49 protein-coding genes and 9 pseudogenes (2 of these 58 cut by a window edge) are annotated in these 56,842 nt (G+C 67.9%); 35 read left to right on the top strand and 23 right to left on the bottom strand.

What is annotated here, in order from left to right; genetic code table 11:
- The 10 genes and pseudogenes from OG966_RS01755 to OG966_RS01710 all read left to right on the top strand — a co-directional run.
- Positions 1-2,063, top strand: the 3' portion of a protein-coding gene (locus tag OG966_RS01755; protein ID WP_326647518.1) for a SpoIIE family protein phosphatase. 34 nt of this gene lie to the left of the window's left edge; the window shows 2,063 of its 2,097 coding nt (coding positions 35-2,097); its start codon lies beyond the left edge, outside the window; it ends in the stop codon at positions 2,061-2,063.
- Positions 2,064-2,242: 179 nt separating this feature from the next.
- Complete coding sequence (locus OG966_RS01750; protein ID WP_326647517.1) at positions 2,243-2,446, top strand: hypothetical protein; 204 nt, start codon at positions 2,243-2,245, stop codon at positions 2,444-2,446.
- Positions 2,443-2,619, top strand: coding sequence for a hypothetical protein (locus tag OG966_RS01745; RefSeq protein WP_326647516.1), 177 nt, complete (start codon positions 2,443-2,445; stop codon positions 2,617-2,619). The genes OG966_RS01750 and OG966_RS01745 overlap by 4 nt, the downstream gene beginning before the upstream one ends.
- A 199-nt stretch (positions 2,620-2,818) precedes the next feature.
- Positions 2,819-3,415 carry an ATP-binding protein gene (locus OG966_RS01740; protein WP_326647515.1) on the top strand — a complete coding sequence of 199 codons (597 nt, stop codon included), beginning with the start codon at positions 2,819-2,821 and terminating at the stop codon, positions 3,413-3,415.
- On the top strand, positions 3,412-3,861 hold the full coding sequence (locus tag OG966_RS01735; protein WP_326647514.1) for a Fur family transcriptional regulator: 450 nt from the start codon (positions 3,412-3,414) through the stop codon (positions 3,859-3,861). The genes OG966_RS01740 and OG966_RS01735 overlap by 4 nt, the downstream gene beginning before the upstream one ends.
- Positions 3,862-4,117: 256 nt before the next feature.
- Entirely contained in the window at positions 4,118-4,705 is a 588-nt protein-coding gene (locus tag OG966_RS01730) for a TetR/AcrR family transcriptional regulator (protein ID WP_326647513.1), read from the top strand.
- Positions 4,702-5,082 carry a hypothetical protein gene (locus OG966_RS01725; protein WP_326647512.1) on the top strand — a complete coding sequence of 127 codons (381 nt, stop codon included), beginning with the start codon at positions 4,702-4,704 and terminating at the stop codon, positions 5,080-5,082. The genes OG966_RS01730 and OG966_RS01725 overlap by 4 nt, the downstream gene beginning before the upstream one ends.
- 132 nt (positions 5,083-5,214) lie before the next feature.
- Positions 5,215-5,493, top strand: coding sequence for a hypothetical protein (locus tag OG966_RS01720; RefSeq protein WP_326647510.1), 279 nt, complete (start codon positions 5,215-5,217; stop codon positions 5,491-5,493).
- Positions 5,450-5,821: pseudogene (locus OG966_RS01715) on the top strand (M24 family metallopeptidase); the annotation flags it as partial. The gene OG966_RS01720 and the pseudogene OG966_RS01715, both read left to right, overlap by 44 nt.
- A 4-nt stretch (positions 5,822-5,825) precedes the next feature.
- Positions 5,826-6,239: pseudogene (locus OG966_RS01710) on the top strand (HAD family hydrolase); the annotation flags it as partial.
- Positions 6,240-6,603: 364 nt separating this feature from the next.
- Here the strand turns inward: OG966_RS01710 and OG966_RS40665 are convergent.
- The 3 genes from OG966_RS40665 to OG966_RS01700 form a co-directional block, all read right to left on the bottom strand.
- The gene (locus tag OG966_RS40665) at positions 6,604-6,903 is read right to left on the bottom strand and encodes a DUF6300 family protein (RefSeq protein WP_442806653.1); all 300 of its coding nucleotides are present in this window, start codon (positions 6,901-6,903) and stop codon (positions 6,604-6,606) included.
- Positions 6,896-10,486, bottom strand: coding sequence for a DNA polymerase III subunit alpha (gene dnaE, locus OG966_RS01705; RefSeq protein WP_326647509.1), 3,591 nt, complete (start codon positions 10,484-10,486; stop codon positions 6,896-6,898). The genes OG966_RS40665 and dnaE overlap by 8 nt, the downstream gene beginning before the upstream one ends.
- Positions 10,487-10,679: 193 nt before the next feature.
- A complete protein-coding gene (locus tag OG966_RS01700) occupies positions 10,680-11,210 on the bottom strand; it encodes a hypothetical protein (protein ID WP_326647508.1) in 531 nt (176 codons plus the stop codon).
- 575 nt (positions 11,211-11,785) lie between these two features.
- On the opposite strand from OG966_RS01700, the gene OG966_RS01695 reads away from it, so the two are divergent.
- From OG966_RS01695 to OG966_RS01660, 8 genes and pseudogenes are all read left to right on the top strand, one after another.
- Positions 11,786-12,022, top strand: a complete 237-nt coding sequence (locus tag OG966_RS01695; protein ID WP_326647507.1) for a hypothetical protein — start codon at positions 11,786-11,788, stop codon at positions 12,020-12,022.
- Between the two features lie 77 nt (positions 12,023-12,099).
- Positions 12,100-12,300: pseudogene (locus tag OG966_RS01690) on the top strand (integrase core domain-containing protein); the annotation flags it as partial.
- A gap of 206 nt (positions 12,301-12,506) precedes the next feature.
- Positions 12,507-13,391, top strand: a complete 885-nt coding sequence (locus OG966_RS01685) for a universal stress protein (RefSeq protein ID WP_326647506.1) — start codon at positions 12,507-12,509, stop codon at positions 13,389-13,391.
- Between the two features lie 158 nt (positions 13,392-13,549).
- Entirely contained in the window at positions 13,550-15,613 is a 2,064-nt protein-coding gene (tkt, locus tag OG966_RS01680; protein WP_326647504.1) for a transketolase, read from the top strand.
- A gap of 76 nt (positions 15,614-15,689) precedes the next feature.
- Entirely contained in the window at positions 15,690-16,721 is a 1,032-nt protein-coding gene (gene gnd, locus OG966_RS01675) for a phosphogluconate dehydrogenase (NAD(+)-dependent, decarboxylating) (RefSeq protein ID WP_442806652.1), read from the top strand.
- 3 nt (positions 16,722-16,724) lie between these two features.
- Positions 16,725-18,182, top strand: a complete 1,458-nt coding sequence (gene zwf / locus OG966_RS01670; protein ID WP_326647502.1) for a glucose-6-phosphate dehydrogenase — start codon at positions 16,725-16,727, stop codon at positions 18,180-18,182.
- Positions 18,183-18,338: 156 nt separating this feature from the next.
- Positions 18,339-19,082 carry an HAD family hydrolase gene (locus tag OG966_RS01665; RefSeq protein WP_326647501.1) on the top strand — a complete coding sequence of 248 codons (744 nt, stop codon included), beginning with the start codon at positions 18,339-18,341 and terminating at the stop codon, positions 19,080-19,082.
- Positions 19,079-21,475, top strand: coding sequence for a glycoside hydrolase family 65 protein (locus OG966_RS01660; protein ID WP_326647500.1), 2,397 nt, complete (start codon positions 19,079-19,081; stop codon positions 21,473-21,475). Before OG966_RS01665 ends, OG966_RS01660 begins: the two co-directional genes overlap by 4 nt.
- Positions 21,476-21,641: 166 nt before the next feature.
- Here the strand turns inward: OG966_RS01660 and OG966_RS01655 are convergent, their stop codons facing one another.
- Positions 21,642-22,121, bottom strand: coding sequence for an HIT family protein (locus tag OG966_RS01655; protein ID WP_326647499.1), 480 nt, complete (start codon positions 22,119-22,121; stop codon positions 21,642-21,644).
- Between the two features lie 688 nt (positions 22,122-22,809).
- On the opposite strand from OG966_RS01655, the gene OG966_RS01645 reads away from it, so the two are divergent.
- The gene (locus tag OG966_RS01645; protein WP_326647498.1) at positions 22,810-23,061 is read left to right on the top strand and encodes a hypothetical protein; all 252 of its coding nucleotides are present in this window, start codon (positions 22,810-22,812) and stop codon (positions 23,059-23,061) included.
- A gap of 419 nt (positions 23,062-23,480) precedes the next feature.
- On the opposite strand, the gene OG966_RS01640 is transcribed toward OG966_RS01645, so the two are convergent.
- Entirely contained in the window at positions 23,481-24,539 is a 1,059-nt protein-coding gene (locus OG966_RS01640) for a vWA domain-containing protein (protein WP_326647497.1), read from the bottom strand.
- Positions 24,540-25,163: 624 nt separating this feature from the next.
- Between OG966_RS01640 and OG966_RS40660 the strand changes: the two are divergent.
- A pseudogene (locus tag OG966_RS40660) lies at positions 25,164-25,301 on the top strand (LysE family translocator); the annotation flags it as partial.
- A 121-nt stretch (positions 25,302-25,422) separates the two neighbouring features.
- A complete protein-coding gene (locus OG966_RS01630) occupies positions 25,423-26,139 on the top strand; it encodes an MOSC domain-containing protein (RefSeq protein ID WP_326647495.1) in 717 nt (238 codons plus the stop codon).
- 14 nt (positions 26,140-26,153) lie between these two features.
- Here the strand turns inward: OG966_RS01630 and OG966_RS01625 are convergent, their stop codons facing one another.
- Positions 26,154-26,705 carry a TnsA-like heteromeric transposase endonuclease subunit gene (locus tag OG966_RS01625; RefSeq protein WP_326647494.1) on the bottom strand — a complete coding sequence of 184 codons (552 nt, stop codon included), beginning with the start codon at positions 26,703-26,705 and terminating at the stop codon, positions 26,154-26,156.
- 6 nt (positions 26,706-26,711) lie between these two features.
- On the opposite strand from OG966_RS01625, the gene OG966_RS01620 reads away from it, so the two are divergent.
- The 3 genes and pseudogenes from OG966_RS01620 (at position 26,712) to OG966_RS01610 (ending at position 29,212) form a co-directional block, all read left to right on the top strand.
- Positions 26,712-27,383: a formylglycine-generating enzyme family protein gene (locus tag OG966_RS01620; protein ID WP_326647493.1), complete on the top strand. Its 672-nt coding sequence runs from the start codon at positions 26,712-26,714 to the stop codon at positions 27,381-27,383.
- Positions 27,384-27,538: 155 nt separating this feature from the next.
- Positions 27,539-27,921 (top strand): annotated as a pseudogene (locus OG966_RS01615) (HNH endonuclease); the annotation flags it as partial.
- 331 nt (positions 27,922-28,252) lie between these two features.
- On the top strand, positions 28,253-29,212 hold the full coding sequence (locus OG966_RS01610) for a DUF4344 domain-containing metallopeptidase (RefSeq protein ID WP_326647492.1): 960 nt from the start codon (positions 28,253-28,255) through the stop codon (positions 29,210-29,212).
- Between the two features lie 236 nt (positions 29,213-29,448).
- On the opposite strand, the gene OG966_RS01605 is transcribed toward OG966_RS01610, so the two are convergent.
- A complete protein-coding gene (locus tag OG966_RS01605; protein WP_326647491.1) occupies positions 29,449-29,664 on the bottom strand; it encodes a hypothetical protein in 216 nt (71 codons plus the stop codon).
- A gap of 166 nt (positions 29,665-29,830) precedes the next feature.
- The gene (locus tag OG966_RS01600; RefSeq protein ID WP_326647490.1) at positions 29,831-30,949 is read right to left on the bottom strand and encodes a N(5)-(carboxyethyl)ornithine synthase; all 1,119 of its coding nucleotides are present in this window, start codon (positions 30,947-30,949) and stop codon (positions 29,831-29,833) included.
- 517 nt (positions 30,950-31,466) lie between these two features.
- On the opposite strand from OG966_RS01600, the pseudogene OG966_RS01595 reads away from it, so the two are divergent.
- Positions 31,467-31,655, top strand: a pseudogene (locus OG966_RS01595) (IS5/IS1182 family transposase); the annotation flags it as partial.
- On the opposite strand, the gene OG966_RS01590 reads toward OG966_RS01595, so the two are convergent.
- The gene (locus tag OG966_RS01590) at positions 31,601-32,254 is read right to left on the bottom strand and encodes a GNAT family N-acetyltransferase (protein WP_326647489.1); all 654 of its coding nucleotides are present in this window, start codon (positions 32,252-32,254) and stop codon (positions 31,601-31,603) included. The pseudogene OG966_RS01595 and the gene OG966_RS01590 overlap by 55 nt on opposite strands.
- Before the next feature lie 145 nt (positions 32,255-32,399).
- Between OG966_RS01590 and OG966_RS01585 the strand changes: the two genes are divergently transcribed.
- The gene (locus tag OG966_RS01585; RefSeq protein WP_326655042.1) at positions 32,400-33,011 is read left to right on the top strand and encodes a nucleotidyltransferase domain-containing protein; all 612 of its coding nucleotides are present in this window, start codon (positions 32,400-32,402) and stop codon (positions 33,009-33,011) included.
- Positions 33,012-33,043: 32 nt separating this feature from the next.
- Here the strand turns inward: OG966_RS01585 and OG966_RS40655 are convergent.
- Both OG966_RS40655 and OG966_RS01575 read right to left on the bottom strand, forming a co-directional pair.
- Positions 33,044-33,278, bottom strand: a pseudogene (locus OG966_RS40655) (ATP-binding protein); the annotation flags it as partial.
- A gap of 146 nt (positions 33,279-33,424) precedes the next feature.
- Complete coding sequence (locus tag OG966_RS01575; protein ID WP_326655041.1) at positions 33,425-33,688, bottom strand: transposase; 264 nt, start codon at positions 33,686-33,688, stop codon at positions 33,425-33,427.
- Between the two features lie 284 nt (positions 33,689-33,972).
- Here OG966_RS01575 and OG966_RS01570 point away from each other — a divergent pair, with 284 nt between their 5' ends.
- On the top strand, positions 33,973-34,629 hold the full coding sequence (locus OG966_RS01570; protein ID WP_326647487.1) for a DUF4142 domain-containing protein: 657 nt from the start codon (positions 33,973-33,975) through the stop codon (positions 34,627-34,629).
- Positions 34,630-34,650: 21 nt separating this feature from the next.
- Here the strand turns inward: OG966_RS01570 and OG966_RS01565 are convergent.
- Positions 34,651-35,177: pseudogene (locus tag OG966_RS01565) on the bottom strand (IS5/IS1182 family transposase); the annotation flags it as partial.
- Between the two features lie 437 nt (positions 35,178-35,614).
- Between OG966_RS01565 and OG966_RS01560 the strand changes: the two are divergent.
- Positions 35,615-36,019, top strand: coding sequence for a hypothetical protein (locus OG966_RS01560; protein WP_326647486.1), 405 nt, complete (start codon positions 35,615-35,617; stop codon positions 36,017-36,019).
- A gap of 364 nt (positions 36,020-36,383) precedes the next feature.
- Here OG966_RS01560 and OG966_RS01555 read toward each other — a convergent pair whose 3' ends face one another.
- The 4 genes from OG966_RS01555 to OG966_RS01540 all read right to left on the bottom strand — a co-directional run bounded on the left by OG966_RS01555 (position 36,384) and on the right by OG966_RS01540 (position 40,941).
- Positions 36,384-36,863, bottom strand: coding sequence for an FxLYD domain-containing protein (locus OG966_RS01555; RefSeq protein WP_406733420.1), 480 nt, complete (start codon positions 36,861-36,863; stop codon positions 36,384-36,386).
- 462 nt (positions 36,864-37,325) lie between these two features.
- Positions 37,326-38,600, bottom strand: a complete 1,275-nt coding sequence (locus tag OG966_RS01550; protein ID WP_326647484.1) for a serine/threonine-protein kinase — start codon at positions 38,598-38,600, stop codon at positions 37,326-37,328.
- 22 nt (positions 38,601-38,622) lie between these two features.
- Positions 38,623-40,536, bottom strand: a complete 1,914-nt coding sequence (locus tag OG966_RS01545) for a caspase, EACC1-associated type (RefSeq protein ID WP_326647483.1) — start codon at positions 40,534-40,536, stop codon at positions 38,623-38,625.
- Between the two features lie 3 nt (positions 40,537-40,539).
- Positions 40,540-40,941, bottom strand: a complete 402-nt coding sequence (locus OG966_RS01540; protein WP_326647482.1) for an effector-associated constant component EACC1 — start codon at positions 40,939-40,941, stop codon at positions 40,540-40,542.
- Between the two features lie 623 nt (positions 40,942-41,564).
- Here OG966_RS01540 and OG966_RS01535 point away from each other — a divergent pair.
- Positions 41,565-42,428, top strand: coding sequence for an LLM class flavin-dependent oxidoreductase (locus OG966_RS01535; protein WP_326647481.1), 864 nt, complete (start codon positions 41,565-41,567; stop codon positions 42,426-42,428).
- Between the two features lie 534 nt (positions 42,429-42,962).
- Here OG966_RS01535 and OG966_RS01530 read toward each other — a convergent pair.
- Positions 42,963-43,403: a MarR family winged helix-turn-helix transcriptional regulator gene (locus OG966_RS01530; RefSeq protein WP_326647480.1), complete on the bottom strand. Its 441-nt coding sequence runs from the start codon at positions 43,401-43,403 to the stop codon at positions 42,963-42,965.
- 136 nt (positions 43,404-43,539) lie between these two features.
- On the opposite strand from OG966_RS01530, the gene OG966_RS01525 reads away from it, so the two are divergent.
- The 3 genes from OG966_RS01525 (at position 43,540) to OG966_RS01510 (ending at position 47,070) form a co-directional block, all read left to right on the top strand.
- Positions 43,540-45,612, top strand: coding sequence for an MFS transporter (locus tag OG966_RS01525; protein WP_442806651.1), 2,073 nt, complete (start codon positions 43,540-43,542; stop codon positions 45,610-45,612).
- Between the two features lie 129 nt (positions 45,613-45,741).
- Entirely contained in the window at positions 45,742-46,869 is a 1,128-nt protein-coding gene (locus OG966_RS01515; RefSeq protein WP_326647479.1) for an NADH:flavin oxidoreductase, read from the top strand.
- 24 nt (positions 46,870-46,893) lie between these two features.
- On the top strand, positions 46,894-47,070 hold the full coding sequence (locus OG966_RS01510) for a hypothetical protein (RefSeq protein ID WP_326647478.1): 177 nt from the start codon (positions 46,894-46,896) through the stop codon (positions 47,068-47,070).
- 5 nt (positions 47,071-47,075) lie between these two features.
- Here the strand turns inward: OG966_RS01510 and OG966_RS01505 are convergent, their stop codons facing one another.
- The 3 genes from OG966_RS01505 to OG966_RS01495 all read right to left on the bottom strand — a co-directional run bounded on the left by OG966_RS01505 (position 47,076) and on the right by OG966_RS01495 (position 49,769).
- Positions 47,076-47,807, bottom strand: a complete 732-nt coding sequence (locus tag OG966_RS01505) for a TIGR03943 family putative permease subunit (protein ID WP_326647477.1) — start codon at positions 47,805-47,807, stop codon at positions 47,076-47,078.
- Positions 47,804-48,814 carry a permease gene (locus OG966_RS01500; protein ID WP_326647476.1) on the bottom strand — a complete coding sequence of 337 codons (1,011 nt, stop codon included), beginning with the start codon at positions 48,812-48,814 and terminating at the stop codon, positions 47,804-47,806. The genes OG966_RS01505 and OG966_RS01500 overlap by 4 nt, the downstream gene beginning before the upstream one ends.
- 403 nt (positions 48,815-49,217) lie before the next feature.
- Positions 49,218-49,769, bottom strand: coding sequence for an alpha/beta hydrolase (locus OG966_RS01495; protein ID WP_326655039.1), 552 nt, complete (start codon positions 49,767-49,769; stop codon positions 49,218-49,220).
- Between the two features lie 594 nt (positions 49,770-50,363).
- Between OG966_RS01495 and OG966_RS01490 the strand changes: the two genes are divergently transcribed.
- On the top strand, positions 50,364-50,981 hold the full coding sequence (locus OG966_RS01490) for a TetR/AcrR family transcriptional regulator (protein WP_326647475.1): 618 nt from the start codon (positions 50,364-50,366) through the stop codon (positions 50,979-50,981).
- Between the two features lie 9 nt (positions 50,982-50,990).
- Here the strand turns inward: OG966_RS01490 and OG966_RS01485 are convergent, their stop codons facing one another.
- Both OG966_RS01485 and OG966_RS01480 read right to left on the bottom strand, forming a co-directional pair.
- A complete protein-coding gene (locus OG966_RS01485) occupies positions 50,991-52,445 on the bottom strand; it encodes an NF041680 family putative transposase (RefSeq protein WP_326655038.1) in 1,455 nt (484 codons plus the stop codon).
- Positions 52,446-52,562: 117 nt separating this feature from the next.
- Positions 52,563-52,973 (bottom strand): RidA family protein, encoded by a 411-nt coding sequence (locus tag OG966_RS01480; protein ID WP_326647474.1) that lies wholly within the window; start codon positions 52,971-52,973, stop codon positions 52,563-52,565.
- 671 nt (positions 52,974-53,644) lie between these two features.
- Between OG966_RS01480 and ltrA the strand changes: the two genes are divergently transcribed.
- Positions 53,645-55,009: a group II intron reverse transcriptase/maturase gene (gene ltrA / locus OG966_RS01475; RefSeq protein WP_326647473.1), complete on the top strand. Its 1,365-nt coding sequence runs from the start codon at positions 53,645-53,647 to the stop codon at positions 55,007-55,009.
- Positions 55,010-55,101: 92 nt separating this feature from the next.
- Here the strand turns inward: ltrA and OG966_RS01470 are convergent.
- Positions 55,102-55,347 (bottom strand): annotated as a pseudogene (locus OG966_RS01470) (MerR family transcriptional regulator); the annotation flags it as partial.
- 778 nt (positions 55,348-56,125) lie between these two features.
- On the opposite strand from OG966_RS01470, the gene OG966_RS01465 reads away from it, so the two are divergent.
- Positions 56,126-56,842 carry the 5' end (the start) of a CocE/NonD family hydrolase gene (locus OG966_RS01465; RefSeq protein ID WP_326647472.1) on the top strand. The gene runs 1,002 nt beyond the window's last position, so 717 of the gene's 1,719 nt are visible here — the first part of the coding sequence; the start codon lies at positions 56,126-56,128; its stop codon lies beyond the right edge, outside the window.

Here is a 56,842-nt window from a genome sequence, read left to right as displayed (position 1 = left end):
GTCAGCCGGAGGGACGGCCGTCGCAGCCGAGCGGACTGATGGACCTCCTCGGTGTCGCCGCTGTGCTGCTGGATGCCGATGGTCGCATCGTCTTGTGGAGTCCGCAGGCTGAGGACCTGTACGGCTACACCGCCGAAGAGGCGCTCGGGCAGTACGCGGCGTCACTGCTCGTCCACGAACAGCACTGGGAACTGATGATCAAGCTGTTCGCCCACGTCATGGGGACTGGTGAGAGCTGGGCCGGAGCGTTCCCCATCCGGCACAAGGACGGCAGTACTCGCCTGGTGGAGTTCCGCAACATGCGGCTGCTGGATGACCGCGGCGACTTCTATGCACTCGGGCTCGCCACCGACGAGCCGACGTTGCGTGAGCTGGAGCGGGATGTCGCGCTGTCCACCCGGCTGGTCTCCCAGTCCCCCATTGGGCTGGCCATCCTCGACACCGATCTGCGGTACGTGGCCGTCAATCCCGCCCTGGAGCGGATGCACGGTATCCCCGTGAAGGATCACCTCGGCCGGCACTACCGCGAGATCATGACTTCCGCGAAGTTCGAGGTGCCCGAGTCGGCGATGCGGCAGGTGCTGACAACCGGGATCCCCATGGTCGACCAGTCCACTGTCGTCGGTCATACCCCCGCCGACCCGGACAAGCACGCCTGGTCGATCTCGCTGTACCGGCTTGAGGACCCCCAGGGGCGTGTGCTCGGGGTGGCCGACCTGGTGGTGGATGTCACCGACCGGTATCAGGCAGCCAATGAGGCTGCTGAGGCCCGGCGGCGCCTGGCCCTGATCGTCGACGGCTCCGCGCGCATCGGCACCACCCTGGAGGTGGGACAGACCGCCCGGGAGCTGGCCGAGGTCACCGTGCCCGAGCTCGCCGACGTGGTCACGGTCGACGTGCTCGACTCCGCCCTGGACGAGGACCGCCCTGCCCCCCGCGACGGCCCCGCGGTCTTTCGCGCCCTCGCGGTGAAGGCGGCCTACTCCACCGTAGCCGTCCAGGCCGTCGACCCACCCGGCCGGACCGCCGCCTACGGCGCCGACCGCCTGGCCACCCAATGCGTACGCACCGGCCGCCCGATCCTGGTCTCCCATGTGGGTGACGACGACCTGGCGCGCATCGCCCGCGACGACCACGCTGCCGCTCTGCTGGCCCGCGCCGGCGTGCACTCCTACATGCTGGTCCCGCTCACCGCCCGCGGCCACATCCTCGGCTTTCTGGGGCTCACCCGTGCCCGCGACCCGCTGCCGTTCGACGAGGACGACCTCGCCCTCGCCGCTGAGCTGGGCTCCCGCGCCGCCGTGTGCATCGACAACGCACTCTCGCACCAGAGCGTGCGCAACGCCGCCGAGATCCTTCAGCGCAGCCTGCTTCCGGACCTCCCGCCCCACCTTCCCGGTCTGCAGATCGCCTCACGCTACCGGCCTGCACAGGCCACCTACGAGGTCGGCGGCGACTGGTACGACGTTCTCCCGCTCGACGGCGACAAAACCGCACTCGTCGTGGGCGACGTCATGGGCAGCGGCATCGACGCCGCAGCCACCATGGGCCGCCTGCGCACCGCCACCAGCGCCTTCGCCGACCTCGACCTCGACCCCGCCCAAGTCCTCCAGCACCTCGACAAGATCACCTCAGGACTGGAGAACTACATCGCCACCTGCCTCTACGCCGCCTACGACCCACACCGCGCCGAATGCCACATTGCCAATGCCGGCCACTTGCCTCCCGCCCTCGTGCGCACTGGCCAGCAGCCCGAACTGCTGGACCTGCCCACGGGCACTCCGCTAGGCGTCGGCGGCGTCCCCTTCGAAACCACCAACTTCAGCCTCGCCCCCGGCGACCAGCTGGTCCTGTACACCGACGGCCTGGTCGAAGCCCGCGACCGTCCCATCGACGAACGTCTCGATACCCTCCTCCACCTGCTCGACAGGCCCGACCGCTCTCTGGAGGAAACCTGCGACCGGCTCCTTCACGAACTCCGGCGTCCCGACGACCCCGATGACGTCGCCCTGCTCATCGCCCGCACACAGCCCTTCACGCCCGACTCCGAACATCTTGGATGACTGGAGGGATGGGTGGGATCAGACGCAGCGGCCGGAGCTGGCGTTCGATCCGCCTCGTCTTAGTGCTCTCGGCTACCCGTCCGGGCAGAAGCGACCCGATCGGAAAGCGGCCCGGTCCGCCTGGTCGCTTCACTGATCATTGGCGCGAGGGGCGCTGGAGACCACTGGATGGTTCGTGCATGACGCGCCGTTCGCTTCCTTTGCCGCTGGCGCCGCTCGAGTACCGGCGCGATGGTCGGCCGATCTACCCGGTACTCGGTGCCTCGCCGGAAGACGAATCCAATAAGCCTGGTGATGACGGCGGCGCCCCCAACGGCAGCGTCACGCAGGAGCACCTGTCCCGACTGCTGGCCCGTGAGAAGACCCAGGGCGGGCCGCCGTGAAGAAGCTCCTCGGTGACCTCGGCTTCGACAGCTCCGAGGCGCTCACCGAGTTCATCACCACAAAGCGCGAGGCCGACCAGGCCTCGCTGTCGGAAGTCGAGCGCCGGGAGCAGGCCGCCGAGGACAAGCTTCGGGCAGCAGAGGCGCGCGAAGCCCAGGCCCGCCGCCCGTGAACGTACTGCCGTCCGCCGTGCCGCGCTCGCCGGGTCCACCGGCGGGATAGCCGGGCTTCCGGAGCCCAGAGCCGGATGCGACCCTCTCCAGTAGCTTGTAAGAATCATGAAGGTTGATGCACTCCATAGTCTTGACTGACTCCAGAAAAGCCGTACCGTCGAAAGAGAGATTGCAACCGTCCCCCGAAAGCGCGCCCTCATGGACCGCACAGCCCCCCGAGCCTCTCGTACGCGCGGAACGATCGCCGATACGGCTTCCGCCGGCCCTCAGCGCTCCGCTCTGTCCGCACCCTCCGGGGCCGTCGACGCGCCCCTGGCCGCGAACTGCGTGGAATCATTCGTGGCCGGGCCCTGGCCGCTGCCGTGGTCACCGACCGCGTGCGGTGTGGCGAGGGCCGCGATACGTAACGTTTTGCCCCGATGGGGTGTGAGCGAGCTCGTCCCGACCGCCGAGCTGCTGGCGAGCGAGCTGGTGTGTAACGCGCTGCGTCACGCGGTCGGCCCGCTGCGCCTCACCCTCGAGCGGGTGTCCGGTCTGCGCTGCCAGGTCAGCGACGGCTCTTCGGAACCTCCCTGCCCGACCGACTCCGGCCCCGAGGATGAGGACGGCCGCGGACTGGCACTCGTGGACATGCTGGCCGCACGGTGGGGCTATGAGTACGGGGCCGTGGGGAAGAGCGTGTGGTTCGAGCTGTCCGTCGACGTGGACACAGCCGACCTGGACGGCCGGCACACACCATGGATCGGCGAGACCGACCTGCACGGCCTGGACGCCCTGAAGAGCGAGGCAGTATGACGACCGCCGAGGAGCCCATGGCGCTGGCCGTGACACGGCTGCGCACGGCAGGCATGCGGGTCACTGCCCAGCGCATGGCCATGCTGGTGGCTGTCTGCGAGTCGCCCGGCCACCTCGACGCCGACACGCTACGCGAGCGCGCCCAGCGAGTCACGGGCCGCCTGTCCCTCCAGGCCACCTACAACGTACTGCGCGCCCTCACGGACGCCGGTTTGGTCCGGTGCACGCAGATTCCCGGCCATCCGTCTCGCTACGAGATCGAGCACCACGACAACCACCACCACTTCGTGTGCCGTCGCTGCGGCGCCATCCGTGACGTCGAGTGCACGGTGGGTGCGGCTCCCTGCATGGAGCCACAGTTGCCGAAGGAGTACGAGACCCAGGAGGCCGCCGTGACCTTCTGGGGCTTGTGCCCCGACTGCCGGGACAGCGCCGTGGCGTCCTGATGGCGTCGGACGCTTCCGCTCGCATCGAATGAGCCCCTGCCATGTGGAGGCGGGCGCCACCGCTGTCCAGCTTCACGATGCTGATCGCGTCGGTGACTGTGTGATGGTCCTAAGCGGTCTTGAGTAAGTGCGTTGTGGTTGGCGCCGCTGCCGCGGCTCGTCTCATGGCGCGTGTGCATGCTCTGCAGCCGTGATGTCCATCGGCACGCCGACCGGGGTTGCTTACCATACGGGTCGACCCGTATGGTAAATCGGTATGAGCTCCTTTGCGTCCTCCAGGGGACGTCCCAGGGATCCCCGCTCGCACGAGGCGATCGTCAGCGCGGCCACAGAGCTGGTGATCGAGGTCGGCTACGCCGCGACATCGATCGGGGCGGTGGCTGCCCGTGCCGGTGTCGGCAAGGACACGGTCTACCGGCGGTGGCGGGGCAAGCCGGAGTTGGTCTTCGAGGCCGTGTTCACGACCGCCGACCGTGCTCCGGTCCCAGACACCGGAACGCTGGCCGGGGACCTGACCGCACTGCTGCGCGGCCTGGTCGACGAGTTCCACGCACCTGCCGCCGCAGCGGCGCTCCCGGGGCTGCTCGCTGACTTCGCCGCCGATCCGGTGCTGAAGGCGCGCATCCGCAGCGACTTCCTGGCCCCGTCGAAGGAGCGGCTGCTGATCGTCTTCGAGCGCGCCGTGGTGCGCGGGGAGATCGCGGCCGACACGCCCGTGGATCTGGTCCTGGACACGCTGGCAGGAGCCGTGTTCTTCCACGTCGGCCTGGTCGGGGAACACCCCGACCCTCAGCTGGCCGGCCGGCTGGCTGCTGTCATAGCCAAAGGAATCGAGATCCGATGAACGGCTGGCTTCTCGCAGCGGGCATCACCGCATTCGGTGTGGCCGCAGCGCACATCGTCGGCGGGCACCGGGATGTGGTCCGCCCGCTGCTGTCCTGCGGACTCGCAGACGAACCCAAACGCGTCCTTCATGCCGTGTGGCACATGGTGAGCGTCGACCTGGTGCTCTCCGCAGCCGCCTTGGTCTACCTCGCGCTGGCGGACGTTACGTCAGCGACCGGCCTGGTGGCGTGGTTCGTGGCTGCGCACTTCGTCGCGTACGCAGTCGCTTTCCTGGTCGTCACGCTGTCGGTCGGCTGGCCGAATCCACTGCTGCGGCTGCCGCAGTGGATTCTGCTCCTGCCGGTCGCGGTCCTGACAGTGGCGGGCGCCGCGTAGCGACAGCCCCGGAGAGATACAGCAGCGGTGCCCGCGGAGCTGATCCGAGCCGCCGGCAGCCTCCCCACGCACAACGGCCTCGGTGATGCGGGCTGTGGTTCGGGCATGGGGCAGGGCAGGGAGGGGCTGTCCATGCCGAAGATCCTGCGTGTGGAATTGACGTCTGACCAGAAACGCGAGGTGCGTGAGCGTCTGCGGGCACGCGATCTCGCGCCGGGTACCGGACTGCGTCTGGACTGCATCCGGCTGATGGGGCGGGGCCTGACCGTGCCCGAAGTGGCCGACCTGCTCGAATGCAACGACGTCACCGTGCGCGGTGCGGTCCACCGCTTCGCGGCCGGCGTCGCATCGCAGGGAGTCACGACACATGGTGGAGATCAAGACAGACACGGCTCTGGAGACGATGCGTGAAGCCGGACGCGTTGTGGCCGAGGCCCTCGCAGCCGCCCGCCAATCGGCAGCCGCGGGGGGCCGCCTGCGCGAGCTCGACGAAGCCGCCCGCACCGTCCTGACCAAGGCTGGGGCGCGCTCTCCGTTCCTGGGCTACCAGCCCTCGTTCGCCACGACCCCCTTCCCAGCGGCAATCTGCGCCTCCGTCAACGACGCCCTCATGCACGGCATCCCCGACGACTACCGCCTGCGCGACGGCGCGGTCAGCATCGACTGCAGAGCCGAACTCGACGGCTGGACCGGCGACGCCGCGATCAGCTTCACCGTCGGCACCCCCCGTCCCGCCGACCTGGTACCCGGACGTCCGGCCCTCGCTGGCTTCTCCGCGTGAGGCGGGGCTGTGGGTGGGCATCGCCGGGAACCAGACCGTGCGGGCCGGCGGACTGCTGCGGGGGCTGGACCTTCCCTCCGACATGATCGCCACCAGTGACGACTGGGGGGCGTCGAAGCCGGACGTGAAGTTCTTCGAGCATGTCATCGACGCGACGCCTGCCGAGCCGGGAGAGATTCTGTACGTCGGGGACCGGCTCGACAACGACATTCGACCGGCCGTGCAGGCGGGGCTTCTGACTGCCCTGATCCGGCGTGGTCCTTGGGGCACGATCCAGCGGCGCGACCCGGACGCGGATGCGGCCACGACGATGCGCATCGACTCGCTCGCGGAGCTGCCGGAGAAGATCGCCAAGCTCAACGCTGAAGGGCGCTGACCGTCGTGCCCCGGCCGTAGAGACGGTCGTCGAGGTCTTCGACGGCCTCGAGTGCGGTTGGACGTCGCATCAGGACCCCGACAGGGCAACCGGGACGCTGCGCAGCGTGGATGAGGCGGCGGAGTGGCCGATCTCCATACCCGATCTCCATACCCGGTGTCGGCGCGCCTTCGGACCGCAGCCAGATCAGGATCCAAAGGGCGAGTGAAGCCGTGGGCGCGTCAGGACTGGTGCACGGTGCGCGTCATGGAGGCGAAGACAGGCGAGTCAGGGAACGGCTGCTGATCGCCGACCTTTCGATAACCCCAAGCCTCGTACACCGCTTGGACAGCGCCTTGACCGGCTGTGGGGTTGACGAGCAGAGTCACGCGTTCTGGCGTACGGACTCCACCCAAGCCGCGACGAGCCTGCCGAACACTTCGACGTTGGATAGCCCGACCTGGTCGTCTACAGCGAACAACGCCAACAGCTCATCAGCGGCTGGCTCACCGCAGTCACAAGCGGGGCACAGCACAGCTTCACGAAGGCCGTTCACGTCCTCGCCGCGGGCGTTCTTCCACGAGTGCGGGAACTGGGCCAGGAGCAGGCCCGGTCCGCCGCACGGTGAGCAGTTCGGAGGATCGGCGAGCTGGAAACGATTGCTTCTTCCTGGTCGCTCACGCAAGGCCCATCCAGGCGTCCGGGCCGAAAGTGCCCTTGATGTCGGAGGCGACTGAGGTGGGATCGACGAGGAACCCAAGTTCGTAGATGACTGTTTTCTGCGGCGTCAGGATGCGCATACGCACGGGGCTCTCGCCCTTGTGGGCGCTGAGGATGCGCTTCAGCTCAGTCACCGCCGGCTCGTTGACCCTGTGTGCGGGGAACGCGAGCATCACCGGAGGTCGCCCGCCACTCTCTGCGGAGGACACGTCCAGCGTCTGAATTTCCTGCCCGAAGATACTGACTGCCCCGTCACGGTCGTTGAGGCGTCCTTGGACGGAGACGACGGAGTCGGGGATCAGGGCGTGCTGGACGAGGGTGTAGGTGGCCGGGAAGAACAGGATCTCCATCTCGCCGTCACGGTCTGCGAGATTGATGATCGCCCAGGGGTTGCCCTGCTTGGTCATCCGGCGATCGACGCTGGTGATGAGGCCGGACAACTGCACGACGCCTTCCGTGCGGCCTGAGCCGAGGAGTTCGCTGATCGTGGTGTCCCGGTTGCGGGACAGAATGTGCTCGGTGCCGTCCAGTGGGTGTGCGGAGACGTAGAGGCCGAGCATCTCGCGCTCTGCGGCCAGCAGTTGCTTGCGTGGCCACTCGCTGTCGTCGATGGGGAAGTCCAGGCCGAAGACCGGCTCGTCGCTGTCGCCTCCGAGATCGCCGAACAGGTCGTCCTGTCCGATCGCAGCTTGCTTCTTCACTGGGATGACGGCGTCGATGGCGTCCTCGTGTGCGGCGGACAGCCCTTTGCGGGTGTGCTGGAGCGAGTCGAAGGCACCGGCCTTGATCAGCGATTCGACGGCCCGCTTGTTGAGGGCTCCGATGTCGGCCTTGTCGAGGAAGTCGGCGAAGGAGTTGTACTTGCCCTTCGACTTGCGGGAGGCCACCAGGGACTCGATGACGCCCTCACCGACGTTACGCACCGAACGGAGCCCGAACCGTACGTCGTCGCCGATGGCGGTGAAGTTGGCCACGGACTCGTTGATGTCCGGCTGGAGCACCTGAACGCCCAGCTTCCGGGCGTCGGCCAGATAGATCGCAGCCTTGTCCTTGTCGTCCCCCACAGAAGTGAGGAGTGCGGCCATGTACTCGGCCGGGTAGTTCGCCTTCAAGTAGGCGGTCCAGTACGAGACGAGCCCGTATCCGGCGGTGTGGGACTTGTTGAACGCGTAGCCCGAGAACGGGAGCATGACGTCCCACAGAGCCTGGGTGGCCTCCTTGGAATAGCCGTTCTGGTTCATCATGCCGTCGGAGAACTTGTCCCACTCCGCGGCCAGCACCTCGGGCTTCTTCTTACCCATCGCACGCCGCAGCAGGTCGGCGCCGCCCAGCGTGTACCCGGCGAGCTGCCGGGCGATGGCCATGATCTGCTCCTGGTAGATGAGCAGGTGGAACGTGTTGCCCAGGATCGGCTCCAGGGCCCCTTCCAGATCCGGGTGGATCGGTTGGATCTCCTGCTTGCCGGTCTTACGAAACGCGTAGTTCGTGTGTGCGTTCGCCGCCATGGGGCCAGGCCGGTAGAGGGCGAGGGCTGCTGCGATGTCTTCGAACCGGCTGGGCTCCATCTGCTTGAGCAGGGTGCGCATGCCGCCGCCGTCGAGCTGGAACACGCCGAAGGTGTCACCGCGCGCCAGCAACTGGAAGGTGGTGGCGTCGTCCAGTGGGATCGGCTGGGCGCCGTCCAGCGGGACTGTGTCGGTGGTGATGTTGATGCCGCGGTTTTCCCGGACGTTCTGGATCGCGTGGTCGATGACGCCGAGGTTCCGAAGCCCCAGGAAGTCCATCTTGACCAGCCCCATGTCCTCACAACTGGGGTAGTCAAAGCCGGTGATCTTGACGCCGTCCTTGGCGCGCATGTGGAGCGGAATTCGGTCGGTGAGGCGTGTCTTGGACAGGATGACCGCAGCCGCGTGGACACCGGTGTTGCGGATCAGGCCCTCGACGCCCTTGGCGCCGTCGATGACCTTCTTGACGTCCGGCTCGTTCTCGTAAAGTGCCCGGATCTCACCGGCTTCCCCGTAGCGGGGGTGGCTCTCGTCGAAGATCCCGCTGATCGGGATGGACTTGCCCATCACGTCCGGCGGCAGGGCCTTGGTGATCCGCTCGCCGTGGCTGAACGGGTAACCCATGAGACGCGATGTGTCCTTGATCGCGTTCTTGGCCTTGAGCTTGCCGAAGGTGTTCACCATGGCGGTGAACTCGTCGCCGTATTTGTCGACGACGTAGCGCACCATCCGGTCGCGGTGGCGGTCGTCGAAGTCGAGGTCGACATCCGGGGGGTTGATGCGCTCGGGGTTCAGGAACCGCTCGAAGAGGAGTCCGTGCTCGAGCGGGCACAGCTCGGTGATACGGGTGGCGTACGCGACGATCGAGCCGGTTGCCGATCCACGGCCGGGGCCGACGGGGATCTTCTGGTCGCGGGCGTACTGGCAGATGTCGGCGACGACGAGGAAGTAGCTTGAGAAGTTCATCGGGCCGATGACCGACATCTCGGTCTCGAACCTCTCCAGGACCTCGGTGGGGATCGGGTTGCCGTAGCGCATGGCGAGGCCCTTGAGGCATTCCTTGCGCAGCCAGGACTCCTGCGTCTCGCCCTCAGGAACGCCAGGGAAGTTCGGCATCTCGTCGACGTTCTCGAAGACCGACTCGTACGACTCGATGCGCTCCGCGATCAGCAGTGTGTTGTCGCACGCCTCGGGGATTTCGGAGAAGAGTTCCCGCATCTGGGCAGCGGTCTTGAGGTAGTAGCCGGTGCCGTTGAACTTGAACCGGCCAGGGTCGTCCTTGTTCTTGCCCACGCCGATGCACAGCAGGTTGTCGTGCGCGTCCGCGTGGTCTTCGAGAACGTAGTGCGCGTCGTTGGTGGCCAGCAGCGGGATATCGAGATCCTTCGCCAGGCGCAGCAGGTCGGCCCGGACATTGCGCTCCAGGTCCAGGCCGTGGTCCATCAGCTCCAGGAAGTAGTTTTCCTTCCCGAGGATGTCCTGGTACTGGCCGGCGATCTCCCGGGCCTCGTCGTACTGGTTCAGACGAAGCCGGGTCTGGATCGCGCCCGAGGGGCAGCCGGTCGTCCCGATGATCCCCTCGGCGTGCTCGGAGATCAGCTCCATGTCCATACGCGGCTTGCCGGCCGGGAACTGGCCCGTGTAACTGGCCTCGGTCGCCAGATAGAACAGGTTCTGCAGTCCTTTGACGTTCTGCGCCCACATCGTCATGTGGGTGAAGCGGCCGCCACCGGAGACGTCCTTCGAGCCCTCGCCGTCGTCCGACATCGCCCTGACGCCGCCGGGGCCCCAGAACTCCTGTTTGCGGTTGCGCCGGGAGGACGGCGCGACGTACGCCTCGATCCCGATGATCGGCTTCACGCCCTCGAAGCCCTTGGCCACCTGCTGAAACTCGTAGGCGCCGAACATGTTTCCGTGATCGCTCATGGCGATCGCTGGCATGCCCTGGCGCTCGACTTCCGTGAACATCGGCTTCAGCCGCTGAGCACCGTCGAGCATCGAGTATTCGGTGTGATTGTGCAGGTGAACAAAGCTGTCGGCCACCGGGCAGGCACCTCCGGAGCAGTCGTGGGAAGGCTCCACCCTATCCCTCGGATCGGGGGCGAAACGCCGGATGTACGCACGCCGAACCGTGATCCAGAACTGGGCGAAACGGTGACCTCGATCTATCACTCAAAGTTGTCAGTGGACAGCCTCAGGTGACCACTGGTTAGTGCAAACGGGAGGCTCGAACGTCTCACCGACTTGACTGTGAACCACTGTTCGTGCGCTGGAGCTCTGCGTCCCGGTGCCGGGCCACGCGCTTCAGGATCGTTGAGTGTGAAACGTCGAACTCCGCGGCCAATGCACGGGCGGACTCTCCTGCCTCGTTCCGTGCGGCAATCTCCGCGTCCGGGAGGTTTCGCCCTCGGTGCCCCGCGGGACGCTTCACCCGGGCCTCGTCCAGACGCTTGGCGATTGTGTGTCGACTCACGCCCAACTCTGCAGCCATGGCCTGGATCTCCACCCGCCCCTCTAGATAGCGGCGCGCGATCTCCCCGTTGGACAGGGGCAGAGCTTTTCGCGTCCCTCGACGGGGTACGTCGTGGCGCTCAAGGAGTCTGAAGACATATCGCTCATTCAGGCCGTATCCCTCAGCTATCCTCCGGGCGGTTTCACCGTCCACCACATAGCGGTCGATGATGTCCTGAACCGGAATCTGATCCTCAATCCGGCGCCGCGCGACCGCAGTCGAGGGGACTGCAGGCCGCTTTCCTCGCTGCTGCATACACCGAGGATAAGTGGCCAGCCATCGTCGCGGACCGCTGCATCATCGAGGCGCGAGCCCTTCCACTCCACGTGCGGGCTGTCCCGTCTCAGACGATCTGCTCTTCGGGGACGACGGCGACCTGCGTCGACCAGATCAACTGAGACCCCGGGCGGTCGAGGATCCTCAGCGACTGGATACCACGTGCTGTCTCGGTTGATCTGGTCCGGCGCTGCGTCAGACCCTCTGGTTACTGTGAGCGGTCTCCGCACTCAAGGAGCCGGAACTATGACCATTCATGCCGATGTTGACGCTCTGCTTCGGATAGTCCCCGCGGAGCACCGGGGCGAAGAGCGCATTGACTGGGCGGCGGCGGAAGCCGCGCTGGGTACGCAACTGCCGAGCGACTACAAGTCCCTCCTGGACACCTGCGGCGTGGGCGACATCGGGGAACTGGTTGTCTTCCCGCCCCTGTCCGTGGACATCCCCAACCTGGGCGACTGCCACATGGGAAGCATGGCTCCCGGACTTCGCGAGCTGTGGGAGAGGGAGGGCGGTGCGCCGGGCATCTCCGCCGGCCCGGAGGCCGTCCTTCCGTGGGGAACCGGTTGCAACGCCAAGGCAAACGCCGCGGCCACGCCAAGGCCCTCGTCGCGGTTGCCCGTTCCATCCTTGTCATCACCTGGCACCTGCTCGACAACCCCGACGCTCACTACCAGGAGCTCGGCGCCGACTGGCACCAGCGACATCTCAACCCCGCCCGCAAGACCCGCGACCTCGTCCGCCAGCTCCAAGCCCTCGGCCACCAGGTCACCCTCACCACCACAGCCTGACCGCCCAGCCGAAACGCAGTGCGACCGTCCGGCTCCGCCGAACGGCGCTGCCGCCTACCTACGTGAACGTTGACTTTCCGTTCAGCATCGGCAAGGTCGAACGCCCCAACCACCCTGCTCGACGAACGGGCCTACACAAGGCCCTACCGCTCGGAAGCCGAACGCCGACAGCGTTCCCGCAGTGGCTGAACTCCCACAATCACCACCGCGGACACACCGCGCTTGCAGGCAAACCACCCGCCAACCGCGTCCCCAGCCTCACGGGGCAATACACCTAGGGCCTCGTCGGTACGGACTGGGCCGGCCGTCCGCGCACGGACCACCGGTGCCTGCCGCCCGCGGAGGGCACGGTTCACTGTCTGTGATGCCCTGAATCGCGACATTTCCGTTGCATGGGTAACTTCTTGATCAGGCGCCCTCTTGCGCGGATGCCCGTGACGGCTCTCGTGGCGGCCGCCGCAAGAACCCGAGGCAAGGAGAGAGCATGTCCCGACCCGTCGTTGTGGGAGTGGACGACTCCGACGAGTGCCTGGCGGCAGTGGACTGGGCCGCGGACGAGGCCGCGGCGCGCGGTACCGGCCTCCGGCTGGTGAACGCCTCGCAGTGGCAGGAGCACCAGCTCCAGGCCGTGAAGCCGTCCCGCGAGACCCGGACCGACCGGGAGCAGACTCTGCTGGGCGCGATGGAGGAGCGCGTCCGGGCGCGCCGGTCGGGGGTCGCCATGGCCACGGAGGAGGTCGAGGACGCCCCCGCCAGGGCGCTGCTGGCCGCAGGCTCCGACGCGGACCTTCTCGTCCTGGGGTCGCCCGGACTCGGCACCGTCGGCGGCTTCATCGTCGGCTCGGTGGGGCAGGAGGTCGTGGCGGAGGCCAAGCACCCGGTGGTACTCGTACGGCCGGATTACGGCGACCGCGAGGCAAGCGCCGGCACCCCCGGTGGCGACGGACGCCGAAAAGTGGTCCTCGGTCTGGACGTACACGATGTGAAGGACGAACTTCTCGACTTCGCGTTCGACTTCGCGGCCCGACACGCCGTCCCGTTGCACATCGTGCACACCTGGCACTTTCCGGGCTTTCACCACCATGCCGCGACTGCCGGGCACGGCGGCCCCGACCCTGGGACCAAGGCGGAGCTGGAGTCGGCGCTGTCGGACGCGGTGCGTCCCCACCGGGACAGGTTCCCGGGCGTGAAGGTGTCCGAGGAGGCGGCTCCCGGGCGGGCGGCCGGCCACCTCGTCCAGGCCGCGTCCGATGCGGGACTTGTTGTCGTCGGCCGGCGCAGGGCGGCATCGGGCGCGCACATCGGTTCGGTGACCCATGCGGTGATCCACCACGCTCTCTGTCCCGTCGCCGTCGTTCCGCACGCCTGACGCATGTCATCCGTCGCGGGTGGGGCGTCGCAGCGGGCGCTCCCGGCATCCTCCGAGCAGGATCGCCAACGCTGCGCGGCCCACCCAACGCCGGACCGCCGTCGCCGGGCGCGCCGGGCGACGGACCGACCTGAGCCCACCGAGATCGGGGAACGATCATGACCGACCTGGACACGCTGTCGGTGAACACCGTCCGCGGTCTCTGCATGGATGCCGTCCAGAAGGCCCAGTCCGGCCACCCGGGCACGCCCATGGGGATCGCGCCCGTCGCCTACACCCTCTGGCAGCGGTTCCTGCGGTTCGATCCCCAGGACCCGATCTGGCCCAACCGCGACCGCTTCGTGCTCTCCGAAGGGCACGCCTCGATGCTGCTGTGGTCCCTGCTCCATCTGACCGGCGTCCGTGCCGTCGACCCGGACTACGAGGTGCTGGGACGGCCGGCGGTGACGCTCGACGACCTGAAGTCGTTCCGTCAGCTCGGCTCCCGCTGCCCCGGTCACCCCGAGTACCGCTGGACGAGCGGTGTCGAGGCCACGACCGGGCCGCTCGGCCAGGGGGTGGCCGACTCCGTCGGGATGGCGATGGCCGGCAGGTGGCTCGCCGCGCGGTACAACCGGGAGGACTTCCCCCTCTTCGACTTCGACGTGTACGCGCTCGCCGGGGACGGCTGCATGATGGAGGGCGTCGCCTCGGAGGCCGCCTCGCTCGCAGGGCATCAACGGCTGTCCAACCTGTGCTGGATCTACGACTCGAACCGGGTCACCATCGAGGGCCACACCAGCCTCACCTTCACCGAGGACGTCGCCGCCCGGTTCCTCGCGTACGGCTGGAACGTGACCACCGTCGCCGACGCCAACGACCTCGACGCCGTCGCCCGCGGCTTCCACACCTTCCGGGCCGAGACCGAGCGCCCCACCCTGGTCCTGGTGCACAGCCACATCGGCTACGGCTCACCCGTCGAGGACTCACCGAAGGCCCACGGAGCACCGTTCGGACCGGACGGCGTCCGGGCGACCAAGCGCTTCCTGGGCCTGCCCGAGGACGAGCAGTTCTGGATTCCCGAAGAGGTACGTGACTGGTTCGGCCAGGGCATCGGTGCGCGCGGTGCACAACTGCGCACCGCCTGGGAGAAACGGTTCGACGCCTACCGCGACGCCTGGCCCGAACTCGCCGACGAGCTGGAGCGCATGCAGCGCCGTGAACTCCCGGCCGGATGGGACAGCAAGCTTCCCGACTTCCCCGCCGACCCCAAGGGCCTGGCCACCAGGGACTCCTCGGCCCAGGTGCTCAACTCCCTCGCGCAGACCGTTCCCTGGCTCTTCGGCGGCTCCGCCGACCTCGCGCCGTCGACCAAGACCCGTCTCACCTTCGACGGCGCGGGAGACTTCCAGCCGGAGAGCCCGTCCGGGCGCAACCTCCACCTCGGCATCCGGGAGCACGCCGCGGCGGCCGTCGCCAACGGGATGGCCCTGACCAAGCTGCGGCCCTACTGGTCGGGATTCCTCATCTTCTCCGACTACGCCAAGGCAGCCATCCGGCTGTCCGCGCTGATGGAGATCCCGGTCGTCCACATCTTCACGCACGACTCCATCGGCGTCGGCGAGGACGGACCCACCCACCAGCCGGTCGAACAGCTCGCGGGCCTGCGCGCGATGCCGGGACTGCTCGTGTTCCGCCCCGGCGACGCGGGCGAAGTCGTCGAGACCTGGCGGCTGGTCGCCGGCCTGCGCCACGAGCCGGCGGCACTGGTCCTTTCCCGCCAGGCGCTGCCCACGCTCGACCGAACGCGGCTGGCCGCCGCCTCGGGTGTCGCACGCGGTGCCTATGTGCTGGCGGACCCGCCCTCCGGCGAGCCACAGGTGATCCTGCTCGCCACCGGATCCGAAGTGTCCCTGGCGCTGGCCGCCCGGGACGAACTCGCAGCCGACGGCATCGGGGCCCGGGTGGTCAGCATGCCGTGCTGGGAGCTGTTCGACCGTCAGCCGCGGGAGTACCGCGATCAGGTCCTGCCGCCGGCGGTGACCGCGCGGGTCGGCATCGAGCAGGCATCGACGTTCGGCTGGGACCGCTACGTGGGAGACGGCGGAGCCGTCGTCGGCATGCACACCTACGGTGCCTCGGCGCCCCTGAGACAACTGCTCACGAAGTTCGGGTTCACCCCGCAGCGGGTGGCCGAGGTCGCACGGGAACTGGTGGAGTCCCGGCAGGAGGCGACGACATGAGCCGGACCTCGGCCACGAGCCGTCCGCCAACGCCCTCATCCGTCACTACCGCGCTCTGAAGAACGGGAAGCCGGACATGACCACTGACACACCCATGCAGCTCGGCATGATCGGGCTCGGCCGGATGGGCGCCAATCTCGTGCGCCGGCTGATGCGTGACGGCCACCGATGCGTCGTCTACGACCTCGACCGGGAGGCCCTGCAGGAGCTGGAGAAGGAGGGGGCGACGGCCGCCACCTCGCTCCATGACTTCGTCGACAAGCTGGAAAAACCCAGAAACGTCTGGCTGATGCTCCCTGCCGGGGTGGTACAGCCGACACTGGACCAGCTGGCCGCGCTGCTGGACCCCGATGACACCGTCGTCGACGGCGGCAACTCGTACTACCGGGACGACATCGCCCGCGCGAAGCAGCTCGCACCCCGCGCAATCCACTACGTCGACTGCGGGACCTCGGGCGGCGTCTGGGGCCTCGAAAGGGGCTACTGCCTGATGATCGGCGGCGAGGACGACGCGGTGGCACGGCTGAACCCGATCTTCCGCACCATCGCCCCCGGCGCCGGGAGCGTCGAGCCCACCCCGGGCAGGACCCGCGCCGACGGGACGGCGCCCGAGGGCTATCTGCACTGCGGCCCGAGCGGCGCGGGCCACTTCGTGAAGATGGTGCACAACGGAGTCGAGTACGGAATGATGGCCGCCGTCGCCGAGGGGCTCAGCATCATCAAGCACGCGGACGCGGGCCTGCACCGCAGGGCCGTCGACGCCGAGACCGCCCCGCTGCGCGAGCCGGAGGCCTACCAGTACGAGATCGACGTGGCCGAGGTCGCCGAGGTATGGCGCCGGGGCTCGGTCGTCAGTTCATGGCTGGTCGACCTGGTCGCCGACGCGCTGGCGCGCTCGCCCGAGCTCGACACGTTCACCGGCTGCGTCTCGGACTCGGGGGAGGGCCGCTGGACGGTCCTGGCGGCGGTCGACGAGAGCGTGCCCGCCCCGGTCATCATCTCTGCGCTGACGCAGCGGTACGAATCGCGCGGGCTGGGCGAGTTCACCGACAAGCTGCTGTCCGCGATGCGCGGCGAGTTCGGCGGTCACGCCGAGAAGGCGGGGTGAACCGTGGCCGGCCCTTCCCAGCCCGAAAGCCGTCCCCCGGTCCCGGAGGACCACGTCATCGTGCTCTTCGGCGCGACCGGCGACCTGGCCCGGCGCAAGCTCCTGCCGGGGCTTTTCCACCTGGCCAAGGCGGGGCTGATGCCGCCCCGCTTCCGTGTCATCGGCTCGGCGCCCTCCCAGGTCGCGCTCAGCGACGACGAATTCCGCAAGCGGGCACGGGAGGCGGTCGCCGAGTTCGGCAGGTCGCAGCCCGAGGGCAAGGCATGGCAGGAGTTCGAGGACGCGCTGTCCTTCGGCGCGGCCGACCCCGACGCCCCCGAGCCGCTCCTTGAGGCCGTACGGGAGGCCGAGCGGGCCGTCGGCGGCAACCCCCGGCGCCTGTTCCACCTTGCGGTGCCGCCCAAGGCCTTCGGCTCCGTCGTGGAGCTGCTCGGCGCGACCGGCCTCGCCGACAACGCCCGTGTCATCGTGGAGAAACCCTTCGGTACGGACCTGCCCTCGGCCCAGGCCCTCAACGCGACGATCCACGCGGTCTTCGACGAGTCCCGCGTCTTCCGTATCGACCACTTCCTCGGCAAGGAGTCCGTCGACAACATCCTCGCCCTCCGCTTCGCCAACGGCTTCCTCGAGCCCGTCTGGAACCGCGACCACATCAGCCATGTGCAGATCGACGTGCCGGAGAAGATCGGCATCGAGGGCCGCGCACAGTTCTTCGAAGGGACCGGCACCTTCCGGGACATGATCGTCACTCACCTCTTCCAGCTCATGGGGTTCGTGGCGATGGAACCCCCGACCGCCCTTGCGGCGAAGCCCCTGCGGGACGAGAAGGAGAAGGTCTTCGAGAGCATGCGGCCGCTGGATCCGGCACAGGTCGTCCGCGGCCAGTACGAGGGCTATCGCGACGAGCCGGGCGTCGACCCCCGGTCGGACACCGAGACCTTCGTGGCACTGCGCGTCGAACTCGACAACTGGCGGTGGGCCGGAGTGCCCTTCTACCTGCGCTCGGGAAAGGCGCTCGGTCAGGGGCGGCACGTCGTGACGCTCGGCTTCCGGGAGCCCGCGCTTCGCATGTTCCCCCTGGCCGCGCAGTGCGGCACTCAATCCCGGAACAATGAACTGGTGATCGATTTCGATGACCCCGGCCGGATCGCCGCCCGTTTCCTGGTGAAGGAGCCGGGACCCGCCATGCGCCTGAGCGAGGCCGAGATGGTTTTCAACTACGCCGACTCCGTCAACTCTATGTACGCGCTGGAGGGATACGAGCGCCTCATCCTGGACGCGATGCTCGGGGACCAGTCCCTGTTCACCCGCTCCGACGGGATCGAGCGGCTCTGGGCGGCATCCGCCCCGCTCCTGGAGAACCCGCCGCCGGTCCAGCCCTACGCACCCGGCTCCTGGGGCCCCGAGTCGGTCGACCGGCTCATCGCGCCCTACCGGTGGAGCCTGCCGGACGCTCACTGACACCCGCGAGCGACCCCGTGCGGCCGGGCCCGGTGCCCGGCCGCGCCCGCGGCTGCTCCGGATGACACCGGCGCATCATCCCCACGGGCTACGCGTGGCGCGGCGGATGGCATCTGCCGCCCCCGGTGACCGCCTCACCCTTCTAGCCTCGACGGCATGCTGGGGCTTCCGGATCACGTACGCACTTGCCTGTTCGACCTCGACGGTGTCCTCACGCGCACTGCGAAGGTGCACGCGGCGGCATGGAAGGAGATGTTCGACGACTACCTCCGCCGGCGCGCCGAACGTGAGGGCGTTCCCTTCGAGCCGTTCGACGCCGTGCACGACTACGACGAGTACGTTGACGGCCGGCCGCGCGAGGACGGGGTGCGCACCTTCCTCGCCTCGCGGGGGATCCAGCTCCCCGAGGGTGCGCCCGACGACGGGCCGGAGAGGGAGACGGTGAACGGCCTGGGCACCCGTAAGAACGCGCTGGTGCTCCGAAAGATCCGTGAGCAGGGTGTGGAGGCCTACGAGGGCTCGGTGGCGTATGTGAGCGCCGCCAGGGACGCGGGTCTGCGGCGTGCCGTGGTCTCCTCGAGCGCCAACTGCCGTGATGTGCTGGCCGCGGCGGGCATCGAGGACCTCTTCGAGGAGCGCATCGACGGGATCGTCGCCAGGGAGCAGCGTTTGCGGGGCAAGCCGCAACCGGACACCTATCTGGCCGCCGCCCGTGCCCTGGGCGCCGAACCGGGTGCCGCGGCGGTCTTCGAGGACGCCCTGGCGGGCGTGGAAGCCGGCCGTGCGGGGGAGTTCGGCCTGGTCGTGGGAATCGACAGGACCGGGCAGGCCGCTGAGCTCCGGCGGCACGGCGCGGACATCGTGGTGAACGATCTCGCCGAACTGCTGGAGTCACGATGATCACCCATCCCAGCTATGTGGTCGAACCGTGGTGCCTGCGCGAGACCGAGCTGAACCTCGACGTCCTCGCCCAGAGCGAGTCCGTGTTCGCGCTCGCCAACGGCCACATCGGATGGCGCGGCAATCTCGACGAGGGCGAACCGCACGGGCTTCCCGGCGCCTATCTCAACGGTGTCCACGAACTGCATCCGCTGCCCTACGCCGAGGCCGGCTACGGCTATCCGGAGTCCGGTCAGACGCTGATCAACGTCACCGACGGGAAGATCATCCGGCTGCTGGTGGACGATCACCCCTACGACCTGCGGTACGGCGAACTCACGGCACACGAGCGGGTGCTGGACTTCCGTACAGGAGTCCTCCGCCGCACCGTGGAATGGACCTCCCCGGGCGGCCGGGCCGTCCGCATCACCTCGTACCGGCTGGTGTCGTTCACTCAGCGCGCCATCGCGGCGATCGCGTACGAGGTGGAGCCGCTGGACGGCGGGGCCACCGTGGCCGTCCAGTCCGAGCTGGTCGCCAACGAGCAGATGCCGAACGACACCGGCGACCCGCGGGTCGCGGCCGCGGTCGAGTCCCCGCTCGAGGCGGAGGAGGACTTCGCCCAGGACACGCGGCTGCGCCTGGTGCACTGCACCAGGAAGAGCGGCCAGCGGGTGGCGGTCGCGGCCGACCACATCGTCGAGGGCCCTGAGGGGACGGCCTGGTCGGCCGAGAGCGAGCCCGACGTCAGCAGGCTCACGGTCACCGCCGTCCTGGCGCCCGGCGAGCGGCTGCGGCTGGTGAAGTTCGTGGCGTACGGGTGGTCCGCGGAGAGGTCGCTGCCCGCCGTCCACGACCAGGTCGACGGTGCGGTCGCCGCCGCCCGCAGCACCGGCTGGGACGGGCTGCTCGCCGAGCAGCGGGCCTATCTGGACAACTTCTGGTCCGGCGCGGACGTCGAGGTGGACGGCGACGCGGAGATCCAGCAGGCCGTGCGCTTCGGGCTGTTCCATGTGCTGCAGGCCGCGGCCCGCGGCGAGGAACGGGCGATCCCCGCCAAGGGGCTGACGGGGACCGGCTACGACGGGCACTCGTTCTGGGACGTGGAGTCCTTCGTCCTCCATGTGCTCACCTACACGGCCCCCCAGTCCGTCGCCCCGGTCCTGCGCTGGCGCCACGCGACCCTGCCCGCCGCCAGGGACCGCGCCCATCAGCTCGGACTCGCCGGAGCGGCGTTCCCGTGGCGGACCATCACCGGCGCGGAATGCTCGGCGTACTGGCCGGCGGGCACGGCCGCGTTTCATGTCAACGCCGACATCGCCGACGCCGTGCTCCGGTACGTGACCGCCACCGGCGACGAGGCGTTCGAGCGGGGGCCGGGACTGGAACTGCTGGTGCACACCGCGCGGCTCTGGCACTCGCTCGGCCACCACGACGCGGAGGGCGTCTTCCATATCGACGGCGTCACGGGCCCCGACGAGTACAGCGCCATCGCCCGCGACAACCTCTACACCAACCTGATGGCGCGCCGGAATCTGGTGGCCGCCGCGGAGGCGGCGGTGCGCCACGTCGAACGCGCGGAGGAACTGGGGGTCGACGACGAGGAGACCGCCGCGTGGCGGGACGCCGCCGCCCGGATCGCCGTGCCGTACAACGAGACGCTCGGTGTGCACGAGCAGTCGGCCGGGTTCACGGGCTTCCAGCGGTGGGACTTCGACAACACCTCCCCGGAGCAGTACCCGCTGATGCTGCACTTCCCGTACTTCGACCTCTACCGCAAGCAGGTCGTGAAACAGGCGGACCTGGTCCTCGCCATGCTGACCTGCGGCGACGCCTTCACCGCCGAGGAGAAGGCCCGCAACTTCGCCTACTACGAGCAGCTGACCGTACGGGATTCCTCACTGTCGGCGTGCTGCCAGGCCGTCATGGCCGCCGAGACGGGACACCTCCGCCTGGCCTATGCCTATCTGGGCGAGGCGGCCCTGATGGACCTGGAGAACCTGGAACACAACACCCGCGACGGTCTGCACATCGCCTCCCTTGCGGGCACCTGGATGGCGCTGGTGCTCGGGCTCGGCGGAATGCGGCAGTACGACGGGGGGAGCGGTGCGGGCAGTCTGGGGTTCGCCCCGCGGCTGCCCGAGCGTCTCTCCGGCTTACGGTTCACCGTGCTGGTGCGGGGGCGCAGGCTGCGTGTGGACATCCGCAGCTCCGCCGCCGCTTACACCCTGGTGGAGGGGGATCCCCTGGAGATCCTGCACCACGGCGAGCCGCTCACCGTCACGGTGTCCCGGCCCGTGGAGCGTCCCCTGCCGCCGGTGCCCGTACAACCGGAACCGCAGCAGCCCAGGGGCCGTCGCCCTGCCGACCGCATGGGCGGCGCGGCGACGAGCGGCGGGGAGGCGGTCGGCTGACCTGTCAGCCCGCCGTCCGGCGGTGCAGCCCGGCGTCAGGAAGCCACCCGACCCTCCCTCACCAACTGCGTCCACGGCATCACGCCACTGCGAAGGACTCCATGACCGCCTACTGACCGTCACCGATCACCGGGACCGCCGGCCTTCGGTCGGCGGTCCCGCACCGTCAGTGCGCGGACTGCAATTGGTCCAGCTCCTCGCCGATCGCCTCCCGCAGCACATCGTGCTGCGAACTCAGCCCGAACTGCTCGTCGCTCCACCTCTCGCGCGGATACAGCCACACCGGCATACTCACGAGTTCCGCCGGCTCCCACTCAAACCGCGGCCACACGTGCGCATGGAGAAATCCATCGGTATTGCCAAGAATCTCCAGGTTCACCCTACGGAAAGCCGGATCCAGTCGCGCGCACGCGCGCTCGACTGCTTCCCCCAACTGATCCATGTCGGACAAGAAGGCCAACCGCCTCGCCCTCGGCAGGTCCGACAGCCGCTGCACAGTCGCGTCATCCGCCAAGAGCACTGAATAGCCGGGCAAGAACTGGACGTCCCCGAGCACCGCGAAACCCGCTTCGAGACGCCTGAGAACGGCGGGATTCTCTCCTCGCAATGCGCTTCCGATCCGGTCCATCCGCCAGTCATCACTCATGACGGAGACCTTACCCACCCGTGATCATCTTGGCCCCGGGCACATCCTGCCAGGGGAACCGCGCTGTTCACTCCTCATCCTTTCGAAATCCACCAATGTGGAGGGAAGAGTGACACCGACCGTTTCCAGCACAGTGGCTCCACGCCGTCCGCCAGGACGACCTGCCCACCCTCGCCGCGGGCATCGACCGCGACCGCGACGCCGTCACCGCCGACCCAACCCTGCCCTGGAGCTCCGGCGTCGTCGAAGAACACGTCAACCGCATCAAAATGCTCAAGCGTCAGATGTTCGGCCGCGCCGGCTTCCCACTCCTCCGGAAGCGCGTCCTCATGTCCTGATAGTCATGGCAGGTTCAGGTGAACTCGATGGCGACAGCGTCGACGGCCGTGCGAGAGTTCGTTCCCCCCGCTACCGACGAAGAAGCCCGAGATGCCCCCGGGACGACGCCCTCAACCTACTCAGCCACCTTGCGCGCGAGAGGGCATTCGGCAGACACATCGGTTCTGACAGACTCATCCAGGCGGGGCTGGACGCACTGGTCACCTGCGTCCACAGTCCCTCACGCTCCACGCTCGCCGGTCTCCTGCGGAGTGAGGAGCCCGAAGCGCCTGAGCTCTTCGACCAGGTCCTGGACGAACTGGGACTGCTCTTTAACCCGCCGGATAACCCCCGGGCCGCGAAGTGGGCCATGGCCTACTGTATTGCCGAACAGATCGCCGATGGGTCCCTCAACCCCGCCACCGGAGCGCATCTCATCTGGGCAGACACCGCCTATGACCTCGACTATCCCGAAGACCTGGAGGCACTGGTCCACTGCGCGCACAACCTGGACGGCTGGGAGGAGAGCTGGGGCGTCTCCGTCGAGGAACTCAACAGGAGAGCGATCGAGGCCGCGAAGCAACTCCTGAGCAAAGGACCAGTGGAAGAGCCCCAGGACTGACCATCGACTTGCCGCAACGGGGCGGTTCATCTGCTGCCCCGTACTTGTCAGTGAGAGTGCGTGCATCACAGAAGTTGAGCCAGACCACGACCCGTGAACAAAGCCACCTCTGCGAGCTCGGTGGACACAATGGGCAGCTGTCCGTTGCCATCCAACCCAGTCGGCGTCTCAACGAAGGTAGGCGACTGGCCTTCTGTCTCAATAAAACGGAGTGATTGCAGGTCAGCGGACCAACGCTGGTGGGCGATCGGAGCGGCGAAGCTGGTCGTGGTGATCGCGGCGATTGCCTTGATCTCCGCCAGGAGGGGGTCAGTCCGTCCGCGACCGTGCTCGCGGAACCGACATCGGGTGAGGTCCACGACTGGCCGACCCTTCGCAACTGGTCCTGGGCCACCTGCTGTACGCCCTTCTCGTGAATTTCAGAGCATGATGAGCAGACGCGTCTTCGGCTTGAGCTTTCTGTTCACCGAACGACTCTGCACGTATACCTCCAACTTGGGGTTACGTCCCGCCTTCACGGAGACGGTGCCATTGATGCCAGTGCCGAACAGGAGACTGCGTGCCGCGTCGCCCGTGTATGCGCGGTCAGTGTCCTTCTCGACCACGATGACTTCCTTGTCGGGCTGAACCTGAACCCGGGTGCCCAGCTGGTAGTAACACGACCCGCGTTCGTACGTCACGCCCGGATGCGAATCAACGAAGGATCGAATCTCGACCTCCGTGTCGACCTTCAGGAGTCGATACCTGTCGGCCGGGACCGGTTCGAGGTTCGCCCGCACGTCGTCGACCGATATGTCCTGGCCGACCGCGAACAGATTCTTCGTGCCGCGCACGCCCTGCTCGCGGCCACGGAGGAAGCTGGTGGCGGCGGCGCGCACGGTACCGATCGCCTCCTCGACACCCTCCTGGGAATCCGCATCCCAGATGGCGATGTTTCCGGCCGGGAAGCCGTAGTTCTGGGCGGTTCGCTTCGCCAGGGAGTTCGGAACGAGGATCGCGGAAGTCCAGTGGCCCGGAAGCGCACCCATCTTCGCCGCGATCTTGTCGAGCCAGGGGCCGAGGATGGCCATGTCGCCGTCGTGCCGTCTGTCGCCGCCGGAGGCGTTCTCCTCGCCGTCCGTCACCACGATCTGGAGGAAGCTGTGCTCGCCGTACGCCTCCCAGATGTGGCCCAGGTCGTCCAGGGACTTCAGAGAGGCTTCGATGAGGGCCGTAGCGCCATTGTTGACCTTGTACAGACCCCGCATGGACGGCAGATGCTTCACGTCCATGTCCCAGACCAGGTTCTCCACCTTGTGGTCGAAGGAGTAGAGGCTGATCCGGGTCTCATGACCGAGGCTGTCCGACTCGGCCTTCAAGCCCGCCACGAACTCGTCGACGACGCGGACGAGTTGACTCTGGTGCTGATGCATGGAACCCGAACAGTCCACTACCAGCGCGACGTGATTCACCTTGTGCTGGATCTTGTTGGCGGACACGTTTCTGCTCCTTCTCCGAGGCTCCCCGAGTGATGTCTCCACACTATGGGGAGGCACTGACAACGGAGCTTGACGGACGATCACCCGCCTGCCCCGCGGCAGACTCCGGGCGGGAGGCAGCGTTGAGAGCCGGCCGCCCGCGTTCCGGGCACACGTGCCTGCGCAGGGTGAACTTCCCCGCCTTCTTCCTCACGTCCACGCGATGTGCTTGACCGCCTGGCAGCACAGACGGGTGCCCTAGAGGTCGAGGGCATCGTCGGGGTCCGCCCGCGTAGTGCGCAGCGATGTCGGACCATCGGTCCCAGCCGTAGAGGCGGACAATGGCGGCGGTCGCCGTCGCTGCGTTCGGGTTCGATGAACTCCAGTGCGGTGGCGCGCTGTCGCAGCCTGTCTGCCATGCCGTGTTGCCGACCGGTCCGCCGGTGCCCAGGTTCTCACCGGCGACCGGCGCTACAGGAACCCTCGGCCTGACACCAGAAAATGGAGGACCGCGCTCCTTTGAGGGGCGCCAGGCCTATCCCTTCGCAGGTGCGTTCTCAGCCTGAAGTACCCGAAGCAGAGGGTGTGTTGGACCGTGACCGTTGTCACATCCCAGGTGTGATCGTTTCGAAGCAGACTGGCCGCATGTGGACGCAGACAGCCATGGCGGCCGGAGTGCTCGCCCTGTTGACCGTGGTACCCGGGCCGGACATGGCCGTGGTCACCAAGCGCGCGATCGCCTCCGGCAGGGCGGACGCCCTGCGCACTGTTGCCGGAGTCACGGTCTTCGAACGGCCGCGCGTCCGGCGTCTGCTGGACCGCGTGACGGGTGTGGTGCTCATCGGATTCGGGGCGCGGGTAGCCGCGGAAGCCAACTGACAATCAACTCGCGGGAGGGACTGGCATGGGCACGGTGCTCGGCACGATCGAGCGGATCTGGCGGTACCCCATCAAGTCCACCGGCGGTGAGCTGTTGGACGAGGCCGCCGTGGATGCCCGGGGCCTCGTCGGCGACCGGCTCTATGCAGTCCGGGACGCCGAGGGCAAGTTCGGCTCGGGCAAGAACACACGCCGGTTCCGGCGCATGCCGGGACTGTTGCAGCTGCAGTCCCGATACCCCGGGGGAGCGACCACAGAGGTGCCCGAGCTGTTGGACCCGGGCGGCGAGCCGGTACTGGACCCGACCTCGTATGTGCGGCACTACCTTGACCGAAACGATGTCGAGGTGGCCCGCGAGGGCGTGATCTCGCACTTCGACCAGCTCCCTCTCAGCGTCCTGACCACTGCCACCCTCGACTGGGTCCGCGCGGCCGTTCCCGGCGTGCCGGTCGACGAGCGCCGGTTTCGGCCGAACCTGCTGGTGCGGACGCAGCCGGGCACACCTCCGTTCGTGGAGGACGAGTGGTTCGGCAGCACAGCCCGGATCGGCGGCGCCCTGTGCATACGATTCGAGCGCTCCAGCGAGCGATGTGTGATGACCAACGAGGCCCAGCAGGACCTGCCGCACTCCCCGCTCATCCTGCGAGTCATTGCACAGGCACACGACATGCGGCTGGACGTCCTGGCCACGGTCGCACAGCCGGGACGTGTACGACTCGGGGACACCGTCGAACTGACCTGAAGCACCGTCCGTCATCAGATCCTTGCCCGCCATGGCGGCCATGGGCGCGCAGACGTTCCTCGCCCAGCTGAACCGCGTACTGCCTCACGGCCGCCCCGTCCCGGCAGGCAGACAACGGTCCCGGAGCCCAGCGGGGCCGAGACCAGATCCGCCGTCAGTTCGTGCTGCCAGAGCAGGTGGTAGAGCATCGGCGGCACCATCAACCGGTCTCCGACTCGTTCGGCCCCGGCGAAAAGCAACTGCGGTTCGCCGAACACTTCCCGCAGCCGGTCCGCCACCGCACCCCCGCAGCAGCGCGGACGACGGTAGCGGGCCAGCCGGCGCAGATTCGCCCGGAAGGTCTCGCTCACGTCCCCGACCAGCCGGAACTGCCATCCCACCGACTCACAGATCCGCGCGGTGGACGGGAAGACCTCGGTGGCCTCCTCGTCGACAAGGCGCTCGGGGCGACATCGACGACCACGCCGGTCTCGTCGGAAAGCCGCGCGAAGTGCATCGAGCGACCCCTCACTTCGCAGTGGAAGGTCGGCGGCGCGGTCGTCCAGAACAGGTGCCGGTACGATCATCTACGCATGGATACGAGCGCAGGAAAGATGATCGCCATCCCTCCGGGGCAGGTAACGCTGTCGGACCGGCGGACACAGCGCAGCTGGTCGGTCGAGCTTGCGCCCTACGAACTCGCGGCGTTCCCAGTCACCCAGGCACTGTACGCACAGGTCACCGGCCTGCGGCCGAGCACCGCTCAGGGGGACCCAATGCCCGTTGAGAGCGTTTCCTGGTGGGACGCGGTCCGATTCTGCAATGCCCTGTCCCAACGCGACGGGTTCGCACCCGCCTACCACCTCCATGCCGACGCCGAAGGCATCGAGTGGGATGCGTCCGCCGACGGGTACCGGCTGCCGACCGAAGCCGAGTGGGAGCACGCCTGCCGTGCCGGTACGACCGGACCGCACTACGGGCCGCTCGACGAGATTGCTTGGTACCGCGGCAACTCCCACGAGCAGATCCACGACGTGGGCGGCAAGCAGCCCAATCCGTGGGGCCTTTACGACATGCTCGGAAACGTCTGGGACTGGTGCTGGGACATCTACGACGCCGAGGCTTACGGCGCCTACAGAGTGCTACGCGGCGGAGGCTGGTTCGACGAGCACTGGAGCTGCCGGGCATCCGCGCGGCGCCGCAGCCACCCGACCTTCCACGTCGACGACGTGGGCTTCCGCGTCGCGCGTTCCCTCGTGTGCTGATCCACGTTGTGTGCGATGACCGCCGCCCGCCAGTCGTACCGGATCACCTGAGACCAGAAGCGAATCGGACCGGATCAACTTGCCTTGCGAGCCCTATGACGGTCCTCGTAGGCGGCTCGGCGGCAAGGCGGAACACCAGCGAGGAGGGCGCCCTCGGTGGGTGGCTCTCCTACTACTACGACGGCAGGCAGTCACCGACCCCGGCGCGCTCGACATCGACGACATGGTGCAGCCGGCCGAAGCCCGGGACTCCGGCGCCTCCGCCGGGACCTCGGCCCGGCGTGAAGCGTACGCGAACGACCAAAGGCGGCGACGTCGCTGGTCGCGGTGACTGCGCGGACGAACCGGTCAAGGCGGATCAGGATCCGGCGGAGTGGCTGCCGCCGGCCGCGGATGCGGACTGCCGGTATGTGGGGGAGTGGTGGCGACCCAACTGCGCTGGCAGCCGGCCGCGGACGCACCCGAGTTGGCGGCCTTGAAGGTATTCGCCGACGGGCCGTGCCAGACCACGGTCGTCCAATACACGCCCGCACCGTAGAAGCCGTCAGCCCGGACGGATTGGGGGAATGAGCGGCCATCGCGCTGCACCTTCAAGGTGAATGTTCCGGGGTTCGAGCGTCGATCCGGACAACCGAAGAATCACTGCTCGGGCGGGCGAAACGCCGCCCCCGGAGACTCGGGGCGCGTCACCTTGGTGCAAGATCGCACCAAGTCGAACCAATGGGACGAAACGTCTGTAGATGGTCCATTGTGGACAGATGGTCGGTCGATCATAATCCGCGTGCCGGGTTCGAGTCCTGCCTCCGGCATCGGGAAGTGGCTCCGGAGACCGCCCGCCCCAACGCCTTGACCAAGGAAAAGAGCTGACTATGGTGCTGAGCAGCGGTGGGTACTCGGCCATGTTGAGGACTGCTTCCGCGGGGGCGCTGCTCGTCGCCAGCTTCGCCGTCGCCTCGTGTAGTGGAGATGGCAACAAGGCTGACGCGAACGGCAAAGTCACGGTCGTCTACCAGGACAAGGCGATCAAGCCGGAGGACCGGCGGGCCGTAGCGGTGATCCGGAAGTCCCGCGTGCTCGAGCAGGTCGCCGACTGGGTGAACAAGTCGGTCGCCCTTCCGCATGACCTGGTCGTAAAAGTCACCGACAAGGTCCCACCGGGGGTTACGGATGCGGTCACCCAGCCCGACGGTGGAACGATCTTTGTGCCCCCGCCGTTCCTGACTCAGATCGAAGGGGTCCTCAGCAACGTCGTCAAGACCGTCAAGCGTCCCGCGCTGTTCCCCAAGGCCAAGTTCAACGCCGACGACCTGACCGCGCTGTCGACCCAGTTCATCTTCGGCCACGAGATGGGCCATGCTCTGCAGCGTCAGCTTCTGCTTGCGAACCCCGGCCTTGAGGAGGATGCCGCCGACGGCTTCGCGTCGTTCTACACCGTCAACGAGGTTGGACCGGATCCGTCGCTGGCAGCCGCAATCCTTTTCGACGAGATCGCCCGCGAGCAGGGCAAACTGACGCTGGAGGGGCTCTCGAGCGATCACCCCGTCATCCAGCAACGAGTCTTCAACTTCCTTTGCTACCTCGAGGGGAGCGACCCGAAGAGGTTCCACGGGCCCCTGGTCGGTGCGGGCTACCTGCCGAAAACCCGGGCCCCGTTGTGTCCGCAGGCATGGGCGATGCTGGACTTCGGCTGGTGGACCCAACTCCAGAAGCATTTCAGCGGAGCATTCAAGGACCAGGGCGACAAGGCGCAGGAGAACGCACGCGAGTGGCTGATCGCGGAGACGAAGGCTTTCGAGAAGCAACTCGACAAGTTCCGCAGCGGGCAATGAGCATTCAGAGCCATCGGCCCGCATCTCCGGCCGTCCCTCAGCCTCGATGTTGCGGCAAGCGCCGCGGAGGCAGGTCGCGCAGGTAAGCGGACGGGTGTGTCGCTGGAAGCGGCGGCGGTGACTCCATGGGGTCCGCAGCCGCGGCCTGGCCTACCCGGTCGCCTACGACGTCCACGACGCCCGCGTGTTCGGCCGCTGCGAGCAGCGCACCGGCATCGACCCGTTCATGGCCCTGGTCACGCACGGACCGGCAGGTTCAGGGAGCGCGCGAAGGGAAGCGAACATGCGGGAGCGGTCGCCGCGGGCGGGACGGTGATGTAGAGCACCGGGATGCGGTCGGCGACCTTCGGGTGGCGGGCCCGGTCGAGTAGCTCGTGGGCGAGCCCGGGCGCGACAGTCCTCGACGAGGCGTCGGCCGTTTCGGCGATCGCCTGCCGCGTCGTCTCCACCATTGCCGGATCGACCTGGCCGAAGGCCGGCATCTGCCTGGCCGACCGCCCGCCCGACCGGCCGTCAGCCAGCGATTCGCAGCGCCTCGACAAGGCCGTCGCCGAGCTTCGCTGTTGCGGTGGCTCGGCCGGACAGCGTGCGCTGCTGCTTCGGCGTCGATCGTGTCGGTCAGTCAGGCGGGTGCGGGTACTGAGCCGAACGGTGCTGGAACGCCAGGATGCTGGAGTTCTGGATGACACCGTCGCGGATCTCGATGGCGCGGCGGATGGTCTCGTTGGAGTCCCAGGTGCTGTGTCCGGTGAGCACGGCCCGCAGGAAGGGGAGCAGGGCCTCGCTGTTCTCCCAGGTCGCGGAGTTCCACAGGTAGGACGGGCTGTGGTCCACGCCGTAGTAGAGGATGTTCTCGCCGACCACGAACGTCGGCTCGATGAACGATGTCGGCCGCGCCCAGCTGAAGCCCATGCCCTCGTCGCAGGAGACATCGATGATGAGGGTGCCCGGTGCGAGCAGATCGAGGTCGTCGTCGCTGAGGAACATCAGTGGCGCCGCGGTGTCCTGCAGTACGCAGTTGACGATGATGTCGTGCTCGGCGAGGAATCCGGCCAGTGGTACTCGGCCGGCGTCGGAGAGGGCGTAACTGCGGCGGGTGTCGGTTTCGTCACGGTCGAACTGTACGATCCGCGCCGAATGGATCGGCGAGCTGACGGCTGTGACGCCACGTTGGGTGAGGACGTCGACGTCGTGCACGCCCAGGGCGCTCAGAGCGGTCACGGCTCCGCGGGCGGTCGCGCCGAAGCCGAGCACGGCCGCTCGAAGCCGACGGCCGTAGTCGCCCGTCGAACCGTTGATCTGCAAGGCGTGAAGTACGGAGGAGTAGCCGGCCAGCTCGTTGTTCTTGTGGAAGACGTGCAGGTTGAATGAGCCGTCGTTGGTCCAGTGGTTCATCGCCTCGAAGGCGATGAACGTCAGCTTCCGGTCGATCGCCACCTGAGTGAGCCTTTTGTCCTGGACGCAGTGCGGCCAGCCCCAGAGGACCTGTCCATAGCGCAGTTCCTCGAGATCTTCCTGCAGCGGTTTGGCCAGCAGGACGACATCGCACTCAGTGATCAGCTGCTCTCGGGAGCGAAACCCCGCGACGAGGGGCGCCAGCTTCTCGTCGGGGATGCCGAAGCGCTCCCCGTACCCGCGTTCAAGGAAAATGCTTTCCCGGAGGTCTGAGTCGATCTGGTCGAAGTGTGAGGGGTGAATCGGCAGTCGACGCTCGTTCTCTTTACGTGACTGTGCCATCACTCCGAGAGTGAGAAAGTGCACGTGGACCCCCTTCGAGTGATGCTGTCCAGCATAGATCAGCACGTCACGGACGCGTGATCATGAGAGCCGGCTCGCAGGCCGAAGCGGGGCGCCGACCACCACCTGGCCATCGATGCGTCCCCCAGACCGCCGCCAGGAAAAATCCCGCAGTCACCGTAGCCGCAATTTGATGTACCATCAATTTCCTCTAATTTCAAGGCATTTGATTCCCCGCATTCTTGCGGCGGGTTGATTCCTTATAGAATTCTGACCACGCTATGGAGCAGAGCCGAGCCTCACGCGTCGCCATTCGTCGTCATCGTCGCTGAAAGGCGGCCCGGGTGAGGTGTTCATGAGGAGCGCGCCGAGGCCTGAGCCTCGGTTGCCGGATCTCAGGATGAGGCAGTCGCGTCTTCGGCTGGGGCATGCGAGATGCCGCACGCTCGGGGCACCGGTCACCGGAAGCCACCCGTCAGGGAGCTGCCCGGCCGGTCCGGCGAAGACCGCAGCCTGCCTGCGCAACGGCTCACGTGGCGGACGGCCACCCGGCTTCGACGAAGAGCGGTACAAGAAGCGCAACACCCTCGAGCGGGCGATCAATAGGCTCAAGCAGTCCAGAGCGGTGGCCACCAGGTATGACGAGCGCGGCTACGTCTTCCTCGGCACCGCGACAGCAGCTGTCGCCATCTGCCCTCGAACGTGATCGCCCGGACAAGTGCTGGCGGTGGCCTTTGCCGCGATCCTGCTGAGTAGCTTGTCGCGAACGATCGGCCACTCATCTGTGAGCAGGCTGTAGTACAGCGAGTCACGACGCGTGCCGTCCTGGCGCACCATGTGGCTGCGTAGCGTCCCTTCGTAGATTAGCCCCAGGCGCGTCAGGGCCTGCTGGGACCGCTCATTGAGGTTGTCGGTGCGCAGGGCGATTCTGGTGAGGCCCAGGTCATCGAAGGCGTGGCCGAAGAGCAAGAGCTTGGATTCGGCGTTGTAGGGGCCTCCCCAGCAAGAGCGATCGAACCATGTCGCACCGATCTCAGCACGGCCCTGATCCTGGTCAAGCTCATACAGACTGGTCGAGCCGATCACCACCCCGTCGGCCAGGCGTCGGACCGCGAAGCACCGCCGGGCTGGATCCGCCAGCATCCGGCTGAGCATCGCCCTCATCTGTATCAGGGATTCAGGGCGCGGCCGAGGCATCCACCGCCATACCTCTGGATCCGATGCAGAGGGGAAGAGGGCTTCGGCATGGTCAACAGACAGCGGGACAAGGCGGACAGTGTGACCAGAGAGAGAGTCGTTACTCATCACGACACGGTAGCTCTGTGATCACAAGCGCACAGCTGGAGCGGTGATCACCGCCGACTCCTCACTCACGGTGTTCGTCTCACAGAAGTTGAGTCAGAACCTGAGTTTTGATGTCATGTCGCTCAGTCAGGAGAGGATGAGCGACATGACACGTGGCCCAGCCCCCCTCGGCAGGTGGGATCCTGCTCCGTTAGCCGAAGTTGTCGCGCGGTTCTCGGGCCTGACGTCCCGCTGGTGGGTGGCCGGAGGCTTCGCGATCGAGCTGGCGGTGGGCCGCCGCATTCGGAGCCACGGCGACATTGATGTCCTGTTGCTGCGGCGTGACCAGCTCGCGGCCCAGCGTGTTCTGGCAGGCTGGCAATGGTGGGCCGCCGATCCGCCCGGCAGCTTGCGCGAATGGGTCTCGGGTGAGGTCCTGCCCGTTGGTGTTCACGACATCTGGTGTCGTTCTGGGCCTGATGAACCCTGGCGCATCCAGGTCATGCTCGACGAGTCCCGTGGTGAGGAATGGGTGTCACGACGGGACCCCCGAGTGCGTAGACCGATCAGCACGCTGGGAATGATCTCGGCTGACGGGATTCCTTTTCTGGCCCCGGACGTGCAGCTGTATTACAAAGCTCAGGCACCGCGGCCCAAGGATGAAGAGGATTTCAACGCGGTGTTACCTATGCTGACGGATCAGCAGCGACGGTGGCTCCTCGACGCGATCACTGAGACATACGGGCCTCACCCTTGGATCAAGCGTATGCAGGCGTGAGCCCACGCCTCCTGGCGCACCCGGCCGGGTGTTCAGCTGGTTGCGGCTCGTTCGGCCCGGCCCTTGGTGTGGGCGAGACGACTCGGTGCCGGTCTGGATGGTGGCGCTGTTGAAGGTGAGCCGGTCGACGATGGCCGCGCAGAGGCGAGGGTCGGTGAAGGTCTTGGTCCAGCCGCTGAACGATGCGTTGGAGGCGATCGCGATGCTGTTTTCTCGCGTTCGGACCTGGAACTGCAGCTTGGTGCCGCGGCAGTCGACTTCCAAATAACGCTCGACGGGCAGGTCGTTCAGCAGGTGGGCGATGCGGGGTGCGTCGTATCCGGCGTCCAGCACGACCGGGACCTCGGGGTGGCCCGGCTTCCACTGGCCGGCGGCAACGAGCCGCTCGACCGGCTCACGGATCTGGACCGTGGTCACCGCGGCGACGTCCGCGACGGGTTCCGGACCCAACCGGCGCTGCCGTCCACGACGTCGGCCGGTCTCCAGCGCGGCCACGATCGAGTACGGCCGGCTGAGCCCATCTGACACTTGCCCTCTCCCCGGCCGAACGTGTGGCAAAAGGCCCGATGAGGGCAGGCGTTGGCGACCGGACGAAGCCACGCCGAGTCGTCCGCGGCCAGCAAGATCCGACCGTTCGCAGCCCTCGGCAACGGCATCCCGGCCAGGGCCCGACGCAGCCGGGCGACGTCGCCCCGCCTCTGGTTGCACCCGCGGTAGAGGGCCCCGTGGCCGCGGACCCGCGTCCTTTCGGCACGGACGTGTCACGGGGCGGTGGTCAAAGTTCGCCGCGCAGGCGTGCCGGTCCATTGAACATCGGCGTCGCCTCATGCGTATCCCTCTTTGCGTGCCGTGCCAGCCGCCACAAAGTGCCAGCTCCCGACGACATGAAGAAAGAGCTCTCTATGCCGAACCGGGAGGCATCATGCGTCCGAGCCGACGCGCAGTACAGCCCAGGGTTTCCATGCGGACCATCGCGATCATCGCTACCGCGTGCGCCGTTGTCGCCGCCGTTCTGATAGCGATCCGGGGCACCAGCGGTGAGGCCTCGGCCGACCAGGTGGCCTCAGCAATTCCCCAGCACAGCAGCGGTCACTACGACGCCTCAGGTGTGGCGGGCCAGAGCAAGGCCGGTCAGGCTCAGCCTGTGACGCAGGTTGACCGCACATTCCTCGTGAAGGTCCGACAGGCGGGACTGTGGGAGATCCCCGCCGGTCGGCTGGCCCAGACGCACGCGTCCAGTGATGCCGTACGGCGTGCGGGACTTCATCTGATCGACGGGCACAGCAAACTCGACCAGCTGGTCCGTGAAGATGCCAATATCCTCGGCGTCGAGCTGCCGAACGAGGCGACGCCGGAGCAGCAAGGGTGGGTCAGGCAGCTCGACGACGCCCAAGGGGACGAGTTCGACCGTCTTTTCGCCAATCTGCTGCGCGCATCGCACGGCAAGATCTTCGCCACCATCGGGGAGGTACGGGCGTCCACCCAGAACGACCTGATCCGCCGTCATGCCCGTCAGGCCAACCAGACGGTGTTGGACCATATGGAGGTGCTCGAGGACACAGGCCTTGTCGACCCCAAGACCTTCCAGGAGGTCGAGGCCGCCGTTGCCCCGAAGTAGCAGCCGGTACTGCGCCAAGACTCATCTGGTCGGTCTGCGGTAGCAGATGAGGGTGGAGGCGATGCTGGTGATGGCGAGGAAGCGCTCTGCCTTGCGCTCGTAGCGGCGGAGAAGGCGGCGGCAGCCGGCGAGCCGGGCCATGGTGCGTCCGATCGTCCAGCGGTGGTGGCCCAGTCGCTGTGAGGTCTCGATTCCCTTGCGGGCGGCGGTGCGTGATGCCGCACTCGCGCAACCATCGACCAGGTGGGAGTAGTAGCCGTAGCCCTTCGGCGTGGAGCTTCCCCGGCTTGCGTCGTCGTGGGCCTCGGCGCGAGCGGATGGACGGCATACCTTCCACCAGAGGCGTCAGGGCCTGGCTGTCGTGCAGGTTCGCGCCCGAGATTCCAACGGACAGGGGGAGACCGGCCCGCTCGGCGATCAAGCGGATCTCGAGCCGTACTCGCCTCGGTCGACAGTATTCGGACCCGTGAGCTCCCCCTCTTCAGGGCCCGCATGTTCACCGAGTCGATCGCGCAGCGGGACCAGTCCAACTGGCCGCGGGAGCCGAGACCGCCTACCGAGACACCCAAATGAGATGACGGCTGAGGCCGGGCGGCGGGTATCGCCACGGAACGACTCCTTTGCCCGGTCTTGCGGAAGCCTGTTGCGGCGGGGCCCTTGCTTTCCCTCCCCGAAACTCGACGCACTCGGCGAAGAAGAAAGGGAAGAGAACCCCGAGTGTTCAACCTGGCGAACGTCTTTTGCACTGTGCAATGATGCGGACGCGGGGGCTGGTCGAACGTCGACCTCTGCCCGGGAGCGGCACTGGCACGGTGACGCAGCTCAGGACGGCATGCCTGGCAGTCGACCGGCTCCTGCGTATCCAAAATCCGTCCCGACTGGGAAATCATCTCCAACGCATCGGGGGATCACCTGCGCTGAGCCTGAGTGAGGACCGTACGTGAGTCGGTTTGGTGGCTGCCGGCCCAAGCTCAGGTGGAAGCCGGTGGAACAGCTCGTCCGGGTGCGGGATGATCCGCTTGTGGAACGAGTCATTGATCTTGATCAGGCAGTCGCATCGATTGCGGAGCGGGTCGTGCGATGGCTAGGGGCCGGTCTCACGGTTGGGCAGGTGACTTGGCGGGACGAAGCCGCGCCGTGGCCTCAGCAGCTTGAGACTGACAGGGCACTCGTGCGTGATCCTGACTCGATCGGCGTGCTCATCTCCGGGCCGCCGGACTCTGAGCTGTCCGTGGTGCTGTTCCGGGGCGGCTGGGCTGATGTGGACTTCGTCGCCAGCCTCGACGACGCCGGAACGCTGCCCGCATCCGGCATCGATTCGGCAGCGGCATTCGCCACCCAGCTCGATCAGTGGGTGTCGCGCGTCTTCGGGAACCGCCGCGTTACGTAGAGCTGGAGGGACTGGCAGCCACCTGCGACAGGTCCCACCTCGCTGCCTTGTGATGCCCAGGTGGTCTCCCAGCCGCAGCTTGCTGCTTCGCGCGGCCGCGGCCGCCTCGGTTCTGGTGCACCTGCTGGGCTGGAGGCTCCGTGTCCCGGTCGCCGTCCTTCTGGCCGGGTCCCCTCGTCGTACGGCGTGGTGGCGCGGCCGAGCGGGCCTTTACGATGCTCGGACTGCCCGACCGTCGGGGCGGACGGGGGCGGACCGTCCGCCGGGCGGACGCCTTCAGCCGGTAGCCGTCGCGCGGGGCCTTCGGAAGGAAACGTCCCTGCCAGGTCTGCAGTGGTATGGATGTGGCTTTCCCAGGATCGCTTCAGTAGCGCAGGGCCGTTGCCACCTTGGTGATGATGTCGCCCGACAGCTTGTGGGTGCTGCGCGCGACGGCGTCCTTGGACTTCCCGGCCGGCACGTCGGACACGGTGACGACGGCCACGTCCTGCAGTTTGCCGTCCTTGTCGGTGAAGTTGACCTGCACCGCGAAGGACTTCGCCGCGTCTGTGGTGTTCTTCGCCATGACCTTGACGGTGGTCCGTCCGTCGTCGTCCGTGGTCGGGTCGCCCAGGGTCACGGCGTCCTTGGCGTTCACGCCGCCCTTGACCTCGTCGAGCTTCCGCTGCGCCTCGGCAGTTGCGGACGCCAGCGCCGACGCTGCACGCGAGGCCAGGGACGAGGCGGCGGCCGTGACGTCCGAGCCCACTGAACCGATCGCCGACGCAGCCTTGGAAACGGTGTCCGAGGGGTTCGAGTCGGTGTCCGAGCATCCCGCCGCGGCCACGACGACTGCTGTGGTCAATGCCGCTCCGGCCAGCCCACGAGTCCGCGTCCCTGCCATGACGTTCCCTCCGGTCGGCTGCCGTACCAGTCAATGCCCAGGGCCTGTCGCGCGCATGTCCGGTTACGCAGTCCGGGTGACGTCACCCCGACGCTCAGCACCAGTTGCGTCCCACTCGTGCCGGAGCTCCAAAATGCGGCGGACGAAGAGGTAGGCGCCTCCCGGGGGCCGATGCCGGACGACGCGTCCGCCTTCGGAGCGCAGCTGCTGGCGGGTCGCGGTGACACGCAGCCCACGGCCATCGTCGTGGATGTGGGGAGCCGACCCGAGCTGGTGCGATCGCGCTTGTGCCCTTCGATCCTGTCCAACCGAGACGCGGTTAGGAAGCCGCCGGGACACACGGATAGGAACAGACTGACGAAGACATAAAGACAGGGAGCGCCGACAGTGGCTCTCACCCGTCTGACCTGGACGGGGCCCGCCTCAGAACCATCGGGTCCACCGCCGGCGCAGGGCTCTGGGCAGCGGCGGTGTGTCGGCGGGTAGCGGCGCGGTGGTGGTCCGGAGGGCTGAGTCGTCGTCACCGGGGTCGGGATCGGGCCCCCAGGCGGTCGCAAGATGCGGCGGGATATCAGGCGGTGGGGGTGTGCCGCCGCCGGGCAGCGGGATGGGTCGGATTTCGGTCTGTGGTTCGGCAGCCTGAGCGGGTTGCCCCTGGCCGGCGGTGCCGTCCGCATCGGCGTTCACGGACGGTGCGGACGCGTACTTCCAACTCGGCGGCCGCAGGATGAACGTGTCCTGGTCGTCGTCCGGCGCATTCCGGCCGGCGGAACGGCGCCGGTCGTCCCAGGCGAGAACCATCTGGGCGCGTTCGAGCGTCTCGCGCTTCACGGACGGCGGCAGCCAGTTGCCGTGCGCCAGGAGACGTGAAGCTTCGTCCTCCTCTTCCGGAGCGAGGCCGGCCAGAAGCTCGCCAACGGTCGGCCGGTCCTCCGGCGCTTTGGTCAGGCAGCGGCGCACCAGCGCGGTGACTCTGTTCGGGAGGCCGATGAGTTCCGGTTCCTCGTGGAGGATGCGGTAGAGCAGGGCTATCGGCGCGCCGGTCCCGAACGGACTGGTGCCCGAGGCCGCAAATGCCAGCACGCTGCCCAGCGCGAAGATGTCGCTCCACGGGCCCACCGGGCTACCGGCGACCTGCTCGGGTGACATGAAGCCCGGGGTGCCGACCGCCACACCGGTACGAGTGAGCCGACTCTCCCCGCCGTGCGTCGAGATCCCGAAGTCGATGACCCGTGGCCCGTTGATGGCGAGCAGGACGTTGGACGGTTTGAGATCCCGGTGGATCACCCCGGCGGAGTGGAAAGTCTGCAGCGCGCTGAGGAGGCCCAGCCACAGCGCCAGCAGCGACCGGGGCGGCAGCGGTCCGAAGGCGGTGACGGCGTCGTTCAGCGAGGGTCCCGGCACGTACTGGGTGGCCATCCAGAGCCGTCCCCCTTGCGCGTCGGCATCCAACACCTGAGCGGTGAACGGACCGTTGACCAACGACGCCAAGCGCACCTCGCGCTGAAACCGTGCGCGGAACTCGTTGTCGTCAGCGAGGAAATCGTGGATCACTTTGACCGCTGCCAGATGGCCGCTCGGCGACCTGCCGAGGTACACCTTGCCCATGCCACCGGCGCCCAATTGTCCGATGAGCTGGTACGGGCCGATCTGCTCCGGGTCACCGGCCTTCAGGGGCAGGGGACTGCCGCCGGTCACCTCGCCGCACCCGCAGCCGTTGTCACCGCGGCCCCCCTTGTGCCCCGTAGAAGAGCTGCGCCTTGAGCCGCCGGTCCGCCTTCCGCCGCCACCGGGCGAGGAGAACACGGTTGCCGAGGGTCTCCGGGTCGTCCGGACCCAAGGCGCGCCTGAGATCGGGCAGCACTGTGTTGAAAAGACGCACGGCCTCGCCCACGTCCCCCGCGGCCCCTGTCCAGTGCGCCACCCGCGCCCGGCTGACCAGGGTCGCGCGGTCGTCGCGGCCCAACACCCAGGCCAGGTCGTTCACGAGCAACGCGAACATCCGTACGGCCTCTACCGCGTCTCCCGTCTCCCCCGTCCATTGGGCGAGTTGACCCCGGGCGAGCAGCGTCTCCCGGTCGTCCGGGCCCACGATCCGCCCCAGGTCGGGCACCACGGCAGTGAACAGTCGCAGCGCCTGTCGGCGCCGACCTGCCGCACCCGACCACTGAGCCAGTCGCGACCGTCCCACCAGGGTGTGGCGGTCATCAGGGCCGAGTGCCCACGAGAGGTCCGGTACAAGTCCGGTGAGCAGCTTCGTCGCCTTCCTACTGCCGCCTGCCCGGCCTGTCCACTGAGCCTGGTTGATCCGTCCGACGAAGGTCTCCCGGTCGTCGGGCCCGAGCACCCGCGAGAGATCGGGTACAAGCGCCCCGGTCAGGCCGGCCGCCGATGCCGGGTCGCCGGCTTCGCCGGTCCAGCGTGCCAGCCGGGCGCGGCCGATGAGGGTCTGACGGTCGTCGGGGCCGAGGATCTGGGTGAGGTCGGAGACAACGGCGGTGGACAGCCGCAGCGCCTCCCCGACATTGCCTGTTTCCCCGATCCAGTGTGCGAGTTGGGCGCGGCCGACGAGGGTCGCACGGTGGCTCGGTCCCAGAACGCGTGTCATATCGCTGACGGCAGCGTGGGAAAGTCGCAGTGCCTCGTCCGCGTCTCCTCCATTTCCCGTCCAGTAAGCGAGATTGATCCGTCCGACGAGGGTCTCCCGGTCGTCCGGCCCCAGAAACCTGGTCAGGTCGGGCACCACCTCGCTCAGCAGACGGACTGCCTCTCCGGTCTGGCCCGCCTCGCCTCTGCGGTGGCCGAGGTCCCTGCGGGCCAGTAGGTCCTCGCGTGGGCCCGTGGAGATCCCCGGGTCGGGACGGGATGCCGTAGGGCGACCGGTAGCGCGTGGAGGCCGGGCGAGAACGAGGAACTCGGCGGTATCGGTCCCGCAGTGCTGCGGCTCGGGCAGACCCCTCGCCGGCAGAACCCGCTTGAGGTGCCGGTAGAGGGCGCCGAGGGTTACCTCGGCCGTGGGCGCTGTGGGTATTCCGTCCCGTAGGGCCAGCAGCAGCTCGCCGGTGAAGGCCGTGTGCCGCTCGCCCTCCTCGAAGCGGGCAACCTCATTTGCGGAGGCAGAGGTCAGCGTGTAGGTACCGGCGATCTCCATCTGGTCGATGAGTGGCTCGTACACCCCTGAGAGCCCTCCGGTGATGGCGCGGCCGGAGAAGCAGCAGTCCAGGATCAATACGCGGTTGCGTGCCGGGCTGGCCAGGAACGCCTCGCGAATGCCCTGGAAAGGGAAGGCGGTGAACGAGGGTGCCTCGGAGTCGGAGCGGCCCAGTGCGAGATGCAGTTCGCGCTTCTCACGGCCGATCAATCCATGGCCGGTGTAGTAGACGAGGAACACGTCCTCCGCCTGGCGGGCGGCCTGCAGCAGAGGCAGCCCGAGGTCCCGTGGCGTTGCCGGGTCGATCACCTCCTCGGTGTGCTCCACGGAGAAGGAGCCCGGACGGCCTTCGGTGAGGAGCCGTCGCAGATCGCGGACGTTGTTCCGAGCGGCGGAGATGTCCGGCAGCCGAGGATCGTCGGGGTACTCGGCGACGCCCACCAGTACCGCGCGCGATCGGGCCGCGTCGGGTGGACGCAGCATGAGTCAGGACGCCGGATCAGCCGGTCCGCCCGGAGCAGGGGAATTGGCATCGGAGTCGGGGTGCAGCGCTGCCCGGAGCAGGTGCTCCACCTCGCCGACATCCTTGGCGTGCTGGACGGTCAACTCCGTACGGGTTCCGTCACGTTCGATGACCTTGACCCGAACGGTGCTGCGCCGCGGCTGCCTCAGGTAGACCGCAAGCGCCCTGGCCAGTGGGGTGAGTGCGCCGCCTGCCCCGACCGCGACGACCAGCGTGTCGCTCCAGGAGCCGAGATCGCCCGGGCGTGGCACCGACGCGGGGACGCGGACGCACCCGCGGAGCTGCGGTTCCTCGCCGAGCCAATCCCGGAATTCCACCAGGGTGTCCGGTCCCTCGGGACCATCGACAGCCAGCCGTGATTCCATGGCAGACCACCTCTCCGCCGCACGCCATGTCCTACGGGCCCGCGGACCGAGCCCCCCGTGTGCTGTGCCTCACACCACTGTGCCACGGCCAAGTACGGCACGGGGGTGGATGGGGGAGTCAGGCCGGACCAGTTCCCGAGGCTCGGTCAGGACGCGTCGGGACAGCAGGCATGTGCGGGCCAGTTCCAGTGCGCGCCACCGGGGACGTGCCTCGGGCGTTCTGTTGCTCGCTTCGACGTCCCTCGTGTGCGGCATCGCTGCGTGCCGCCCATGAGTACAGCCGGGCCGCCACCTCCTTGGTGGTCATGTCTGCCGCTTCCCGGAGTTGGGCGCGGGCGTCCTACCGCGATGCTCAGACCTGGCAGCTCACTTCATCTGGTTGCTCGTGGAGCGGCTGGGGCGGGATGAGTTGTGGGAACTGTTCCAACGGGCGTGCCGACTGCTCTGGTGCGGCCGCGGGGTGCTGGCCGCCGGCGGCATCGCTGCACCGCGAACTACACGAACGCGGGGCCTGCCGCAGCTACAGCACCCTGCACGACTACGTCCACCCACTGCGTCACGCTCGGCTGGCCATGTCCTGTTATCCGATTGCCGCGCCTGGCCGTGCGGAGGACTATGCGGGAATGCGTTTTTCCATCAACATCCCCAACTTCGGGGACTTCGCCGATCCCAGGACGGTGGCGACCGTCGCCGCTGCGACGGAACAGGCCGGCTGGGATGGGCTGTTCGTCTGGGACCATGTTGTGCACAGACGGCACCAGCGGCCGTTCGGGGACCCTTGGATGTTGCTGACGGCCGCAGCGCTGGCGACGTCGCGGATCAGGCTGGGCACGCTGGTCACCCCCGTCGCCCGGCAGCGTCCGCAGCAACTCGCCCGCCAAGTAGCCACCTTGGACACCCTCAGTGGCGGCAGGGTCATCTTCGGGGCGGGTCTGGGCGGTCCGATCGAGGACGAGTACGGCAGCTTCGGCGACACAACCGACCCCCTCGTACTCGCCCAACGCCTCGACGAGGGGCTGGACTTGCTCCAACGCTTCTGGTCGGGCGAGCCCGTAAACCACGACGGACAGCACTACCAGGTACGAGACGTGACCTTGCTGCCCGCCACCGTGCAACACCCCCGACCGCCGGTCTGGATTGCCGGATTCTGGCCGAACCGCCCGCCGATGCGCCGCGCCGCCCGCTGGGACGGCGCGGTCCCCTTGTTCGCTTCCGCCAGGCACGGCCACGTTCCACCCGTCGATCAGGTCCGCGACCTGATCGAATACCTTCACCAGCACCGCGACGACCAGGAGGACAGTCCCTTCGAGATCGTCCTCGGCGGCGCGACTGCCGGCGAGGGCGCGAAGGCGCGCGACGTGATCGGGCCATTGCTGGACGCCGGCGCCACATGGTGGGACGAACGGCAGCTCCAAGGCAGCGATGAACTCGACCAGCTCACGCCGGTGCTGCGCCGCATTGAGCAGGGGCCGCCGGCCCTTTACTGAGCAGGGCCGTTCGGAGCGTCACCGGCGCACGGCAGCATGATCGACTTCACGGAATCTGTGCCTGAACCCGGATTCAGGCGTCGTCGACACTCGACTACTGGGGGGCTGGTTACGGCGCACCCTCGGCACATCACCCGTCCACGGAGGCGGAGTCCACGTCGCACCACCGTCCGCGCCCGCCGAGGAATCACGGCGCTGTGACGATGCCTGCAGCGGAATGGGAGGAGCGGAAGCTGGGACCGGACCGGCTGAGGCGCGCCGCAGCCGGTCGGCGATGATCGCGTCCCGACTCGTCCTGATCTCTCCTGGCCAGTCCGGGCCCGCGACAACGTGCCGGATCCGGGCCGGCGTCCACCCCGACGCCGGCAAGCCGTTGACGACCATCGCCTGGTCAGTCAAGACCTTCCCTGCGAGCAGGAACTCGGGACCGAACTCCTGCGCAATCGCGTTGAGCACCTCCACTCCCGGCGAAGCCTGGACTGTCTCCTCGAAAGCCTCCGGCGTCGGTGGGAACGCGATGGGTAACAGTCGCTGTCAGGCGTCCTTCTCCATCGTCTTTCGCAAGCGTTCCAGCAGGGCGTAGAGCGTCGCGCTCTCGGCTTCGTCCAGGGCGTCGAGGGCGCCGTGCGTCTCCTGCATCTCCTCGCGCACGCAGCGGATGATCTCGCGGCCCGTGTCGGTCGCGACGACGTTCTTCACCCGGCGGTCCGCGGGGTCGGCTTCACGGCGGACCAGCTCGCGGGCCTCCAGCCGGTCCACGATCCCCGTGACGTTCGACGCGTCGCACACCAGCAGGGCGGCGAGGCCGCGCATCGGCAGCGGGCCGTCGAGCTGGGCGAGGACCTTGGCCTGCACGGAGGTGAGGCCGTGATGGGCGGCGGTGGCTGCGAAATCGCGCCACTGGGCGGTGCCGATGGCGGCGAGCAGTTCCAGCAGTTGGAGCTTGGTGGGTGCCTGCGGGGCGGTGGCGCTCATGGCTTGAGCGTACTCAATTTGCTTCATATCATCAATTGTTTACTTGACTACCTTAACTATTGAGGTCTACCGTCTGCGAAGTGCTTGACGTCATCAAACATATACGATCTGAAGCATTGAGAAGGTCCCGCCAGCCATGAGCCACGCCGCATCCGTCCCCGCCGCCGGGCAACGGAACGAGACGGTCATCGTCTTCGCCCTGAGCCTTGCCGCCATGGTCGTGTCGATGATGCAGACCCTGCCCGTCCCGATCCTGGGCCTGATCCAGGGCGACCTCGGCACCTCGACCGCCAACGTCAGCTGGGTGACCACCGCCACCCTGCTGTCCGCCGCCGTCTTCACCCCGCTGCTTGGCCGCTTCGGGGACCAGCACGGCAAGAAGCCCACCCTGGTGGCCGTGCTCGTCGTCATGGTCGCGGGCTCCGTCGTCGCCGCGCTCGCGAGCTCGCTGCCGCTGCTGATTCTGGGCCGGGTGCTCCAGGGTGCCGCCACCGCGATCTTCCCGCTGGCCCTTTCCGTCCTGCGTGAGGAGGTCCGGCCGCAGAAGTTGCCCGGCGCCATGGCCCTGGTCAGCGGCACCCTTGCGTTCGGCAGCGGGCTCGCACTCGTCGCCACGGGCCTGCTCACCTCCGGCGCCGACGCCGACTACCGCAACGCCTTCTGGATGGCGACCGGCTTCGCGGCCCTTGCTCTGCTCGCCGTCGTCTTCCTGGTCCCCGCGACCCGGCACAAGACTGGCGGCCGCACCGACTTCCTCGGCGCCCTCACCCTCGGCATCGCTCTGCTGCTGCTCCTGCTGCCGATCTCCCAAGGCCACGAGTGGGGTTGGACCTCCGGCCGCACGCTGGGCACCTTCGCCGGCGCGGCCGTCATGACCGTTGTCTGGGTATTGACCGAGCTCAAGGTCCGCGAGCCCCTCGTCGACATGCGGATGTTCATCCATCGCCCGGTCCTCATGGCCAACCTCGCCGGCGTCCTCGTCGGCTTCGGCATGTTCGCGAACTTCCTGGGCGTCTCCTACTTCGTGCAGATGCCCGAGGCGCTCACCGGCTTCGGCTTCGACGCGTCCATCCTGCGCGCATCCGTCCAGTTCCTGCTGCCCGGCGCGATCGTCTCCCTGCTCGCCTCGCCCATCGGTGGCCAGCTGGTGCGCCAGCGCGGCCCCCGGTTCGTGCTCGGCATGGCCGCAGTATTCGGGGCCGTCGGCTTCGGCTGGCTGGCCCTCGACCACGCCCACACCGCCTCGGTGATCGGAGCCGGCCTCATGACCGGCGCGGCCGTCAGCTTCGGCTACGCTGCCATGCCCGCCGTCATCATGGCGAGCGTCCCGCACCACCAAAGCGGCATCGCCAACGGCATCAACTCGATCTCCCGCTCCACCGGCAGCGCGATCGGCAGCGCCATTGTCACCACGATCCTGGCGTCCAAGACCATCGAGCACCTGCCGGCGGGCGTTCCGCCGCTGCCCGCCGAATCCGGGTTCACTCTCACCTTCGGCATCGGGGCCGTCGCCTTCGCGCTGGTCGTGGTGATCAGCTGGCTCGGCCTGCGCGGACAGCACGGCCCCCGGGTCGTCGAGGCGGGCAGGGCAAGCGCGGACGCCCCGTCAACTCCGGCCGTGGAGACGGCCGTTGCTGATCCGGTTACGGAGCCTGCGGTCCAGGCCGATGCTGTCCAGGCTGGGGCCGGGTTCCGCGGCCTGGTGCGGGACGCCGACGGCGAAGTACTGGGCGGTGCCGCCCTCGCCCTTGTCTCGCCGGATGGACGGCAGGTGGGACGCACGGTCTCCCAACCCGATGGCCGGTACGCGCTGGACGCCCCCACCAGTGGCCCGTACGTCCTGATCACGGCCGCCGAAGGCCATCAGCCGCAGGCCGCCACGGTCATGGCGGCGGCCACCCCGGTCGCGTACGCCATCAAGCTCCCCCGCGTCACAGGACCGGCCGGTCTGCAGGTGCGGGGCACCGTACGCGCCGGGGAGGGCGGCCGCCGGCTGCCCGATGCCCGGGTGACGCTGGTGGACGCCGCCGGGAACGTGGTGCGCACCACCATCACGGACGCCGACGGCGCGTACGCCTTCACCGATCTGACCGCGGGCGAGTACTCGCTCATCGCCAGCGGCTACCCGCCCGTGGCGTCGACGCTGGCCGTCGAGGGTCGCGGTACGGACAGCTTCGACATGGCGCTGGCGCACCCCGCGGCGCAGTAGGCGGCGGTGTCCGGGATCACAGGGCAGCTCACCGGACAGGCGGAATGCCGTGACCGCCCGGACGATCGACCCCTACACGTATTCAAATGCACGTTGCACATATCTACTGATGCTTACAAGGAGCACCCCATGACCGTCACTACGTCCTCCGCCTCCCGTGCGGCCGAGATCCTGTCCCGGCCCGTCGTGCTGAACGGCCTGACTGTCCCGAACCGCATCGTGATGGCGCCGATGACGCGCATGTTCTCCCCGGGCGGCGTCCCTGGTGAGGACGTGCGGTCGTACTACGCCCGTCGCGCCGCCGCGGGTGTGGGCCTGATCGTCACCGAGGGGACCTACGTCGGCCACGAGTCGGCCGGGCAGAGTGACCGTGTGCCGCGGTTCTACGGCGAGGAGCAGCTGGCGGGGTGGGCGAAGGTCGCCGAGGCCGTTCACGCGGCGGGCGGCGCCATCGTGCCGCAGCTGTGGCACATCGGCATGGTGCGCAAGCAGGGTGATGCGCCCTACGCCGACGCCCCCGCCGTCGGCCCCTCCGGCATCCGCGTCGACGGCACCGAGAACGCCGGCAGGGCGATGACCCGGCGCGACCTGGACGACGTCATCGGCGCCTTCGCCGAGGCCGCGGCGGCCGCCGAGCGCATCGGTTTCGACGGCGTCGAACTGCACGGCGCCCACGGCTACCTCCTCGACCAGTTCCTGTGGGCGGGGACGAACCGCCGCACCGACGCCTACGGCGGCGACCTTGTGGCCCGTACGAAGTTCGCGGCCGAGATCGTGGCCGCGGTCCGCGAGACCGTCTCGCCCGAATTCCCGGTGATCTTCCGCTACTCGCAGTGGAAGCAGGAAGCCTACGATGCAAGGCTTGCCCAGACCCCGGAGGAGCTGGAGGCGATCCTGACCCCGCTCGCCGCGGCCGGCGTCGACGCCTTCCACGCCTCCACTCGCCGCTACTGGCTCCCGGAGTTCGAGGGCTCGGACCTGAACCTGGCGGGCTGGACCAAGAAGCTCACCGGCAGGCCCACCATCACCGTCGGCTCGGTCGGCCTCGACGGCGACTTCATCCGCGGCTTCATGGGCGAGGGCGCCCCGGTCCAGGGCATCGACAACCTCCTCGACCGCCTGGAGCGCGACGAGTTCGACCTGGTCGCCGTCGGCCGCGCCCTGCTCCAGGACCCGCAGTGGGCGGCGAAGGTCCTGGGGGACCGGTTCGAGGAGATGAAGCCGTTCGACGCGGCGGCGATGAAGACGCTGAGCTAGGGGGTATAGAAGTCGCTGATCTGCGTGGTTGGCCGTCCGGAGTTCGGCACCGCAGCGACTGCCGCCCGGATCGCCGTACTGGACGCCGGTGAGCTCATCGAGCGGGGACCGGCGCAGCAGGTGCTCACCGCGCCGCGGCACGGGTTCACCGCTTCACTCGTGGCAGGCTCGGCCCGCCCGGCAGCGGATCTGCGTCCCTGACTACTTCACTCTTCGTACTGGTTGTGTGGGGTAGGGACCGGTCTGGCTTGGCTGATGTTGATGAACGGGATGGCACCGTCGTTGACGGGGTCTTTGGTCTGCTTGGTGGTGTAGGTGCCGGTGACTTCAAGCCAGCTGTCGGGTTGCATGACGGGGGGAATCCGGCCGGTCAGGCCGATCTTGACGGGTTGGGCGTCGGCAGCACAGCAGTTGAGGACCATGCGGGTCAGGTAGGGCGCGCCGTTGCGGTCGACGGTGACGAAGCCGGTAACTCTGATCCGCCGGTCGCCAAGGGAACGTCCGTGGTCGTAAACGGCGCGGCCGGCGTAGTCGACGACGCTGAGCTGGAGGGGGTCACCGGCGGAAAGGGTGGGGAAGCCCCAGGGTTTTTGCAGGGCCGTGCCGGTGCGCGTGGCGCTGTAGGAGCCCAGTGCGGGTGGGGCGACCAGAATGAGAGCGAACAGAGGCAGGACGAGGAGCCAGGAGATACGTGGTTCGCGGTGGGCGTGGCCGCGCCCGTCGTGCTCACGCTCGGGCTGGTTCTCCGGGCTCGTGCGCGGCTGTCGCAGTTCGTACCAGACGGTGGCGATGGCGGCGAAAATCAGGACGATGCCGGCCACGAGCAGCAACGGGCGCAACCCGGCCTTGACGTAGCGCAGGTAGAGGTCGGTGAAGCTCGCGCGCAGCACCGCCCCGCCGACGAGGAACAGCACGGCTGCTTGCGCCTGCCGGTTCACAGGAGGACCGCCCCGACCAGGGCCGACATGAGGACGGCCAGGGTGAAGGTGGCGGGGGCGAACCGCAGCGCGAACCCGCGGCCGAACGTGGCGGCCTGCATGGCGAACAGTTTCAGGTCGATCGTCGGTCCGACGACGAGGAACGCCAGCCGGGCGGTGAGCGAGAACTGGGACAGGGACGCTGCCACGAATGCGTCGGCCTCGGAGCAGATCGACAACACCACCGCGAGGGTCGCCAGGGCGAGGACCGCCACCACGGGGTTGTTGGCCGCGGTGTGCAGCCAGCTTGCCGGCACCACGGCTTTGAGGGTGGCCGCGGCTAGCGCGCCGACGACGAGGAAGCCGCCGGCGTGCATCACGTCGTGCCGTACGGATCCCCAGAAAGCCGCCCCCTTGCCGAGGCCGTCGAACGACGGGTGGTCCGGTGGGCGCAGCCAGTCGGCGCGGCCCAGCCCGTGCCACAACCAGCCCATCGCGCACGCCACGAGCAGACTCGCCGCGAACCGGGCGAGGACCATCTCCGGGTTACGTGGAAAGGCGACGGCGGTGGCGGTCAGCACGATCGGGTTGATCGCCGGGGCGGACAGCAGGAATGCCAGCGCCGCCGCAGGGGTGACGCCCCGGCGCACGAGCGCTCCGGCCACCGGCACGGAGGCGCACTCGCAGCCGGGGAGGACGGCCCCGGCCATCCCGGCGACCGGCACCGCGAGGGCGGGCCGTCTCGGCAGCGCGCGGGCGAAGAACGAGGGTGGGACGAACACCGCGATGACTGCCGACAGCAGCACGCCGAGCACGAGGAAGGGCAGGGCCTGGACGAACACCGCGACGAACACGGTCATCCAACTCTGCATCACCGGCGCGGACAACGCCCGGCGGATCGGCCCCTGCAGCACAACCACCAGGAGCAGCAGCATGGTGAGGACGAGGGGTGAGTTGAACTGCCAACCCTGCGGATCCTCCGCCTCGCGGTCGTCAACCCGCCTCGGGGCCGCTTTGCTGGTGGTCACGGGCGAGGTACCTCCGGTACGGAAAGGCTTCGTGGGTCGATTCCCTCCACCTTCAGTACGCCGGTTCCGGCACAGCTGCTCATTCTTCGGGTGCGCATTTGGTGCGTCGACGACGGCACAGGCCGGCGGATGCTCGCCGGGATGCTCGGCCGGCCCGGCTGTCATCACCCGCTGAACCAGATGGCTCCGCCAAGTGCGCCGGCTGCGCCGGTGATCATGGCTAGTAGCTGGTACGGCACTCACTCGCTCAGTGTGGTCGAACTCGTATACGAGGGACGGCGGGCGGCCCGATCAGTGCCGGGGACATCAACTGAAGATGATGAATCCCCCGAAGGGCAGCTACCTGGCGAAGCCGCGCGGTTGTGGCAGGGACTCATCTCCTCGACGGCGGACACGGTGTTGATCAGTGCCACGATCGGGTGACGTCGTGGCAGTTTCCCGCGGCAGCCTGTTTGATGAGGTCGGCCACTGCGGCCGGTTGTGACACGTAGATGGAATGGCTGCCCGCGGCCTCGACGGTGGTAGAACCGGCTCTCCCGGACATGGTGCGCTGGGCAGGCGGGGGGATCATCTTGTCGTCGGTAGTGATCAGGTACCAGCTTGGCTTGGTCCGCCAGGCGGCCTCGGTGACCTGCCCGCCGAGGGCCTCTACGCCCCAGGGAACCTGCGAGTGGGCCATGAACGCAGCCATGTCAGCAGGCAGGTCACCAGCAAACGACGCACGGAATTTGTCCCGGTCGAGAGAGAGGAAGCCGTCCGCGGGCGGCAGGATCGGCGGTCCGGGAACGTCGGTTGGGAAGTCGGCGAGGAGTGTGTTGACCGACTTGCCGGCGTCCGGTACGAACCCCGCGATGTAGACCAGGGCCGCCACGTTCGGGTCGGTGCCCGCTTCGGTGATGACCGCGCCGCCGTAGGAGTGACCGACCAGCACGACCGGGCGGTCCTGTGCGTCGATGATCAGCCTCGCCGCGGCGGCGTCGCCCTGCAGGGACAGGGTCGGGTCTGCGCCACGGCGACGCGGTAACCGTCGCGGGTGAGCAGGTCGTAGACCGGTCGCCAGCCGGACCCGTCAACGAAACCACCGTGTACCAAGACGATTGCGGGCTTGTCAGCCATGGATCGGTGCCCTTTCAGCGGAGCCGGGGGTGTCCGACTCACCAAGCAGACCTCAGCCCGGCAGCCACCGCACGCCGAACCCCCCTGGGGTCACCAGGAAGGTGGACCTCACCCGCGCCTTCCCCGACATCACCGCGGCCGCCGCCGACCTCCACCCGGACTTTCTCGTTGCGCGCCTCCGTGGCGCGCCGGTAGAGCTCCGCCTTCGTCAGGAAAGCGAATGGCGAAGCCTCTGTCTGTTTCTTCGCCGTCGCTGTCTTGGCCGGCCCGGCGCTTGTCGGCGGCGTCCTTTACCCGCGCAGGGGGAGCGCCAGTGGGTGCGGCCTTGTGGTTGCAATTTCACGGTACAGTGAAAACCGGTTCAGCGGATGCTGAAACTTCACCGGCAGGCGATCACGCAAGTCCGGAACGGGAAAATGGAGGACGGCGGGAGATGGCGGCACGGGCAGGAAGGGGGCCCCGCGGGGAACGTGGCGCGCAGGCGGACCGCATCCTGACGGCGGCACGCAAGTCCTTCGCGGAGCGGGGCTACGACAGGACCTCATTGCGGTCGGTGGCTCAGGCCGCCGATGTGGATCCCACCCTGGTGAACTACTACTTCTCCAACAAGATGGGACTGCTGAAGGCGGCGCTGGAGCCGCCGGATGCCTTCGGCGACGGCATTGCCGAGGCCGCCGAGGTGCCGTTGGAGGAGCGCGGGCGGGCCTTCGTGGAGGCGGCGCTGCGTATGTGGGATGACCAGGCCACCTCGGAGATCCTGCGCTCGATCATCCTCGCCGCAAGCCACGAGCCCTTCGCCATGGAGCGCCTCCGCTCTGTCTTCTCCGCTCTTGTCCTGCAGGTCGTGTCGGCGAGCCTTCCCGACGACGAGGCCCAGTTGCGCGCAGACCTGGTCGCCACACAGATCGTGGGCCTGGCGATGACGCGTTATGTCTGGGCGATCGACCGCATCGCCCACATGCCTTCGGAGCAGGTCATCCGCCTGATCGCGCCGACTGTGCAGTACTACCTCACCGGCCCCCTGGGCGACGACATCTCGGAGAACGCCTGAGCTTGTTCTTTATGGTTTGAGTCGGTTTCGTTCGGTGATGCTCTCTGGTCGTTTCACGGTTTTACCCACGTCGTAACGGGTGGCGGGCCGCCGGTTTTTCGAGCCAAGTGGCCTGCCAGGTCCGGGGGTTGAGAGTTTTGGCGCGCGGGTCGGGCAGTGCAGGTGCGGGCGGAGGTTCCGAAACCCCCGGCGGACTCGGGCCGGGGTGAGTCGGCCGGGCTCGGCGGGCTTCTCCCACGGCCGCCGCAAGTCGGCGGCGGCCTCGCGCAGAAGGCGGATCTGGGTGTGGGCGGCGATGATCAGCCAGGTCCAGCGCTCGCCGGCCTTGGGGGTTCGCAGCTTCGGGCGGGTCCACCCGAGGGTCTGTTTCATCAGCCGGAAGGTGTGCTCCAGGTCGAAGCGCCTCAGGAATGCCTGCCAGCGCACGTCGACGTCCTCGCAGTTCAGGCCGGTGGCGGACGACCACAGCCAGAGCGGCAGCGGGTCTCCTCCGCCGGGCAGCCGGTCGACCTGGAGGCGGATCAGTGTGCCCTCGATGATGGGGAGTTCGCCGCTGTGCTCGATCCAGGCGGAGCGGGTGGTCAGGCGCGGGTGGATACGGTCCCAGGCCATCGCGCGGGTGGTGCCGTATCGGTCGGTGACCTGCGTTGTGGCCGCGTCCGGCTCACCCCAGGTGTCCGGCTTGGCGAAGCGGAACTCCTTGCCGTGCTTCGGCGGTCGCCCGCCCTGGGGATAGGCCAGGGCGTACTCCCTGAGCGAGGGCGTCGGCCGTCGCATGACGCGGTCGGAACGCATCCGTCCCGGCACCTCGACCGGGAGGCCGTCGAGGAGGTGGGCCATGCGTGGAGCGTCGTAGCCGGCGTCGAAGACGATGAGGATGTCGCGGTCGCCGACGTGCCAGCGGCCCATCTCGATCAGGTCGGTGACCACCCGGCGGAGCTGGGAGGCGGTGGCCTCGGCGACGTCGTCCTCGGGCCCGAGGCGGACGGCATCCAGGAGCTGGCACCAGGACGTCCGGCCCGATTCGAGGGCGGCGACGAACGAGTACGGCCAGCCGGGGATGAACTGGTCCGAGGAGCGTCCGCTGCGGCCGTAGACGTGGCAGAACAGGCGATCCGCGCTGGTCGGCGCGTCAGGGCGGAGCCAGTTGCTGACATCGACCGCCAGGGCCAGGCGCCCGTCGGCGGCCCGCGGCATCGGCAGACCGGCCAGCACCTGCCGCAACCGGGGTACGTCCACGTTCCCGTGGTTCAACGCCTCGTACATCGCACCGTGCCCACGCCGGTGCTCGGCCACCAGCGTCAGATCCACCGGCGACGTCACCGGGCCGTCCGCGCACAGCAATGCGTCCACGAGCTCGAACAGCTCGTCCCCGCGCACGGTCAGGCAGTCGAATAAGTCCTCCCGGAAGCGTGACGCTTGCGCGAACGCTTCCCCGGGACCGGCGTCAGGCAGCAGACTCACCTTCACGGCCTTCGTCTTGATCGGTGCACCTTGGTCGGAGCACATGATCAGACGAAGGCCGCCCCAGCGTCCCGCGAATGCCCAGCTGGGCTACCCAGTTCGATACGCCGTTCGAAATCAGTCAGGCAGCGCCACGGTGAGATCCACCTCGACGAGCTGTCCCGGAAAGCCCAGCTGGGCGACGCCCAAGAGCGTGCTGGCGGTGGTGAACGCCGGACCCAGGGCAGACTCGGTGAGCCGACGCCATGCGGCTCCGAGGATGTCCCTCTCATCGCTCCGCACGTAGATCACTGACCGCACCACATGTTCAGGCTGGGCACTCACCGCTGCCAGGGCAGCGAGCGCGTTCGCGACAACCTGGTCGACCTGCGTCTCGAGGGAACCGGAACCGACGAGGTCACTATTCCGATCAAGCGGGCACTGCCCCGCCAGATAGGCGGTACGGCCTGCCTCCACCACGGTGATGTGGTGGTAGCCGGGTGTCTCATGCAGCTGCTCGGGGTTGATGCGGGTGATCTTCTCAGTCATGTCAGCGAGTCTGACCAGCGTGGTGCCAGCACGCACCGCATTTTCTCCACCGGCAAGCATTCCGCAGGACGTGAGGTTAAAGAACAAGCGTACGTCCAGCAGTCCGGGCGTCATCACAGTTCAGAAGGGGTGTGGGTGATGTATCCGGACGTCAAGCTCAGGATAGCCAGCCGGTGTAAGTCCGGTTCGGGGAGACGCCAGGGTCCCCGGTAGCTGACTCCCGGCGTCACTCGAAATGGTGGCGTCGAAGTGGAGTGACAAGCGCCCTTCGGGGGCGTGCAACCGACCAGTCCGCAACATGAAGTGAAGCCTGCAGCGTCGTCATTTAACCCCCGCCCCCGGGCGGGCCAAGGAGGAGCCGAGCCTGTGCTTGTTTGGCGAAGGCCATGGAAGGCGATCTCGGGCCTGGAGCGGTCGCCGAAGAACCTCCCGGCGTAAGGGGCGTGGAATGGTCGGAAGGTCGTCCTGGGAACTGGAGAGGGCCTCCTCGGCCCCGGGTTTGCGGCCCGGGAAGCGTGGCCTGCCTATAACCGGCAGAACCGGGAAATGGCGGGTTGTCGAGAGGCAGTCGGAGGGGGTCGTAGTAGTGGTGATCGGCGGGACAACACAACCCGTCGGGAGCGAAGGACTCCTGCTTCATCGATGCGATTCGCGAACAGGGAGGGACCCGGATGAGTGCCGTTTCGGCTAGTTCCATCCGCCGGGAGGAAGGCGCCGCAGGACCGGGTGGCCGTCCTTTGGACAAGGTCCGAGCCTTGCAACGGACGCTTTACCGCTGTGCCAAGCAAGAACCCGAACGCCGGTTTCACGCCCTGTATAGCCATGTCCACCGCATGGACGTTCTTCGGCGGGCGTGGGTCGGTGTGTGTGCGAACCGAGGAGCCCCGGGCGTTGATGGCGTGACCGTCGACGCAGTGGCGGTCTCGGGGGTGGATGCGTTCCTCCAGGACCTGGCCGAGCGCCTGCGGACGTATACGTATCGTCCGTCGGTGCTGCGGCGGGTCCGGATTCCCAAGCCGGGGCGGCCGGGGGAGTTTCGGCCCCTGTCGATTCCCACCGTGGCGGACCGGGTGGTGATGACGGCCGCGAAACTGGTTCTGGAACCGGTCTTCGAGGCCCAGTTCACCGAGGCGAGCTACGGATTCCGGCCCAAGCGGTCCGCGATCGGCGCGTGCGAAACAGTGCGCGTCGCGGCGAACCAACGGCGGGAGTGGGTTTTCGAGGCCGATATCCGGGACTGCTTCGGGACGATCGACCACGACGCGTTGATGGCCCAGGTGGCCCGACATGTGGTGGACCGGCCGTTCCTGAAGGTGATCCGGGCCTGGCTGAGGATGGGAGTTCTGGAGGGCGGGGTGACCTCCCCGACCGGGGCGGGAACTCCGCAGGGCTCACCGATTTCCCCACTGCTGGCAAATATCGCCCTGCATGTCCTCGATGAGGCGTGGCAGGTCGAGGGCCGTCGGCTGGGAGTGCTGGTGAGGTACTGCGACGACTTCGTGGTTCTGTCGCCGACCGAGCATCGGGCCCAGCAGGCCCGGGAATTGGCGGCGAGAGTGCTCGGACGGCTCGGGATGCGCCTGCATCCGGAGAAGACCGGCATTGTCTGTCTCACGCGGGGCGGACAGGGCTTCGATTTCCTCGGATTCCACCACCGGAAAGCGGAATCGTGGAAGTGGCGGGGCAGGTTCTACCTGCGTCGCTGGCCCTCGGTCAGAGCGATGCGAGTGCTGCGGGAGAAAGTCCGCACGGCTACCGCGATCTCGAAGACCGAGCGGCCGGTGTCCGCCGTGGTCGCCGATCTGAACCCGGTCCTGCGGGGCTGGGCGGCGTACTTCCGTAACGGGAACTCCGGACGGAAGTTCAACGTGATCGACGGCTACATCCACGAACGGCTGGCGATCTTCACCAGCCGGAAACACGGCCGAGCGGGTCGGAACTGGGCCACCCGTTACACCTACGGATGGATCACCCGGCTCGGGGTCTACCGCCTCACCGGAAACGTACGCTGGGCGACGGCGCATGCCAGTCGGTGAACGATGTCGGAAAGCCGTGTGCGGGAGAACCGCATGCACGGTTTGAAGCGGCGGGGACTGGAAACGGAGCATCAGCCACCGCGCCAGTCCCCGACCCTACTGAGGGTGAGTTCCTGATCCGCGACCCGCCGGATCATGTCGAGGCCGAGTCCCAGTTCGCGCAGTGTCCGCACGAGGGCAAGGCGAGCGACGGCATCCGGGGCGTAGCGCCGGTAGCCGGCGTGGGTGCGGTCAGCAGGCGCCACGATGCCGCGATCGGAGTAGAACCGGATCGTCTTGACTGTCAGCCCCGTGCGCTGGGCCAGTTCACCGATTGAGTAGAGGATGCCGCCGTCCATGAGCTCACCTTCCTGTCTCCCCCTGCAGGAGACTCAAGTTCGCGCCCCACGTCTCCGCACCCCCTCTGCTCGCGCTCTGCTTCTGAAACGCGCGAACGCCCGCGGTTGCCCTACGGTGGCGCCACGGGGAAGGACGGTGTGCCCCGGCTGCGGCTGCTTGTAGTCGCGGATGACCGTGATGCCGGGCCGCGGCTGTGCCACGGGTGCGGCGGTCCGCTGATGCCGAAGGCGACGGCCGTGTTCTGCTCGTCGGTATGCCGGTCGCGGCACTGGCGCCAGATGCGACGAGCGCGGGCGAGAACCGAGGCGGTCCGGGCCGACCGAACGTCCAGCTGCCCGGAATGCGGAAGGTCCTGGACGGTCGGGTCGAACATCCTGTCTCGGCAACGTACTGCTCTCCCCGCTGCCGCAAACGGGCCTGGCGCAGGCGGCGCACGGGACAGAGCGAGACGTGAGACCGCGCGCCCGACGGCCACGGGGCCGCTCCACGCGCCGGACGCACGCCCTTTCCGACTCTGGTTCGAGCTGTAGACCAACCGCGGCGAACGCGCGCCGCTGGACGAGCTTCGTCACCCGGGCTCCCCGCCCGCACCGCCACGCTGGATGTGCGCCCCTGGGCGTCGAGCTCTCAGCGAACGTCTGGCAGGGAGTGACCGCCCATGCGGGTGTCCCCGCCGACCTCATTTTCATGACGTATGGAAATTTCTCTTGCCCGCAGCGAGCCGGCGAGCGTACGGTGAGCATCATTAATTTCCGTATACGTGGAAATGAGAGTGCCATGGCCCGGTTCAAGGCCGCTGGGTTGGAGCCCGGTCAGCGTCAGCTCAACGGACCGCAGACCACCGGTCGTCAGTACCACAACCTGTCCCAGGCCCTCCACGGGACGACCCGCGAGGACAATGTGCCCGTCCCGGTCCGCGACGGTACCCAGCTCCTGGCCGACATTCACCGACCCGACGCGGACGGCAGGTTCCCCGCGCTCATCGCGGCGGCTCCCTATCCCCGCCAGCTCCAGGATCTGGGCGCTCCCGCAGCCGTCATCGAGGCCGGCGCCAGTGACTTCTGGGTGCCGCGCGGCTACGCCCATGTGATCGCCAACCTCCGCGGCACGGTCGGCTCGGGCGGCACCTACACCTTCTTCGACGAGCAGGAGCGCAAGGACCTGTTCGACGTGGTCGAGTGGGTCGCCGGGCAGCCATGGTGCGACGGGAACGTAGGAATGATCGGCATCAGCTACTACGCCATGAGCCAGATGGAGGCCGCCACCCAGCGCCCGCCCCACCTCAAGGCCCTGTTCCCCTTCAACGTCACGGTCCAGGTCCGGGAAGCCGCCTACCACAACGGCCTGTTCAGCGATGCTTTCATCACCCCCTGGATCCATGCGCTGGGCGTCCTGTCCGCCCACGGCGACCGCCTCTACCGCAAGGGCCTGTCCCGTCTCCTGCGCCGGCTTCTCGCCATCCCCGTCATCCACCGGCGGTTCCGCCACACCGAC

It is taken from the genome of Streptomyces sp. NBC_01750 (assembly GCF_035918095.1).
Classification (GTDB): Bacteria; Actinomycetota; Actinomycetes; order Streptomycetales; family Streptomycetaceae; genus Streptomyces.
Note: the sequence above shows the minus strand (reverse complement) of the source record. Positions and strands in the feature narration are given on the sequence as shown.

Excerpts from the sequence above, each read along its gene's own strand:
- OG966_RS01750 (WP_326647517.1), top strand. The coding sequence starts at position 2,243 with ATGACGCGCCGTTCGCTTCCTTTGCCGCTGGCGCCGCTCGAGTACCGG.
- OG966_RS01740 (WP_326647515.1), top strand. The coding sequence starts at position 2,819 with ATGGACCGCACAGCCCCCCGAGCCTCTCGTACGCGCGGAACGATCGCC.
- OG966_RS01735 (WP_326647514.1), top strand. The coding sequence starts at position 3,412 with ATGACGACCGCCGAGGAGCCCATGGCGCTGGCCGTGACACGGCTGCGC.
- OG966_RS01730 (WP_326647513.1), top strand. The coding sequence starts at position 4,118 with ATGAGCTCCTTTGCGTCCTCCAGGGGACGTCCCAGGGATCCCCGCTCG.
- OG966_RS01725 (WP_326647512.1), top strand. The coding sequence starts at position 4,702 with ATGAACGGCTGGCTTCTCGCAGCGGGCATCACCGCATTCGGTGTGGCC.
- OG966_RS01720 (WP_326647510.1), top strand. The coding sequence starts at position 5,215 with ATGCCGAAGATCCTGCGTGTGGAATTGACGTCTGACCAGAAACGCGAG.
- OG966_RS01700 (WP_326647508.1), bottom strand. The coding sequence starts at position 11,210 with ATGCAGCAGCGAGGAAAGCGGCCTGCAGTCCCCTCGACTGCGGTCGCG.
- OG966_RS01685 (WP_326647506.1), top strand. The coding sequence starts at position 12,507 with ATGTCCCGACCCGTCGTTGTGGGAGTGGACGACTCCGACGAGTGCCTG.
- tkt (WP_326647504.1), top strand. The coding sequence starts at position 13,550 with ATGACCGACCTGGACACGCTGTCGGTGAACACCGTCCGCGGTCTCTGC.
- gnd (WP_442806652.1), top strand. The coding sequence starts at position 15,690 with ATGACCACTGACACACCCATGCAGCTCGGCATGATCGGGCTCGGCCGG.
- OG966_RS01665 (WP_326647501.1), top strand. The coding sequence starts at position 18,339 with ATGCTGGGGCTTCCGGATCACGTACGCACTTGCCTGTTCGACCTCGAC.
- OG966_RS01660 (WP_326647500.1), top strand. The coding sequence starts at position 19,079 with ATGATCACCCATCCCAGCTATGTGGTCGAACCGTGGTGCCTGCGCGAG.
- OG966_RS01655 (WP_326647499.1), bottom strand. The coding sequence starts at position 22,121 with ATGAGTGATGACTGGCGGATGGACCGGATCGGAAGCGCATTGCGAGGA.
- OG966_RS01645 (WP_326647498.1), top strand. The coding sequence starts at position 22,810 with ATGGCCTACTGTATTGCCGAACAGATCGCCGATGGGTCCCTCAACCCC.
- OG966_RS01630 (WP_326647495.1), top strand. The coding sequence starts at position 25,423 with ATGGGCACGGTGCTCGGCACGATCGAGCGGATCTGGCGGTACCCCATC.
- OG966_RS01625 (WP_326647494.1), bottom strand. The coding sequence starts at position 26,705 with ATGATCGTACCGGCACCTGTTCTGGACGACCGCGCCGCCGACCTTCCA.
- OG966_RS01620 (WP_326647493.1), top strand. The coding sequence starts at position 26,712 with ATGGATACGAGCGCAGGAAAGATGATCGCCATCCCTCCGGGGCAGGTA.
- OG966_RS01610 (WP_326647492.1), top strand. The coding sequence starts at position 28,253 with ATGGTGCTGAGCAGCGGTGGGTACTCGGCCATGTTGAGGACTGCTTCC.
- OG966_RS01605 (WP_326647491.1), bottom strand. The coding sequence starts at position 29,664 with ATGGTGGAGACGACGCGGCAGGCGATCGCCGAAACGGCCGACGCCTCG.
- OG966_RS01600 (WP_326647490.1), bottom strand. The coding sequence starts at position 30,949 with ATGGCACAGTCACGTAAAGAGAACGAGCGTCGACTGCCGATTCACCCC.
- OG966_RS01590 (WP_326647489.1), bottom strand. The coding sequence starts at position 32,254 with ATGAGTAACGACTCTCTCTCTGGTCACACTGTCCGCCTTGTCCCGCTG.
- OG966_RS01585 (WP_326655042.1), top strand. The coding sequence starts at position 32,400 with ATGACACGTGGCCCAGCCCCCCTCGGCAGGTGGGATCCTGCTCCGTTA.
- OG966_RS01570 (WP_326647487.1), top strand. The coding sequence starts at position 33,973 with ATGCGGACCATCGCGATCATCGCTACCGCGTGCGCCGTTGTCGCCGCC.
- OG966_RS01545 (WP_326647483.1), bottom strand. The coding sequence starts at position 40,536 with ATGCTGCGTCCACCCGACGCGGCCCGATCGCGCGCGGTACTGGTGGGC.
- OG966_RS01540 (WP_326647482.1), bottom strand. The coding sequence starts at position 40,941 with ATGGAATCACGGCTGGCTGTCGATGGTCCCGAGGGACCGGACACCCTG.
- OG966_RS01535 (WP_326647481.1), top strand. The coding sequence starts at position 41,565 with ATGCGTTTTTCCATCAACATCCCCAACTTCGGGGACTTCGCCGATCCC.
- OG966_RS01530 (WP_326647480.1), bottom strand. The coding sequence starts at position 43,403 with ATGAGCGCCACCGCCCCGCAGGCACCCACCAAGCTCCAACTGCTGGAA.
- OG966_RS01525 (WP_442806651.1), top strand. The coding sequence starts at position 43,540 with ATGAGCCACGCCGCATCCGTCCCCGCCGCCGGGCAACGGAACGAGACG.
- OG966_RS01515 (WP_326647479.1), top strand. The coding sequence starts at position 45,742 with ATGACCGTCACTACGTCCTCCGCCTCCCGTGCGGCCGAGATCCTGTCC.
- OG966_RS01490 (WP_326647475.1), top strand. The coding sequence starts at position 50,364 with ATGGCGGCACGGGCAGGAAGGGGGCCCCGCGGGGAACGTGGCGCGCAG.
- OG966_RS01480 (WP_326647474.1), bottom strand. The coding sequence starts at position 52,973 with ATGACTGAGAAGATCACCCGCATCAACCCCGAGCAGCTGCATGAGACA.
- ltrA (WP_326647473.1), top strand. The coding sequence starts at position 53,645 with ATGAGTGCCGTTTCGGCTAGTTCCATCCGCCGGGAGGAAGGCGCCGCA.